General features: G+C 68.6%; 48 protein-coding genes (2 of these 48 running past the window's edge). 23 read left to right on the forward strand and 25 right to left on the reverse strand.

Annotated features, from left to right (window positions below; all coding sequences use genetic code 11):
* The 4 genes from DMH03_RS35055 to DMH03_RS35070 all read right to left on the reverse strand — a co-directional run.
* Window positions 1-1,141, reverse strand: partial view of a DUF222 domain-containing protein gene (locus DMH03_RS35055; RefSeq protein WP_370311019.1) — the 5' portion only. It extends 92 nt beyond the left edge of the window; only the first 1,141 of its 1,233 coding nucleotides appear in the window; it begins with the start codon at window positions 1,139-1,141; its stop codon lies off the left edge, out of view.
* Window positions 1,142-1,574: 433 nt separating this feature from the next.
* Window positions 1,575-6,458 carry a DNA repair ATPase gene (locus DMH03_RS35060; protein WP_125796294.1) on the reverse strand — a complete coding sequence of 1,628 codons (4,884 nt, stop codon included), beginning with the start codon at window positions 6,456-6,458 and terminating at the stop codon, window positions 1,575-1,577.
* Complete coding sequence (locus DMH03_RS35065; RefSeq protein ID WP_125796295.1) at window positions 6,455-8,464, reverse strand: flotillin family protein; 2,010 nt, start codon at window positions 8,462-8,464, stop codon at window positions 6,455-6,457. The genes DMH03_RS35060 and DMH03_RS35065 overlap by 4 nt, the downstream gene beginning before the upstream one ends.
* A gap of 18 nt (window positions 8,465-8,482) precedes the next feature.
* Window positions 8,483-9,067 (reverse strand): hypothetical protein, encoded by a 585-nt coding sequence (locus DMH03_RS35070; protein ID WP_125796296.1) that lies wholly within the window; start codon window positions 9,065-9,067, stop codon window positions 8,483-8,485.
* A gap of 384 nt (window positions 9,068-9,451) precedes the next feature.
* Here DMH03_RS35070 and DMH03_RS35075 point away from each other — a divergent pair, with 384 nt between their 5' ends.
* The 8 genes from DMH03_RS35075 (at window position 9,452) to DMH03_RS35110 (ending at window position 18,485) form a co-directional block, all read left to right on the forward strand.
* On the forward strand, window positions 9,452-9,889 hold the full coding sequence (locus tag DMH03_RS35075; protein WP_125796297.1) for a hypothetical protein: 438 nt from the start codon (window positions 9,452-9,454) through the stop codon (window positions 9,887-9,889).
* A 23-nt stretch (window positions 9,890-9,912) separates the two neighbouring features.
* Window positions 9,913-12,012: a (Fe-S)-binding protein gene (locus DMH03_RS35080; protein ID WP_125796298.1), complete on the forward strand. Its 2,100-nt coding sequence runs from the start codon at window positions 9,913-9,915 to the stop codon at window positions 12,010-12,012.
* Between the two features lie 48 nt (window positions 12,013-12,060).
* On the forward strand, window positions 12,061-12,975 hold the full coding sequence (locus tag DMH03_RS35085) for a metal ABC transporter substrate-binding protein (RefSeq protein WP_125796299.1): 915 nt from the start codon (window positions 12,061-12,063) through the stop codon (window positions 12,973-12,975).
* Window positions 12,972-13,715: a metal ABC transporter ATP-binding protein gene (locus DMH03_RS35090; protein ID WP_125796300.1), complete on the forward strand. Its 744-nt coding sequence runs from the start codon at window positions 12,972-12,974 to the stop codon at window positions 13,713-13,715. Before DMH03_RS35085 ends, DMH03_RS35090 begins: the two co-directional genes overlap by 4 nt.
* Window positions 13,712-14,581, forward strand: a complete 870-nt coding sequence (locus tag DMH03_RS35095; protein WP_199749139.1) for a metal ABC transporter permease — start codon at window positions 13,712-13,714, stop codon at window positions 14,579-14,581. The genes DMH03_RS35090 and DMH03_RS35095 overlap by 4 nt, the downstream gene beginning before the upstream one ends.
* A gap of 72 nt (window positions 14,582-14,653) precedes the next feature.
* Window positions 14,654-15,469, forward strand: coding sequence for an ABC transporter ATP-binding protein (locus tag DMH03_RS35100; protein WP_125796301.1), 816 nt, complete (start codon window positions 14,654-14,656; stop codon window positions 15,467-15,469).
* A 17-nt stretch (window positions 15,470-15,486) separates the two neighbouring features.
* Entirely contained in the window at window positions 15,487-16,470 is a 984-nt protein-coding gene (locus DMH03_RS35105) for an iron-siderophore ABC transporter substrate-binding protein (RefSeq protein ID WP_125796302.1), read from the forward strand.
* Window positions 16,470-18,485, forward strand: a complete 2,016-nt coding sequence (locus tag DMH03_RS35110) for an iron ABC transporter permease (RefSeq protein WP_125796303.1) — start codon at window positions 16,470-16,472, stop codon at window positions 18,483-18,485. The genes DMH03_RS35105 and DMH03_RS35110 overlap by 1 nt, the downstream gene beginning before the upstream one ends.
* Before the next feature lie 69 nt (window positions 18,486-18,554).
* Here the strand turns inward: DMH03_RS35110 and htpG are convergent, their stop codons facing one another.
* From htpG to DMH03_RS35130, 4 genes are read right to left on the reverse strand one after another with little or no spacing between them, the layout of a single operon-like run.
* Window positions 18,555-20,420 (reverse strand): molecular chaperone HtpG, encoded by a 1,866-nt coding sequence (htpG, locus tag DMH03_RS35115; RefSeq protein ID WP_125796304.1) that lies wholly within the window; start codon window positions 20,418-20,420, stop codon window positions 18,555-18,557.
* Window positions 20,421-20,449: 29 nt separating this feature from the next.
* On the reverse strand, window positions 20,450-22,036 hold the full coding sequence (locus DMH03_RS35120) for an alkaline phosphatase D family protein (RefSeq protein WP_125796305.1): 1,587 nt from the start codon (window positions 22,034-22,036) through the stop codon (window positions 20,450-20,452).
* A 49-nt stretch (window positions 22,037-22,085) separates the two neighbouring features.
* On the reverse strand, window positions 22,086-22,706 hold the full coding sequence (locus tag DMH03_RS35125; protein WP_125796306.1) for a hypothetical protein: 621 nt from the start codon (window positions 22,704-22,706) through the stop codon (window positions 22,086-22,088).
* A 9-nt stretch (window positions 22,707-22,715) separates the two neighbouring features.
* A complete protein-coding gene (locus DMH03_RS35130; protein ID WP_125796307.1) occupies window positions 22,716-23,951 on the reverse strand; it encodes a YncE family protein in 1,236 nt (411 codons plus the stop codon).
* A gap of 144 nt (window positions 23,952-24,095) precedes the next feature.
* On the opposite strand from DMH03_RS35130, the gene DMH03_RS35135 reads away from it, so the two are divergent.
* Window positions 24,096-25,229, forward strand: a complete 1,134-nt coding sequence (locus tag DMH03_RS35135; protein WP_125796308.1) for a CdaR family transcriptional regulator — start codon at window positions 24,096-24,098, stop codon at window positions 25,227-25,229.
* A gap of 63 nt (window positions 25,230-25,292) precedes the next feature.
* Window positions 25,293-26,954: a sulfatase gene (locus tag DMH03_RS35140; protein WP_125796309.1), complete on the forward strand. Its 1,662-nt coding sequence runs from the start codon at window positions 25,293-25,295 to the stop codon at window positions 26,952-26,954.
* A gap of 18 nt (window positions 26,955-26,972) precedes the next feature.
* On the opposite strand, the gene DMH03_RS35145 is transcribed toward DMH03_RS35140, so the two are convergent.
* Window positions 26,973-27,932, reverse strand: a complete 960-nt coding sequence (locus DMH03_RS35145; protein WP_125796310.1) for a YafY family protein — start codon at window positions 27,930-27,932, stop codon at window positions 26,973-26,975.
* 61 nt (window positions 27,933-27,993) lie between these two features.
* Between DMH03_RS35145 and DMH03_RS35150 the strand changes: the two genes are divergently transcribed.
* On the forward strand, window positions 27,994-29,151 hold the full coding sequence (locus DMH03_RS35150) for an epoxide hydrolase family protein (protein WP_125796311.1): 1,158 nt from the start codon (window positions 27,994-27,996) through the stop codon (window positions 29,149-29,151).
* A 593-nt stretch (window positions 29,152-29,744) separates the two neighbouring features.
* Here the strand turns inward: DMH03_RS35150 and DMH03_RS35155 are convergent.
* Entirely contained in the window at window positions 29,745-30,287 is a 543-nt protein-coding gene (locus DMH03_RS35155; protein WP_125796312.1) for a transcriptional regulator, read from the reverse strand.
* Window positions 30,288-30,362: 75 nt separating this feature from the next.
* Here DMH03_RS35155 and DMH03_RS35160 point away from each other — a divergent pair, with 75 nt between their 5' ends.
* Window positions 30,363-31,544 (forward strand): MFS transporter, encoded by a 1,182-nt coding sequence (locus DMH03_RS35160; protein ID WP_233611798.1) that lies wholly within the window; start codon window positions 30,363-30,365, stop codon window positions 31,542-31,544.
* A gap of 92 nt (window positions 31,545-31,636) precedes the next feature.
* On the opposite strand, the gene DMH03_RS35165 is transcribed toward DMH03_RS35160, so the two are convergent.
* Window positions 31,637-31,996: an arsenate reductase family protein gene (locus DMH03_RS35165; RefSeq protein ID WP_125796314.1), complete on the reverse strand. Its 360-nt coding sequence runs from the start codon at window positions 31,994-31,996 to the stop codon at window positions 31,637-31,639.
* 90 nt (window positions 31,997-32,086) lie between these two features.
* On the opposite strand from DMH03_RS35165, the gene DMH03_RS35170 reads away from it, so the two are divergent.
* The gene (locus tag DMH03_RS35170; protein ID WP_125796315.1) at window positions 32,087-32,656 is read left to right on the forward strand and encodes a YdeI family protein; all 570 of its coding nucleotides are present in this window, start codon (window positions 32,087-32,089) and stop codon (window positions 32,654-32,656) included.
* Between the two features lies 1 nt (window position 32,657).
* Here the strand turns inward: DMH03_RS35170 and DMH03_RS35175 are convergent, their stop codons facing one another.
* Together DMH03_RS35175 and DMH03_RS35180 are read right to left on the reverse strand one after the other, a co-directional pair.
* Window positions 32,658-33,863, reverse strand: a complete 1,206-nt coding sequence (locus tag DMH03_RS35175) for a PP2C family protein-serine/threonine phosphatase (RefSeq protein ID WP_125796316.1) — start codon at window positions 33,861-33,863, stop codon at window positions 32,658-32,660.
* Window positions 33,864-33,872: 9 nt separating this feature from the next.
* Window positions 33,873-34,568, reverse strand: coding sequence for a TetR/AcrR family transcriptional regulator (locus DMH03_RS35180; RefSeq protein ID WP_125796317.1), 696 nt, complete (start codon window positions 34,566-34,568; stop codon window positions 33,873-33,875).
* Window positions 34,569-34,626: 58 nt separating this feature from the next.
* Between DMH03_RS35180 and DMH03_RS35185 the strand changes: the two genes are divergently transcribed.
* The 8 genes from DMH03_RS35185 (at window position 34,627) to DMH03_RS35220 (ending at window position 44,531) form a co-directional block, all read left to right on the forward strand.
* Window positions 34,627-35,424, forward strand: a complete 798-nt coding sequence (locus DMH03_RS35185; protein WP_125796318.1) for a thioesterase family protein — start codon at window positions 34,627-34,629, stop codon at window positions 35,422-35,424.
* A 78-nt stretch (window positions 35,425-35,502) separates the two neighbouring features.
* A complete protein-coding gene (locus DMH03_RS35190; RefSeq protein ID WP_125796319.1) occupies window positions 35,503-37,560 on the forward strand; it encodes a hypothetical protein in 2,058 nt (685 codons plus the stop codon).
* 577 nt (window positions 37,561-38,137) lie between these two features.
* On the forward strand, window positions 38,138-38,560 hold the full coding sequence (locus tag DMH03_RS35195; RefSeq protein ID WP_125796320.1) for a DoxX family protein: 423 nt from the start codon (window positions 38,138-38,140) through the stop codon (window positions 38,558-38,560).
* Window positions 38,561-38,867: 307 nt separating this feature from the next.
* The gene (locus DMH03_RS35200; protein ID WP_125796321.1) at window positions 38,868-40,160 is read left to right on the forward strand and encodes an extracellular solute-binding protein; all 1,293 of its coding nucleotides are present in this window, start codon (window positions 38,868-38,870) and stop codon (window positions 40,158-40,160) included.
* The gene (locus DMH03_RS35205) at window positions 40,157-41,143 is read left to right on the forward strand and encodes a carbohydrate ABC transporter permease (protein ID WP_125789286.1); all 987 of its coding nucleotides are present in this window, start codon (window positions 40,157-40,159) and stop codon (window positions 41,141-41,143) included. Before DMH03_RS35200 ends, DMH03_RS35205 begins: the two co-directional genes overlap by 4 nt.
* Window positions 41,140-41,970: a carbohydrate ABC transporter permease gene (locus DMH03_RS35210; protein ID WP_125796322.1), complete on the forward strand. Its 831-nt coding sequence runs from the start codon at window positions 41,140-41,142 to the stop codon at window positions 41,968-41,970. Before DMH03_RS35205 ends, DMH03_RS35210 begins: the two co-directional genes overlap by 4 nt.
* Window positions 41,971-41,973: 3 nt before the next feature.
* Window positions 41,974-43,419 carry a glycoside hydrolase family 3 protein gene (locus DMH03_RS35215; protein ID WP_125796323.1) on the forward strand — a complete coding sequence of 482 codons (1,446 nt, stop codon included), beginning with the start codon at window positions 41,974-41,976 and terminating at the stop codon, window positions 43,417-43,419.
* A 140-nt stretch (window positions 43,420-43,559) separates the two neighbouring features.
* The gene (locus tag DMH03_RS35220) at window positions 43,560-44,531 is read left to right on the forward strand and encodes an LLM class flavin-dependent oxidoreductase (RefSeq protein ID WP_370311015.1); all 972 of its coding nucleotides are present in this window, start codon (window positions 43,560-43,562) and stop codon (window positions 44,529-44,531) included.
* Between the two features lie 343 nt (window positions 44,532-44,874).
* Here the strand turns inward: DMH03_RS35220 and DMH03_RS35225 are convergent, their stop codons facing one another.
* Genes DMH03_RS35225 through DMH03_RS35240 form a run of 4 tightly spaced genes read right to left on the reverse strand, consistent with a single transcriptional unit; the run spans window position 44,875 to window position 48,154 of the window.
* Window positions 44,875-45,759 (reverse strand): NAD(P)-dependent oxidoreductase, encoded by an 885-nt coding sequence (locus tag DMH03_RS35225; RefSeq protein WP_125796324.1) that lies wholly within the window; start codon window positions 45,757-45,759, stop codon window positions 44,875-44,877.
* 38 nt (window positions 45,760-45,797) lie between these two features.
* Window positions 45,798-46,421, reverse strand: coding sequence for an NADPH-dependent F420 reductase (locus DMH03_RS35230; RefSeq protein WP_125796325.1), 624 nt, complete (start codon window positions 46,419-46,421; stop codon window positions 45,798-45,800).
* A gap of 30 nt (window positions 46,422-46,451) precedes the next feature.
* Complete coding sequence (locus tag DMH03_RS35235) at window positions 46,452-47,186, reverse strand: SDR family NAD(P)-dependent oxidoreductase (protein WP_125796326.1); 735 nt, start codon at window positions 47,184-47,186, stop codon at window positions 46,452-46,454.
* A gap of 32 nt (window positions 47,187-47,218) precedes the next feature.
* Window positions 47,219-48,154, reverse strand: coding sequence for an SDR family oxidoreductase (locus DMH03_RS35240; RefSeq protein WP_125796327.1), 936 nt, complete (start codon window positions 48,152-48,154; stop codon window positions 47,219-47,221).
* A gap of 179 nt (window positions 48,155-48,333) precedes the next feature.
* Here DMH03_RS35240 and DMH03_RS35245 point away from each other — a divergent pair, with 179 nt between their 5' ends.
* Complete coding sequence (locus DMH03_RS35245; RefSeq protein ID WP_125796328.1) at window positions 48,334-49,221, forward strand: LysR family transcriptional regulator; 888 nt, start codon at window positions 48,334-48,336, stop codon at window positions 49,219-49,221.
* Between the two features lie 128 nt (window positions 49,222-49,349).
* Here the strand turns inward: DMH03_RS35245 and DMH03_RS35250 are convergent, their stop codons facing one another.
* The 3 genes from DMH03_RS35250 to DMH03_RS35260 form a co-directional block, all read right to left on the reverse strand.
* Window positions 49,350-50,087, reverse strand: coding sequence for a GNAT family N-acetyltransferase (locus DMH03_RS35250; RefSeq protein ID WP_125796329.1), 738 nt, complete (start codon window positions 50,085-50,087; stop codon window positions 49,350-49,352).
* 54 nt (window positions 50,088-50,141) lie between these two features.
* Window positions 50,142-51,236, reverse strand: coding sequence for a glycosyltransferase family 4 protein (locus tag DMH03_RS35255; RefSeq protein WP_125796330.1), 1,095 nt, complete (start codon window positions 51,234-51,236; stop codon window positions 50,142-50,144).
* A gap of 81 nt (window positions 51,237-51,317) precedes the next feature.
* Window positions 51,318-52,106: an inositol monophosphatase family protein gene (locus DMH03_RS35260; protein WP_125796331.1), complete on the reverse strand. Its 789-nt coding sequence runs from the start codon at window positions 52,104-52,106 to the stop codon at window positions 51,318-51,320.
* Window positions 52,107-52,124: 18 nt separating this feature from the next.
* Here DMH03_RS35260 and DMH03_RS35265 point away from each other — a divergent pair, with 18 nt between their 5' ends.
* Entirely contained in the window at window positions 52,125-52,820 is a 696-nt protein-coding gene (locus DMH03_RS35265) for a creatininase family protein (RefSeq protein WP_125796332.1), read from the forward strand.
* An 86-nt stretch (window positions 52,821-52,906) separates the two neighbouring features.
* On the opposite strand, the gene ribA is transcribed toward DMH03_RS35265, so the two are convergent.
* The 5 genes in view from ribA to DMH03_RS35290 are tightly spaced (at most 22 nt apart) and all read right to left on the reverse strand, a layout consistent with a single transcriptional unit that may run on beyond the window.
* The gene (gene ribA / locus DMH03_RS35270) at window positions 52,907-54,469 is read right to left on the reverse strand and encodes a GTP cyclohydrolase II (RefSeq protein ID WP_125796333.1); all 1,563 of its coding nucleotides are present in this window, start codon (window positions 54,467-54,469) and stop codon (window positions 52,907-52,909) included.
* Window positions 54,466-55,284, reverse strand: coding sequence for a class I SAM-dependent methyltransferase (locus DMH03_RS35275; protein WP_125796334.1), 819 nt, complete (start codon window positions 55,282-55,284; stop codon window positions 54,466-54,468). The genes ribA and DMH03_RS35275 overlap by 4 nt, the downstream gene beginning before the upstream one ends.
* Window positions 55,281-56,348, reverse strand: coding sequence for a glycosyltransferase family 4 protein (locus DMH03_RS35280; RefSeq protein WP_125796335.1), 1,068 nt, complete (start codon window positions 56,346-56,348; stop codon window positions 55,281-55,283). Before DMH03_RS35280 ends, DMH03_RS35275 begins: the two co-directional genes overlap by 4 nt.
* Window positions 56,345-56,743 (reverse strand): 6-carboxytetrahydropterin synthase, encoded by a 399-nt coding sequence (locus DMH03_RS35285; protein ID WP_125796336.1) that lies wholly within the window; start codon window positions 56,741-56,743, stop codon window positions 56,345-56,347. The genes DMH03_RS35280 and DMH03_RS35285 overlap by 4 nt, the downstream gene beginning before the upstream one ends.
* 22 nt (window positions 56,744-56,765) lie before the next feature.
* Window positions 56,766-57,671: the 3' portion of a dehydrogenase gene (locus DMH03_RS35290; RefSeq protein ID WP_125796337.1), read on the reverse strand. 75 nt of this gene lie beyond the right edge of the window; the window shows 906 of its 981 coding nt (coding positions 76-981); its start codon lies off the right edge, out of view; its stop codon occupies window positions 56,766-56,768.

Consider the following 57,671-nt stretch of genomic DNA (forward strand, 5'->3'; position numbering starts at 1 on the left):
TGGTGACGGTCAGGGTGCCGTCGGACGCGAGGCGGTAGATCCAGCCGGGTTCGTCTTTGAGCCGGTGATCTCGGCGGCAGAGGTCGATCAGGTCACCGGCGTTGGTGGCGCCGCCGAACTGCCACGGCACCGAATGGTCGAGATCGCAGGTCTGTGCGGGGCGGCCGCAGCCGGGTCTTCGGCACTCACGGTCCCGCACCCGGACGAACTCGCCGACGCCCGCTGTCGGCCGGTACCGGTCCCGGCCGAGGTCCAGCACCTGCCCGGACAGCGGGTCGGTGATGATCCGGCGCAGCACGGTGTTCGGCCCGGTCGCGATATGCCGTGCCAGTGCCGCCGGGAGGTGACCGTGTCCGGCCATTTCCGCCGGGTCGTCGTTGAGTCCGAGGTAAGTGAACAAGTCCATGTACAGGAACACTTCCGCACGTTCGCTCGTGCCACCCTGGCCGCCGAGCAGGAGATCGAGCGCGACGTCCGCGCGTAGTTGGTCCAGGGTGCGGGTTTCGTCGCCGGTCTTGAGTTTCTTGGCTTCCCTGTCGATGCGAAGGTAGGCCGCGTTGACTTTCTCGGCGGGCCCGTCCTCGACCTCGATCGACGCCACCCCCGTCTCACCCTGCCGCACGGTGAGACGGCGACCTTCGCGATAGTGCTCGGCACGTTTGTCGGCGCCTTCGCGGTCGACCGTGATCGCCGCATGATTCGCCGCTTTCCTTATCTGGTCGGAATTCCTTCCCGCCAACCGGTCCTCGAGCAGGGCATCCGCAGCCTGAGCGTTCTCGTCCGACAGCCACGCCGTCGCCGCGGCGACCTTCATCGCGCCGAAGCCACTCACTTTTCCTTGGTCCATCAGATTCAAGGTGTGCGGCAGTCGGCTGGTCAACGCGTCGGCGGCAGCGACCATCGCACCGGCATGATTGTCCACAAGGGACAACGCGAAGGCGACTTCCTGCGTGACACCGCCCGAGCCCTCGCGATGTCGATTCAGCTGGGCCAGCGCCCGGAACCGGACCGCCTCAAGCCGGGCGATCCCTTCCGACGCCGCTTGCGCGACAGCGACGGAATCGTTGTCGTCCAACAAACCTATCGAAGCGTTGACCGACTCCAAAGCGCTTGGATCGGTGAGTTTCTCGAGTAGCGCCACAGGCGCGGATCTGTGTGTGTCCACCCGACGACCATACGACCGGCCACCGACAATTCCGGATCATGAAGGCGCTGCGAGGCGTTGCCGATTTTCGGCAATGATGCCGCGGGGAGCACCAGCCGTTCTTCTCGGCGACCGAAGGCCGGGCGACAAGGACGTCGAGTTCGCCCATCGCGTCGTGCATGAGCAGTCGGCCTGGATCATGCGGCGATTGCGACGCATTACCGATTCCGGCGATGAAGCTTAGGTGCACCAAGGGCACCGAGCCCTACATGCCGATAAACATCCACCCCGAGGCACAGCTCCGAATTTTGCAGCCGCTGCAAGGGCGTCGCCGCTTTCCGGCAACGAAACCTCAAGCGAGCTACCAAACCAGTCGGCCGCCGTCACCGAACCCCGGCAACAGCGGCCAACCCAAAACCCAAAAACGCCCTCACATCACATCCCGGACGACCATCCGTTCCGAAGCGCGCTCGATCGCCGCCTCCACCGCACCGACCCGGTCCGCCAGGAGGCCCATCGCGCCGACCGCGCGGCTCATCGGGTCTTCGTCGTCGCCGCCGAGGGCCTGTGCCCGCAAGTACGCCGCCTTCACGGCCGCCCACCGTTGGGCCTCCGAGTCGGTCAGGCGGCCGCGGAGTTCGGCCAGTTTGAGCAGGTTGGCCTCGGCGCCGGAGGTCAGCGTTTGGGCTTCGCCGGCGTAGTGGTCGTCGATCAGCGCTTCGAGTTCGGCGTCGTTCATCGCGGGCACGATCCGGCCGGCGAGCTTGTTCATGTTCCGGTACGAGCCCTGGAGCTGGAAGGGCGGTTCGACCCGGGACGCGTCCGCCTGCGCCGCCGAAGCGATGTAGGCCTGGTTGTTCTTCAGGATTATCCGCTGCACCTTGGTCAGTTTCCGCAGTACGGCGAGGATCTGCTCCAGTTCGGTCGCCGAGTACGCGTGCTTCAGCTGATCCGCCCGCACCGAGCCGTCGCCGCGCGCGAGGCGTACGAGAACGTCCACATCGGACCGTTCGCGGGAGACCAGCGGGGCCAGGACGGTGTTCGCCGTGAGTGAGTTTTCGATGTAGCTCAGCGCGAACAGTTCTTCCTTGCCTGACAACACATCGCCGAGGTTCCACACGTCCGCGCGGTTGGCGAGCATGTCCGGGATCCGGAACCGTTTGCCCTGTTCGGTGTACGGATTACCGGCCATGCAGACCGCGAACCGCTTGCCCCGCAGGTCATAGGTCCGCGTGCGGCCTTCCCACACGCCTTCCATCCGCCGTTGCGCGTCGCACAGCGAGATGAACTTCTGCAGCAGTTCCGGCGAGGTGTGCTGGATGTCGTCCAGATACAACAGTACGTTGTTGCCCTGCTCCAGCGCGAAGGAGATCTTCTCGACCTCTTGCCGCGCGGTCGCGTTGGGCGCGTCCGCCGGATCCACCGACGTGACGTCGTGCCCGAGCGCCGGCCCGTTCACCTTGACGAACACCAGCCCGAGGCGGCTCGCGACGTACTCCATGAGGGTCGTCTTGCCGTAACCGGGCGGCGAGATGAGCAGCAGCAGACCGGATTGGTCGGTACGCCGCGCGTCGCCGGTCGCGCCGAGTTGCTTGGCGAGGTTGTCGCCGATCAACGGCAAGTAGACTTCGTCGAGCAACCTGTTGCGCACGAAGGCACTCATCACCTTCGGTTTGTACTCCGTCAGCCGCAGCCGGTCGCGTTCGGCCGCCACCAGATCGTTGCGCAGCCGTTGGTACGCCCGGAAACCCGGCACCCGGTCACGCCGGAACCGCAGCGTCCTGGCGAGCGTCTCGTCGAGCCGCAGAGTCAGGGATCGGTTGACGATCCGCGGATGCGAGCCGAGCAGACCGTCCACAGTGGCCGAAAGATCCGCCGAGGAATCGTAGCGGGGCAAGTCCGCCAGTTCGATCGCGACGGCCTCCGCCAATTCGTCACCGGGTAGACCGGAAGATTCCACAAAGGACGTCAGCCAGGCTTCGGCGAGCTGGTAGCGGTCGGCGAGGTCTTCGAGGGCACGCAGGTCTTCGGCGAAGCTACGGCGATCGAGCCGGAACTTGTCGAGCAGCGTCCGCGCCCCACCACTGGTGACGAACCCCGGGGACCCGTCGGCCAGTTCCTCGAACAGGTACTCGCCGGCGAGTTCGAGGTCCAGCGTCAGCCCGGACGATGTGGCGAACGCCGTCATCACCTCGGTGAGCTCCCGCGCCAGCGCGTCGATCGCCGTGGTGTGCCCGAACGCTTCCCGCACCCGTGCGAGTGACGCGGCGCGCGTTGTCCACGCGGACTTCGCCGCTTCTTCCGCGCCGAAAGCCCAGAACAGCTGAGCGGACGCCCTCGCCGCGGGCGGATACCGCAGCAGACCGGCCGCGGACCGCAGGCGCAGCAACGCCGACAGGATCGCGGCGGCGTCGTGATCGTGCACGCCACGCGCGTAACCCTCGTCGTAGCGGTCACCGGCGACGCGCCGGACGACCTCCAGCAGGTCGACGTCTTGCAGGTCCGGCTTGTCGGCCAGGATCGACGTCGCCAGGTACTCGGCGCGATAGACCTCGGGCGACTCCGAGACCAGCAGCTGGTCCCAGTACGGCCGCGTCGCTTCGAACGACTCGTCGCGCACGGGCGAGCGGTAGTCGGTCCCGGTGATCGCGAACTTCATCCCACCGTCGTGCGGCACCAGGGTGAGGTCGATGTCCTGCGTGTTGACCGCGAAGGTGTTGCGGCCGAGGCGGATCGTCTCCCCGCCCTCGCCGTAGAGGTCGAGCCTGTCGCGCAGTGCGCGGCCTGCCTCCTGACGGGCGGCCTTGACCCGGCCCTCGAGTTCTTCGGCACGCACCTGGTCGCCGAGGTCGCGCAGTTCGGCGACCACACTGCGCAGCTTCGCGACCATCGGGTCGGAGGCGAAGTAGGTGTTGATCTCGTCGACCGAACCGAGTGTGCCGACCCGCCGGGACACGCTCGCGAGGATCCGCTCGGCCGAGTCGACCAGCCTGTCCGCGCGACGCGCCCGTTCGTCGAGCAGCGCCTGCTTGCGCGAGGAGAACGCCTCGTAGACGTCGGTGCGCTTCTCGCCGAGCGACGCGAGGAAATCGTCGAACTCGCCGAACCGTGATTCGAGGTTTTCCAGCTGCAGCAGCAATCTGCCGAGCTGCTCGTCGCAGCGGTCCGGCGTGTCCGCGACCGCGAGCCCGCCGGTGATCGCCTGCGCGAGCAGCGCGAACTCGGCGGCGAACTCCGCCCGGCCTTCGGTCTCCAGCAGCTCCTTGCGCCGCGCTTCGAGGGTGGCCCGTGCCCGGTTGACCGCGCCGATGACCTCGCCGACGCGTTCGAGGATCTTCGTCCGCACGACGGCGTCCGCGATCTCCAGCCCGCCGACGACGTCGGTGAGAACTTCGAGTCCGCCGGACTGCTCGTCCAGCTGTTCGGCGACCGGGACGGCCTCGGCGACGGTGGAGATCGCGCCCGCGGCCTCGATCAGCCCGTCGACCTCGGCGTGGTAGCTCGTGAACGCGTCCTCGCCCTGCAGGAACCGGACGGCGCGCTGCGCGGCCTCGCCGAATTCCGTGTCGAGGTCGGCGATCAGCTTGTCGACGCGGTCGGTGTCGACATAGCGCAGTTCCCGCACGGTGACGAGATGGCCTCGCGCACGGTGCATCTCGGCGAGCCTGCGCACCCACGCGTCGGCCGCGTTCAGCGCTTCGCCCCGCACCTTCCGCACGAGCGACGCGGTTTCCGCGGCGGCTTCCTCGACGGCGTCGGCCGCCTGCGAAGTGAGCGCGGTGACCGTCTCGAACTCGTCGAGCACCTGTTCCGCGGTGACGCGGACGTCCGACAACGGCGACCGCAGATCGCCGAGTTCGGCCTCCCCGAGCCAGTGGTAGTGGTCGAAGACCCGTGCGCACGCGGCGATCAGTGCCTCGAACACCGCCGCGGACGGCGCCATCTCGCCGACCATCCGGCCGATCGAAAGACAGTCGGAGATCCCGCGGACCAGATCGGCGTTGCCGACCCGCTCCAGCGGCCCGGTCCCGGCCGGCTGCGACGCGGCGTAGGTGTCGGACTGGAACGGCGTCCGCCACACCTGCATCGGGTGCACGCGGCTCGGCTCGTCGGACAGCGCGCGGAACAGCACCATCGTGCCGTCGTCGAACAGCGAGTAGCCGTGGCACGGGATCGGGTTCGAGACCTCTTTGCGGATCACGTTGTACGGCAGGAGAAGCGAGCGTCCGTCGGCCCGCGCGTGGAAGACGTAGAGCACGTCCTCGCCGTTGGGCGAGCGGATCACGCGCTCGAATTCGAGACCGTCCACGGTGGTGTCGAACGTCTTGCTGACACCCGTGTCGAGGTAGTAGCCGCCGGGGAAGATGATCCCGTGGTCCTCGGGCAGCCGCTGGCACGCCTGCCCGATCCCGTCGAGGCGCACGACGTCGCGCGTGCGGGTGTTGAACACCAGGTACCGGTGGACGGTCTCCTTGTACGGCAGCACCCGCAGCAGGACCAGCGGGCCGATCCTGGCGTAGGACACCTCGGCGTCGGCGAGACTCTGCAGCGGCTCGTCGACCGCCTCGGCGTAGACGCCCTCACCGGTTTCGGTGTTGTTCTCGACCTTGATCGTCAGGTTGCCGCCGACGGTCTCGACGAACACCTCGTCCTCGATCGAGATGTGCGGATGCCGCCCGAGAACGTGCTGTTCACGGCTCGTCTCGATCCATTCGAAGTCGTGCGACGGCGGGAAGACGTGGTCGCGTTCGCCCCGGCTGTCCACATAGGACAAGGTGCCGTCCGCGGCGATCCCCCAGCGCAGCACCCGGATGTCCTCGGTCCGCGGACCGATCTGGAACACCGCGAGCAGTTTGCCCTCGACCCGCCGCAGCTGCAGCAGCTTCGCCTGCCGGTAGTAGCGGTACAGCTCGGCGAAGTCGCGGACGAAATGCTCGTCGCGCAACAGTTCCGGCAGCTCTTCGGCGGGCACGTCGTCGAAGCGGAAGGCTTCTTCGTCATGGCTGAAGCCATGCAGCGAGAAGACGTCGTCGACCGTCGTCTCGGGCTTGAGACCGATGAAGACGTTGTAGCCGAACAACATCCGCCCGCCGACCGACACGACGTCCCGCGGCACGCAGTTGTTCGCCGTGCGGATCCGCTCCGTGCCGATCAGCGCGAGCTGCGCGCTGCCGAAGACCCCGAGCCGCGCCTTGTTGAGCTCGTCCGCGCGTTTCGCCAGTTCGGCGGCCTGTGCGGCGAGCCGGGCGCGGAGCACCTCATAGGTGCCCGCGTCCAGCTGCTCCGTTCCTGCCGCCGGTTCGGTCGTCGTCACTGCTTCGCGGGGGCGAGAGTGGCGACAGAGGTCTCAGCTAGGCCGAGCCGCTGCGCCATCGACAGCAGCTCACGCAGCTTGTCGCTGTCCGGGCCGCCCGCCTGCAACTGCTTGGCCAGGAAGGCCGACAGCGTCAGGTTCTTCACGTCCTCCGTGCTCACGGAGCCGACCAGTTTCGTCAGGTCGTCGGTGAAGCTGCCCGAACCGTCGAGCCACGACTTCCCGAGGGTCTGGACGACGTCCGAGTTCTCGACGAAGCCGTCCACGCTCTTGGCGAGCCCGATCGAGCCGATCACCTTCTCGAAGAACATCGTCTCGCCGCCGACGATGTCGATGTCGGCCTTCCCCAGCCCGATGCCGAGGACCGTGGCCTGCGCCTCGGCGACCTCGCGCTGCACGTTGAGCGCGGCGAGCCTGATCTCCTTCTCGGCCTCCAGGCGCAGGCGGTACTCCTCGTGCTGACGGCTGGCGGTGTCGAGCGCGGCCATCGCGGCGGCCTTCTCGGTGAGACCTTCGGCCTCGCCCTTGAGCTTGTCGCGCATCCCGTCGGCGAGCACGATCGCCTTCTCGCGTTCGACGATCGCCTCGGCGCGGCCGACCTTCTCCAGCGCGTCGGCGTCGCGTTCCTTGACCTGCGCGGCGGCGAGACCGCTGGCGGCCTCCTCGGCCTGGATGCCTTCTGCCAGGCGGATCCTCGCGCGGGTGTCCAGTTCGGCGGCCTGCTGGCGCGCTTCGGCCAGCGTCAGTTCCTCGCGGGCCTTGTGCTTCGAGGCCACCTCGGCGGCCTCCGCGGCCTTGATGTCCTTGACGAGGCTTTCCTGCGCCTCCGCCTCGGCCCGGATGATGATGGCCGAGCGCTGACGCTCCGCCTCTTCGACGACGCGGAGCTTCTTGATGTTCTCTTCCTGCTCCGCCACGGTCTTCTCGACCGCGATCCGCTCGCGGATCACCTCGGCGATGGACCGCTTCTCGGTCTCGACTTCCTTGTCCTTGGCGATGCGGGAAAGTTCGGTCTCGCGTTCGCGGCCGATGACCTCGAGCAAGCGGTCCTTCTCGATACGCTCGCTCTCGATGGCGATGACGCGCTCGCGGTTCTTGCCCGCGACCTCGATCTCACGCTGCTGGTTCTGGTGCTGGATGCCGAGCTGCTCGTCGGTGCGCAGCCCCGCGGCCTGCGACTTGAGCCGCTCCTCCGCCTGCACCTTGGCGATCTCGGCCTCTTCGCGGGCCCGCATGGTCTCGACCTCGCGGTTCTGCTTGATCTCCGCGTCGGCCTGGCGCCGCTCCAGTTCGAGGATCGCCTCGCGGGCGTCCACGTTCTGGCGGGTGATCTCTTTTTCCTCGCTGCGGCGGAACTCGTTCGTGCGCACGTGCTCGATCGCGGTCAGCTCGGTGATCTTGCGGATACCCTGCGCGTCGAGGATGTTCGCCGAATCGAGCTGCGCCATCGGCGTCTGCTCGAGGTAGTCGATGGCCGCGTCCTCGAGGCTGTACCCGTTGAGGTCGGTGCCGATGACGCGGATGATCTGGTCGCGGAACTCGTGACGCTTGGTGTAGAGATCCACGAAGTCGAGCTGCTTGCCGACGGTTTTCAACGCCTCGGAGAACTTGGCGTTGAACAGCTCCTGCAGGGTCGCCTCGTCGCTCGCGCGTTCGGTGCCGATGGCCTGCGCGACCTTGATGACGTCCTCGGTGGTCTTGTTGACCCGCACGAAGAACGAGATCCGGATGTCGGCGCGGATGTTGTCCCGGCAGATCAGGCCCTCGCGGCCGGTGCGGGTGATCTCCATCGCCTTGACCGAGGTGTCCATGATCTCGGCCTTGTGCAGCACCGGCAGGACGATCGCGCCGGTGAACGTGACGTCGACCCGGCGGACCTTCGAGATGATCAGCGCCTTACCCTGCGGCACCTTCTTGAACAGCCTGGTGATCGTGAAGAGCAAGACCAGGAGGATGACAACTATCACGGCGATCAGAACGCCGGCCCCCACGCTGATGGCACCCATGGTTTTTCCTTTTCTGCTTCAGATGTCCAAGGACTCGACCCAGAAGAACTCGCCTTCGGAGTCGTAGTCATAGAGAACTACGCGGCTGCCCGCTGTGAGGTTGCCTTGGCCCGCCTGCCGAACGTCCACAATGGCCGTGGACCCGTCGGCGGCGGCGACTTCGGCCTGGCCGAAGTCATGAGTGACCGACGAGGTGCGGATGACCGCGGCCCGGCCGATGAAGTCTCTCCTGCTCGGTTCCTTCGCGGGACCGAACACCCGGCGCAGTGGCACCACGATCACCCTCGTCCCGAGTGTGCCGAGGACGAGCGCGACGGCGACCACGCCTGCCCCGAACCCGATCCTCGATGGTGTCGAAAGCTCAAGGTCATCGAGAAGAACCGTCCCTGCCAGGCTGGCGAACCAGGTGAATGCGATCAGTAGAGAGAGCGAAATGGACAGTGGGACCCCGCCGAAGCCCGCCAGTAGCCCGTCGCCGCCGTCGAACTCGTCGAGATCGAAGGCACCGAGCAGGGCCAGCAGCCAATAGCCGATCACCACGATCAGCAAGAAACTGAAGAGCACGGCCGGAAACCCCAGAGCCGCGGTGACGAACCCGCCCATCGCCGTCGTTCCCTCCCCATTACTCCGGGTCAGGACTATAACCAGCGCGTGACGCCGGGCGGGCCGTTTTCGGCTACGAGTGGGTCACGGTGTGCGGAAGCGTGCGGAGGCCGCGGCGAGCGGACGGTCGCGCGGGTCGTGAGTGGTAAGTGTCGTTCTAACGTCACTTACCACTCACGACCCACCTGACCCACGCCCTCCGCCGCATTTAGTCCTCTACTTGCGGTTCTTTGAACCAGACGGGCGCAGAGGCTGCGGTCGAGGTGGGATTACGCCGACCGGCCGCTCCGAAGCCATCCAGTTGGACCTGTCGCACCACCGGAGCGCGCCCTACTCTCCAGTATTGAGAGTGACACAGGACACACCACGGTCTTGGGAGGCTCCATGGGGTGGCACGTTCGCGAAACGGTCGACGAGGATCGGCGCGAACGGCGAATCCGCCACGTCACCCGATGTCTGAGTTGCACGCTCACCTGCGTCCATTGTGGACTTCCCACGAGATTCTCCGTTCCCGCCGGACATCCCGGCCTCGGCGTGGTCGAGCACCTGCCCGGCGTCACCACCCCCGGTCTCCCCGATCTGGCTCTGCTGCACCGGTTCTGCCGGGACAATCTCGCCGCGGAGCCGGGTATCGCGCTCAGGCGCGCTTATCTCGGCCTGGCGACCGAACTCTTCGAAACGGGGCGGCGGATCCGCCGTCACCACCGGCTCGGCGTGCATCCGCCACGACCGGGCCATCTCGAGGCCTACCGAAAACGGTGGCGAGTGGCCAAAATGCGGTACGCCTGCAAGGCGTGCCGGTACTACACCGGCTCTCACTGAGCCGATTCTCCCCCGGAGGACTCGTGCTCGTTCGTCTCATCCTCGGTCTGCTCATCACCGTCGCCGGTCTCGCCTTCGCCGCCCGCCGCGCGCTCTGGCTCGCCAAACTGATCCGGTCCGGCCAGCCGGACGAAAAACGCTCGGACGTCATGGCCGTCCGCGCGAAAACGCATCTGGCCGAGGTCTTCGGGCAGCGCAAACTGCTGAAGTGGTCCGTCCCCGGGCTCGCGCATCTGTTCACGTTCTGGGGTTTCGTGATCCTCGGCTCCGTCTACGTCGAGGCGTACGGCGCGCTGTTCGACCACGACTTCCACATCCCGCTCATCGGGCACTGGGCGGTTCTGGGGTTCCTCCAGGATTTCATCGCGGTCGCGGTGGTCGCCTCGCTCGCGGTGTTCGCGGTCATCCGGATCCGGCAGGCACCCGAACGGAAAGATCGCGCGTCGCGCTTCTTCGGCTCGCACACCGGCGGCGCCTGGCTGATCCTGTTCATGATCTTCAACGTGATCTGGACGATGTTCCTCTTCCGGGGCGCGTCGGCGGCGGTCGGCGTCTTCCCGTACGAGTCGGGCGCGTGGGTTTCCCTCGGCGTGGGAGAACTCCTGGAGCCGCTCGGCCCCGCGGTCACCGAACCGCTGGAGACCGTCGGGTTGCTGCTGCATATCGGCGTGATGCTCGCGTTCCTGTCGATCGTGCTCTACTCCAAGCACCTGCACATCTTCCTCGCGCCGGTCAACGTGACCGCCAAACGCCTCCCGGACGGGCTCGGCCCGCTGCTGCCGATGGAGTCCGGCGGCAAGCCGATCGACTTCGAGGATCCGGGCGAGGACGACACGTTCGGCCGCGGCAAGATCGAGGACTTCACCTGGAAAGGCATGCTCGACTTCGCCACCTGCACCGAATGCGGCCGCTGCCAGTCGCAGTGCCCGGCGTGGAACACCGGGAAACCCTTGTCCCCCAAGCTGATGATCATGGATCTGCGCGACCACCTCTTCGAGAAGGCGCCGTACATCCTGGACGGCAAGGAAGCGCCCGAAGAACGTCCGCTGGTCGGCACCAAGGAGGACTTCGGCGTCATCGATCCGGACGTCCTCTGGTCCTGCACCACGTGCGGAGCCTGCGTCGAACAGTGCCCTGTCGACATCGAGCACGTCGACCACGTCGTGGACATGCGCCGCTATCAGGTGATGATCGAGTCGGCCTTCCCGAGCGAACTCGGCGTGCTGTTCAAGAACCTCGAAACCAAGGGAAACCCCTGGGGCCAGAACAACTCGGACCGCCTCGCCTGGACGAAGGATCTCGATTTCGAGGTGCCGATCTTCGACGGCGAACTCGCCGAAGACGTCGAGTACGTCTATTGGGTCGGTTGCGCGGGTGCCTTCGACGACCACGCCCGCAAGACCGTCCGCGCCACCGCGGAGCTCCTGCATTTGGCCGGGGTGAAGTACACGATCCTCGGCACCGACGAGTCCTGCACCGGCGACCCGGCGCGCCGCTCCGGCAACGAGTTCCTCTTCCAGATGCTCGCGCAGCAGACGGTCGAGACGCTGAACGCGGTGTTCGAGGGCCGCGAACCGGGTACCCGCAAGATCGTCACCACCTGCCCGCACTGTCTCAACACGCTCGGCCGCGAGTACCCGCAACTGGACGGGCACTACGAGGTCCTGCACCACACGCAACTGCTGAACCGGCTCGTCCGCGCGGGCAAGCTCACCCCGGTCAAACCGGTCGACGCCGGGCCGGTGACCTACCACGACCCGTGTTACCTCGGCCGCCACAACAAGGTCTACGAGCCGCCGCGCGAACTCGTCGGCGCGACCGGCGCCACGCTCAGCGAGATGCCCCGGCACGCCGACCGCTCGCTCTGCTGCGGTGCCGGCGGTGCGCGGATGTGGATGGAGGAGCAGATCGGCAAGCGCATCAACCTCGAACGCGTCGACGAAGCCCTCGGCACGGACGCCGAAACCATCGTCACCGGCTGCCCTTTCTGCCGCGTGATGCTGAACGACGGTCTCGTGCAGCGGCAGAGCGAACAGCGTGGCCAGAACGTCACCGTGCGCGACGTCTCGCAGCTCCTGCTGGAGACCGTGCGAGAGCGGGACCGGACGGCGACGGAGATTTAAGGCACACGAGAGTTGGAAGTTCGGCGCACCGAACTCTAAACTCGCGGCATGGCGAATCTGCGCAAGTCCGTGTGCGCGCTGGCGGCGTCCGCACTCGTCCTGTCCGCTTGCGGCGGTCCCGCCGGAGGAGACGACGACAAGCGGCCCGTCGTGCTGACCACGTTCACGGTCCTGGCGGACATCGCCTCGAACGTCGCGGGCGACAAGCTCAAGGTCGAGTCGATCACCAAACCCGGCGCCGAGATCCACGGCTACGAGCCCACCCCGGACGACATCAAGAAGGCCGCGAAGGCCGACCTGATCCTCGACAACGGGCTGAACCTGGAGGCGTGGTTCGCCCGGTTCGTCAAGGAGAGCGACGCGCCGCACAAGGTGGTCAGCGAGGGTGTCCAGCCCATCGCCATCGGCGAAGACGCCTATCAGGGAAAGCCGAACCCGCACGCGTGGATGTCTCCGACGAATGTGGGTATCTACGTGGACAACATGGTGAAGGCGTTCAGCGAGCTCTCCGCCGGCGACGCCGCCGTGTTCAAGGCCAACGGCGACGCCTACAAGGCGAAACTGAAGGAGGTGCGGGACGAGATGACGAGTGCGCTGAGCGGCCTGCCGCAGAACGAGCGAGCGCTGGTCACCTGCGAAGGCGCCTTCTCCTACCTCGCGCGCGACTCCGGCCTCACCGAGCGGTACATCTGGGCGGTCAACGCCGAACAGCAGGCCACGCCGCAGCAGATCACCCGCGCCATCGAATTCGTCAAGCAGAACAAGGTCCCCGCGGTGTTCTGCGAGTCGACCGTCTCCGACGCCCCGATGCAGCAGGTCGTCTCCGCGACCGGTGCCGCGTTCGGCGGCGTCCTCTACGTCGATTCCCTGTCCGGCCCCGAAGGCCCGGTGCCGACCTACCTCGACCTCATCCGCCACGACTCGAAGACGATCGTCGCCGCGCTCACCGGGGCGAAGCCGTGACGGCCGCGATCCGCGTCGAAGGCGTCACCGTGCACTACGGCGACGTCCTCGCGCTCGACGGTGTCGACGTCACGCTCGAACACGGTCACGTCTGCGGGCTGGTCGGGATGAACGGCTCCGGCAAGTCGACGCTGTTCAAGACCATCATGGGTATGGTCCGGCCGGATACCGGCACGGTCTCGATCGACGGCGGCACCCCCGCCCGCGCGCGCAAGACCGGCGTGATCGGGTACGTGCCGCAGAGCGAGGACGTCGACTGGTCGTTCCCGCTGTCCGTACGGGATGTCGTGATGACCGGCCGCTACGGGCGGCTCGGCTTCACCCGGCGGCCGCGCCGCGCGGACCACGAAGCCGTCGACCACGCGCTGGAGCGGGTCGAACTGACCGAACTCGCCGGACGGCAGATCGGCCAGTTGTCCGGCGGGCAGCGCAAACGCGCGTTCGTCGCGCGCGGCATCGCCCAAGGCGCCCGCGTCCTGCTGCTGGACGAGCCGTTCGCCGGCGTGGACAAGCGATCCGAAGCCACGATCACCCGGCTGCTCAAGGAACTCGCGGCCGACGGCGCCGCCGTCCTGATCTCCACCCACGACCTGCACGCGCTGCCCGGTTTGGCCGACGAGGCGATCCTGCTGATGCGCAAGGTGCTCGCGCACGGCTCCCCCGGCGAGGTGCTCCGGCCCGAAAACCTCGCGCTGGCCTTCGGACTCGATGTCCTGCAACGGGAAGAAGAACCCGCGTGAGTCTCTACGACCTGTTCCTCGAACCGCTGAGCTACGACTTCATGATGCGGGCGCTGGCGTCCACGGTCATCGCGTCCGCCGTCTGCGCGGTGCTCTCCTGCTGGCTGGTGCTGATCGGCTGGTCACTGATGGGCGACGCGGTCTCGCACGCCGTGCTGCCCGGCGTCGTACTCGCGTACGTCCTCGGCGCGCCCTTCGCGCTCGGCGCCGTCGTGTTCGGCTTCCTCGCCGTGGCACTGATCGGCGTCGTCCGGGACACCAGCCGGGTCAAGGAGGACGCCGCGATCGGCATCGTGTTCACCACGTTGTTCGCGCTCGGGCTCGTGCTGATCTCGGTGACGCCGAGCCAGACCGACCTGAACCACATCATCTTCGGCAACCTGCTCGGCGTCGACACCTCGGACCTCATCCAGATCGGCGTCCTCGGCGCCATCACACTCACCCTGCTGGTGCTCAAACGCCGCGATTTCACCTTGTACGCCTTCGATCCCACGCACGCGCACGCCATCGGGCTCAACCCGCGGGTGCTCGGCGCCGCGCTTCTCGGGCTGCTCGCGCTGACCGCGGTCGTGGCACTGCAGGTGGTCGGCGTGATCCTCGTGGTGGCGATGCTGATCATCCCCGGCGCCACGGCGTACCTGCTGACCGACCGGTTCGGCCGCATGCTCGTGATCGCGCCGTCGTTCTCGGTGCTCGCCGCGGTGACCGGGCTGTACCTGAGCTACCACCTCGACACCGCGTCCGGCGGGATGATCGTGCTGGTGCAGGGTGCCGGGTTCACGCTGGTGTACCTGTTCGGGCCGCGGCACGGGATCGTCGGGAAGCGGCTGGCCAAGCGCAGGCGCGAGCTGGCGCGAACGGCGTAACCGGACAATCACCCCGCGCTCTGTGTCTCTCGTGACATGAGTACCGGCCTCGTCTTAGGTTAGGCTCCCCTCATGTCTACGGAAGACGCGCTGCTCACCGGCCATGACCTGGTGCTCGCGCACCAAGAGCGGGCCGTGGTGGACGGCGTGTCGCTGTCGCTGCGCGCCGGCACCGTGACCGCGCTGGTCGGGCCGAACGGGTCCGGCAAGTCGACGCTCCTGCGTTCGCTGGCGCGGCTGCACAAGCCTCGCGAGGGCAGTGTCCGGCTCGGGGGACGCGCCGTCTGGGGCGGGAACGCGTTGTCCGGCAAGGAGTTCGCCCGCCGGGTCACGTTGCTGACCCAGCACCGGCCCACGCCGAGCGGGGTCTCGGTGCGCGACGTCGTCTCCTACGGCCGGTATCCGTACCGGTCGGGCTGGCGCGGGGTCGACGTCGACGGCGCCGCCGCGATCCGCCGCGCGATGGAACTGACCGGCGTGACCCCGATGGCCGAACGCGGCGTCGACGAACTGTCGGGCGGCGAACTGCAGCGGGTCTGGCTCGCGTCCTGTCTCGCCCAGCAGACCTCCGTACTGCTGCTCGACGAGCCCACCAACCATCTCGACCTGCGCTACCAGGTCGAGATCCTCGACGTCGTCCGCGATCTGGCCAACGAAGGCGTCGCGGTCGGCGTGGTACTGCACGATCTCGACCACGCGGCGATCATCGCCGACGAGGTCGTGCTGCTGAGCGAGGGAACCATCGTGGCCACGGGTGACATCGGGCAGGTGCTCAGCTCCGAGCACCTTTCCCGGGCCTACGGCGTCACCGTCCACGTCGCGAACGACCCGGTGACGGGCGCGATCCACTGCAGGCCACTCGGGCGGCATTCGCCCAGGCCCGCCTGAGAAATCCAGGAAGAACCATGCGTTTGCCAACCCCTGCCGTCCTCATCACGGCGACGGCCCTGCTGCTGTCCGCCTGTGGCACCACCGAGAACACCGAGAACACCGCCGTCGCGCCGAGCGAAGCCGCCGCGAGCGGACCGGTCACGGTGACCGACTCGCGCGGCAAGGCCGTCACCCTCAAGGCTCCCGCCAAGCGCGTCGTCGCGCTCGAGTGGGGCGAGGCCGAAATGGTCGCTTCGCTCGGTGTCATGCCGGTCGGTGCCGCGGACGTCGCGGGCTACAACGTGTGGGACAAGGCCGCCCCGCTGACCGCCGAGGTCAAGGACGTCGGCAAGCGCAACGAGCCCAGCGTCGACGCGATCGTCGGGCTGAACCCCGACGTCGTCATCATGGCCGAAGAGCGCGACTCGACGCTGGTGCCGCAGATCGAGAAGTACGTGCCGGTCGTGGTCACCAAGGCCAGCGACGCGAGCCGCAACTTCGACCGGCTGCGCGAGGACTTCAAGCTGATCGCGAAGACTGTCGGCAAAGAGGCCGAGGCGGACAAGCAACTGTCCGAAATGGACGCCAAACTCGCCGAGGGCAAGAAGGCCGTCGAGGCCAAGGGCGCCGCGGGCACCCCGTTCCTGATGGCCGACGGTTACCTCGAAGGCAGCACCGTCAGCATCCGCCCGTTCGGCAAGGGCTCGCTGGTCTCCGACACCGCCGAGGCCGTCGGCCTGAAGAACGCCTGGACCGGCAAGGTCGACCCGCAGTGGGGTCTCGGCCAGACCGACGTCGAGGGCCTGACCGCGCTCACCGACCCGAAGACCGTGCTGTTCTACAGCGCGGCCGAAGAGGACGTCTTCACCACCGGGCTCGCGCAGAACGCCGTCTACCAGCGCCTGCCGTTCGTGGTCTCGAAGAAGATCCACAAGCTGCAGGCCGGAACGTGGACATTCGGCGGGCCGAAGTCGATCATCATGACCGCCGACCAGATCGTGAAGGCAGTCACGACCTGATGCGTGCCCGCACCATCGCGGTGTCGGCGGGACTGGTGGCGCTCATCGTCGTCCTCGCCGGCATCCACCTGACCCAGGGCACCTCGACGTCCGGTCCGCTGGACGTGGTGAAGGCGATCTTCGGCCATGGCGACGCGCAAACCCTCGCGGTACTGGAGGGTTCGCGCGTCCCTCGGCTGCTCGCCGCGTTGCTGCTCGGGGTCGCGCTCGGCGTCGCGGGCGCCGGAATGCAGTCCGTGGCGCGGAATCCGCTCGCCTCGCCCGACACGCTCGCGGTCAACGCGGGCGCGCATTTCGCCGTGGTGGCCATCTCGGCGTTCGGGCTTTCGCTGCCGCTCGTGCCGGTGGGCGGGGCGGCGTTCGCGGGCGGGCTCGCGGCGGCCGTCATCGTGCTGGGCCTGGCGGGCAGCGGTTCGGCGAGTCCGCGGCTGGTGCTCGTGGGCTCGGCGGTGCTGCTGGCGCTGCACTCGGTGACGATCCTGCTGCTGCTCCTGTTCGAGCAGGAGACGAACGGGCTGTTCGCCTGGGGCAGTGGCTCGCTCACCGTTTCCGATCTGCGGGCGACCGCCCAGATGACGCCGATCGTGGTGATCGCCGTGGTGGCGCTCATCGTGATGGGCCGCAAACTCGACGTCCTCGCCCTCGGCGACGACAACGCGACCCTGCTCGGCCTGCGGGTCCGCCGGACCAGGGTCGGCGCGGTCGTGCTGACCGTCGCGCTGACCGCGGCGGCGGTGACCGTGGCCGGGCCGGTCGGCTTCGTCGGGCTGAGCGCGCCGGTGATCACACGGCTGCTGCTGCCGATCGCCAAACACCGCGCGCTACTGCCGGTGTCCGGGCTGGTCGGCGTGGTGACGGTGCTCGGCGCCGACGTCGCTCTGCGGGCGATCATGGGTTCAGCCGACGCCGTGCGGGTGCCGACCGGTGTGGTGACCACGATCGTCGGCGCCGTCGTGATGGTGTGGCTGGCGCGGCGCGGCCGGGGCAGCGGCTCACGTCGTCCGGCTCCGGCAGGAAGGGTCGGGCTCGCCGGATCGACCCGGCGGCTCGTGACCATTTCCGTCGTGCTGGTGGCGTTGCTCGCCGTCATCCCGGTGGCAGGCCTGCTGCTTGGCGACCGGATGGTGCTGCTCGGCGACCTCACGAACTGGGTCACCGGCAACACCGGGACGGCCCTCACTTTCGTGCTGGACCAACGACTTCCGCGGGTGCTGGCCGCGCTGCTGGCCGGCGCGGCGCTGGCGGTGTCGGGCTGCGGGATCCAGTCGGTCAGCCGCAACCCGCTCGCCGAACCCGGGTTGCTCGGCATCACCGCGGGCGCCGGGCTCGGCGCGATCACGCTGATCACCATCGTCCCCGCCGTCGGCGCCTGGTCGATCGCCGGTGCCGCCGGTCTCGGCGCGGCCGTGGTGTTCCTGCTGGTCTACGGGCTGGCTTGGCGTTCGGGGCTCGATTCGGACCGGCTGGTGATCATAGGTATCGCGGTCTGGTCGGCCGGGATGGCGCTGATCAACCTGCTGATCGTGGTCTCCGACCCGTGGAACTCGGCCAAGGCGCTGACCTGGCTTTCGGGGTCGACCTACGGCCGCACGCTGGAACAGGTCGCGCCCGTAGCGCTGGCGCTGCTCGCGCTGACACCGTTGTTGTGGATCAAGCACCGCGAACTGGACCTGCACGCCCTCGACGAGGACACCCCGCGCGTGCTCGGGATGCGAATCGAGCGGTCGCGGCTGATCGTGCTGGGGGCTTCCGGGATCCTGGCGGCCACCGCGGTGTCCGCGATCGGCGTGGTCGTGTTCGTCGGACTGGTCGCGCCGCATCTGGCGCGTTCGCTGGTCGGCGGACGGCACGGCCGGGTGATCCCGGTGGCCGCGGCGCTCGGCGCGCTGCTGGTGAGCGTCGCGGACACCCTCGGGCGGACCGTCATCGCACCCGCCCAGATCCCGGCGGGCCTGGTCATCGCGATGGTCGGGACGCCGTACTTCGTGCTGGTGCTCTGGCGGACCCGGCCCTGATAGTGCGTGAAGGCCCCCTTCCCTCGGCTGAGCCGAGGGAAGGGGGCCTTCACGCGCTAAGAGACGGAACTACAGGGTCTTCTGGAGGTGGGTCGCGAGGAGTTTGGTGAAGCGGGCGGGGTCGCCCAGTTCGCCGCCTTCGGCCAGCAGAGCCATGCCGTAGAGCAGTTCGGCGGTCTCGCCGAGCCCGTCGTTCTCACCCTGCGAGGCGAAGGCGTCCCGCAACCCGGCGACCAGCGGGTGGCCCGGGTTGAGCTCCAGGATCCGCTTGATCTGCGGCATTTCCTGGCCCATCGCGCGGTACATCTTCTCCAGCGTCGGGGTGACGTCGTTCGTGTCGCCGACGATGCAGGCGGGCGACGTCGTCAGCCGCGACGAGAGCCGCACCTCCTTGACCTGCTCGGAGAGGGTCTTCGTGAGCCAGGTCAGCAGTCCGGAGAACTCCTCCTTCTGCTCGTCGGTGGTGTCGGAGTCGAGTTCGACCTCGCCCTTCGCGACCGACTGGAACTGCTTCTCCTCGAAGCCCGGAACCGCGTCGACCCACATCTCGTCGATCGGGTCGGTGAGCACGAGGACCTCGTACCCCTTGGCCCGGAAGGCTTCCAGGTGCGGGGAGTTCTCGATGCTCTGCCGCGACTCGCCGGTCAGGTAGTAGATGTGCTCCTGGCCGTCCTTCATCCGCTCGACGTACTCACGCAGCGACGTCAGCTTCTCCGGATCGTTCGTCGAGGCGAACGAGCAGATGTCGAGGATCGCGGTGCGGTTCTCGTGGTCGTCCAGCAGGCCTTCCTTGACGGCGCGGCCGAACTCCTTCCAGAACGTCTCGTACTTGTAGGGGTTCTCGTCGGCCATCAGGGTCTTGACCGTCGAGAGGACCTTCTTGACCAGACGACGGCGGATCAGCTGGATCTGCCGGTCCTGCTGCAGGATCTCGCGCGACACGTTGAGCGAGAGGTCCTGCGCGTCGACGACGCCCTTCACGAAGCGCAGGTACTCCGGCATCAGCGCTTCGCAGTCGTCCATGATGAAGACGCGCTTCACGTACAGCTGGACGCCGCGTTTGCGCTCCCGCATGAACAGGTCGAGCGGCGCGTGCCCCGGCAGGAACAGCAGCGCCTGGTACTCGAAGGTGCCCTCGGCCTGGAGCCGGATCGTCTCCAGCGGGTCGTTCCAGTCGTGCGCGACGTGCTTGTAGAACTCGTTGTACTCGTCTTCGGTGACGTCGCTGGACGAGCGGGCCCACAGCGCCTTCATCGAGTTGACCGTGACGACCTCTTCGCCCTCGGTCATCCGGATCGGCCAGGTGATGAAGTCCGAGTACTTCTTGACGATCTGCTTGATCTTCGTGGCCGAGGTGTAGTCGAAGAGCTGGTCTTCGGCGTCCTCGGGCTTGAGGTGCAGGACGACCGACGTGCCCTGCGGCAGGTCCGGAGCCGTCTCGATGGTGTACGTGCCTTCGCCCTCGGACTCCCATCGGACGCCTTCGTCCGAACCCGCGCGGCGCGTCAGCAGCGTGACCTTGTCGGCCACCATGAAGCTGGCGTAGAACCCGATGCCGAATTGGCCGATCAGGTCCTGCGAGGCCGCGGAATCCTTGGTCTCCTTCAGTTTCTTCAGGAATTCGGCGGTGCCGGATTTCGCGATCGTGCCGATCAGCGCCACGACGTCGTCCCGGCTCATCCCGATTCCGTTGTCCCGCACGGTCAGCGTGCGGTTTTCGGGGTCGGTCGCGATCTCGATGTGGAGATCGCCGGTTTCCGCCTGGAGGTCCTTGTCGCGGAACGCTTCGAGGCGGAGTTTGTCCAGTGCGTCGGAGGCGTTGGACACCAGTTCCCGCAGGAACGTGTCCTTGTTCGAGTAGATCGAGTGGATCATCAGCTGAAGCAGCTGACGTGCCTCCGACTGGAACTCGAGTGTTTCGGCAGAGGTTGTCACGCGGCGATATTACCGAGCGCGTGGCCGGGTCAAGCCAGCCTCTGCCCTGCCACCTCGATCAGCCCGTCACCGGTGGCCTGTTCGATCGTCGTAATGGCGGAGCGGCCGGCGGTCTCGACGGTGGCGACCACGTTGCCGAAATGCGGTCCCGACGTCTTCCTCCAGTCGAGAGGCAGGGGGTCGACACCGCCCCGCGCCGCCCACCGGCGCGCGAGCGTGGCCAGTGAGGCCGACCAAGTGGCGCTGAACGCGAGCCGGAGCGGCCGCGGCATCGCGTTGTGCACCGGCGAGCAGGTCAGCTGGTACACCGCCGACGTCACCGGCTCGGGGTAGCGCGCCTCGGCGATGTAGGCGTGATGGACGTCGCCGGAGAGCACCGCGATGGTGGCGGGCGGATCCTCCCGGCGCCCCTCGCGCGCGATCATGGCGGCGAGCCTGTCGAACGACGCGCGGAACGACGCCCAGTGTTCGAGGTCGCCCGCCTGCCGGATCTTCTCCGCGAACCTGCCCCGGAGGCCGCCCCGCGCGCAGGCCCGTTCGTTGAGCGACTGGAGATGGGACACGACCGGCGGCAGCAGCCACGGCAGCGACGAGCCGATGAGCAGGTGGTCGCAGGCGTCGGCGGCGTTCTTTTCGATCCAGTCGAACTCGTCGTCGTCCACCATGCACCGGGCGCCGCCCGCCAGGATCCGGCCCGCCCGGCTGTCGATGACCAGCAGCCGCACCTTGCCGAAGTCGCGGCGGTAACTCCATCGCGCGCCCTTGGTGCCGTCGCGGTCGTCGACGGCCTCGTCGGCGAACGCGACGAGCAGCTCGGCGTTGTCGCCACCGGAGGTGAGCGCCTTCTGGAAGGTCGGGTCCTCGGCGAGTTCGGCCGGGCCGAGGTTCCCGAGATGCTGGTAGACCCAGTACGACATGATCGCCCCGCGCAGCCGCTCCCGCCACCACGGCTGCGCGCGCATCTGCTGCCGCCACGTATGCGAGGTGTTCCAGTCGTCCCGGACGTCGTGGTCGTCGAAGATCATCGACGTGGGCACGGTGGAGAGCAGCCAGCGGATCGTCGGCTCGCCCCAGGCTTCGAGATAGAGGTGCGTGTACTCCTCGAAGTCCGTCACCTCGGTCCCTGGCGGCTTCGAGATGTCCCGCCGCCGGGAGAGCCATTCCTGCGTCTCGTCGGTGGTTTCGTCGGCGTAGACCTGATCGCCCAGCATCAGCAACGCCTGGGGCCATTCGGATTCCTCGCCGTCGGCCATCCGGCGGGCGTACGCGACCAGCGCGTCCGGGCCGAAGAGCTCGCCGTCGTGCGGTTTGCGGCAGGAGCCGAACACGAGCCGGACCCGGGACTCGTTCCCGGGCAGGGTCCGGATGCGGCTGGGCGGGAATCCGGAATCCTCCGGCGGCCACACCTTTTCGCCGTCCACGCGCACCTCGTACTCGGTGCTGGTGCCGGGTTCGAGCCCGGTCAGCACGAGCAGGGCGTAGTGGTGACCCCGGATCTCGAACGTCCTCGCGGTCGTGCCGAGGACTTCGACCTCACTCGCGGTGCCGGTCTCGACCCACACCGTCGCCGACGTCTCGTCGACGTGGCGCAGCAACGGTCCCAGGCGCAGGCTCATTCCTGAAACGGTGCCACAGCGAAGCCAAGATCGTGCGTTGAGCGGCGACTCAGCCGAGCCGCGCGAAGATCTCCCGGATCTCGGCCAGCGCCTTTTCCCGTTCGGCGTCGTCGTCTTCGTACCAGCCGTCGGCGGCCCGCTCCTCGACGATCGCCTCGGGGGTGAATTCCTCGCCGAACCGGTAGGGGCCGGCGCAGTAGGCGAACCCCGACTCGCTGAGCGGGTCCAGGCCTTCCCGGCGGCAGTGCTCCAGGAAGCCTTCGGCCTGCGCCCACCGCTCGCCGTCGAACCAGAACACGCCACCGGCGTAGTGGATCGACGCTCCCGACTCCGCGTCGACGAGGTTCAGCGACTCGTAGTTCTCGGGGCGGTTCCGCACCAGCGCGACGAGGCTTTCGGGAACGCCGCCGTAGAGCGCCTCCTGCACCGAGTAGTCCTCCTCGGCGTACAGGTTCAGCTCCGACTCGTGGTCGAAGGTCAGCAGCAGCGCGTGCTTGCCCGGGGTGAAGTACCAGACGGCCGACTGCCCGCCACCGTCGTTCCAGGCGAACCGCTCGGCGCCGTCCACCGCGATCGGCGTGATCTCGGCGATCGCGTCGATCACCGCGGCCCGCCGCCGCACCTCTTCGAGGGATGTCGCACCGAGGGCCGCCCAGATCGCTTCGCTCACCGGCGAAGACTACCGGCCGGCGGGCCCCGTCCAGCCTTCGGGCACGTGGCCGATCCGGATGCGCTGCGGGTGGTCGCCGACCGGGACGGACTTGACCTTCGCGCCGGTCGCGAAGTCGATCGCGGTCACCTGGTCCGACGCGCTTTCCGAGATGACGCAATGCTTTCCGTCACCGCTCACCGTCGCCCAGTACGGCTTCGCGGCTGTCACGAGCTGTGCCTCCCGCAGGCTCGCACGGTCCACAATGGTCGCGTAGTCGTCCATCGTCCCGGCGACGCACAGCTTGTCTCCCGCCGGGCTCATCGACAGCCCGTGGTGACGCGAGTCGTTGACCCAGGTCGTGCGGTCCTCGCTGGTGTCCGGGTTCTTCGGCAGCGTCTTCGACCGCGTGATCCGGTCGGTGGCGACGTCGTATTCGAGCAGGCCGTTGAAGAACGAGACCTGGAAGTACAGCTTCGACTCGTCGGGGGTGAACGCCACCGGCCGGACGGCGTCGGACAGATCGCTGCGCCCGAAGGCGTCCAGACGCTGCCGCATGTCGATCACCTTGACCTGCTGGAAGGTTTTCGCGTCGACCACGGTGAGCTTCCGGTCGCCCTTCGTGAAGTCCTGCCACGGCGCGTCGAGCGCGGTGTTCACCTCGCCGATCGAGCTGTTCCAGAGGTACCGGCCGCCGTCGGTGTAGGTGTTCTCGTGCGGTTTGTCGCCGGTCTTGAACGAGCCGAGCTGCTTGCCGGTCTCGATGTCCAGCACGTGGACGGTGTTCGACGTCGAGGCCGACACCGCGATGCTGCGGCCGTCCGGCGACACCGCCATGTGGTCGGACCGGAAGCCGGACACCGGGAACCGCCAGTTGACGCGGCCGGTGGTGAGGTCGATCGACACGACGTCGGCGAAGCTCGGGCGGGACGCGACGACGGAACGGCCGTCCGGGGTCGTGTAGAGGTCGTCGACGAGCTGGTCGTGCCCCTCGCCGACGCCGTTGCGGATACCGAGGAAGAACGCGAGCTTGATCGGGTTCAGGTAGATCTCGGTGAGCCGCTCCTCCTTGTCCGGCACCATGTTCACGCGCGCGATCTTGGCGTAGTCGCCGGAAGGGCGGATGACGTCCGCGGTCCCCTCCCAGTTGTTGCCCACGAACAGGACCTGTCGCAGGCCGTCGTCCGCCGCGGCGGCGGGCGCCGAGCCCAGCGCTGCGGCGAGGCAGGTCACGAGGACGGTGTTCAGCAACCGGCGTTTCCGCATCGGGCGCACCTTTCGGCGAGGGCCTGTTACCTTTCGGTAGCTCACAGGAAACCAACCGGCCGGACACCCTCGGTAGGGGCCGGTCGCCAAGGACCGCCGGCTTCGTTGTGCACCGGGCACAATCCGCGCGGGAAGGCGGTGGCGATGGCGCACCGGTCGCTCCACGACGTGCTGGCCGCGATGGCGGCCGACGCCGACGTCGTCGACGAGGTGGTCCGCGCCGCCCGCACGGAGTCGCCGGAAGTAGCGCGGTTGCCGGTGGACGAGAACCGGCGGCACGTCGCGATCGTGCTCGCCGCCGGTCTCGCCTCCTTCGACCGGCCGGGTGGGGCCGGGGAGCAGGACTACGCCGCGGCCGCCGTCCTCGGTGCGGACAGGGCCGCGCAAGGTGTGCCGCTCGCCGCGCTGCTGCGCGGGGTACAGGCGGGCCGCAGCCGCGCGGTCGAGATCGCCGTCGAACGCGGCAAGGCGGCAGGCGTTCCGGACGACGTCATGCTGGCGGCGCTGGTGGACTTCGACCGGAACACCCGCGCGCTCGAACGCCAGGTGATCGCCGGCTACCACGAAGCCGAACTCGAACTCTCCCGGACGGTCCACGACAGCCGGGCCCGGTTGCTGCGGCGGCTGCTGAGCGGGGACACGACGCCGCCTTCGGCCGAGGAGGTCGCGAACACCGGGCTGAACCCCGGCGGCCGCTTCCACTGCCTGCTCTCCGACGTCGGCGATCCGTACGAGGCCATGGTCGTCGAGCGACGGCTCGGCGCGACGGGTGGCGTCTTCGGCCTGGTCGAGGGACGGCTGACCGGGCTGGCGCCGCGGCTGCCCACCGCGTCGGCGCTCGGGGACGACGTCCTCATGGTGGTCTCCCCCGCCGTCCCGCTCGCCGAGGTCCGCGCGATGCACGCGCTGTGCGTGATGGCGCTGCCGACTCGCTCCCGCGGTCTGCACGCGGTGGCCGATCTGGCCGTGGAGACCGCGCTCGCCGCCCAGCCGGGGCTCGCCGCGCTGCTCGAAGGCACCCTGCTGAACGCGCTGACGCCAGGCGACCCCTTCCACGAGCAACTCGTCCAAACCGCGCTGGCCTACCTCGACCACGGACGGCGGCTCGACCAGACGGCCGCGGCACTGCACGTCCACGCGAACACCGTCAGGTACCGGCTTTCCCGGCTCGGCGAGATCACCGGGACGTCGCTCGACCCGCCGGAAGACGACGGCGGCACGCATGTGCGGCACACCGTCGGCTGGTGGTGGGCGCTGCGCACGTGGCGCTCGGGCTGAACCGCCGGGGCCCGCCATCCGTGTAACCCGATGAAGGCAGTCCACCCCCGGAAGGAACCCGCCTTGTCGGTTTTCCCGCGTCCCGCGCTGGTCGGCCTGCCCAGCGACCGGACGACAACCCGCGAAATCGCGTCCAGCGCGGCGACGACGCTGTCCGCCGTCCTCGTGCTGTTCGCCCTGCTCGCGCCGAAGGACCTCGATGGGCTGACGCCGGAGGCGTTCGCGCGGCTGCCGGTGGAGGCGCTGCTCGGGGTGGCGGTCGTGCTCATGCTGCGCGACGGCGCGAGGCGGATCGTCGCGGTGTCCGCCGGCGCGGTCCTCGGGGTGTTGACCGTGGTCAAGGCCATCGACATCGGCTTCGGGCTCGCGCTGAACCGGCGGTTCGACCCGGTGTTCGACTGGGGTGTGCTCGGCAACGGCGTCGATCTGCTCGGCACGTCGATCGGCCAGGCGGGCGCGATCGCGTCATTCGCCGGGCTGACGCTGCTGGCCATGGTCGTGATCGTGCTGATGGCGCTCGCCGTCCTGCGGCTGAGCCGGGTGGTCGCCGGGCGGCGCACCACGTCGACCAAGGTGACGGCCGTGCTCAGCGTGCTTTGGATGGTGTGCGCGGTCTCGGGCGCGCAACTCGCCCCGGGGCAGCCGTTCGCGTCGCGCAGCGCGGTCGCCTTCGCCTACGAAGACCTCCGCCAGGTGCGGGCCGGCATCCGCGACCGGGATGCCTTCGCTGAGGAAGTCGCCGTCGACGCCTTCCGGGACACTCCGCCTTCCGGGCTGCTGAACGCGTTGCGCGGTAAGGACGTCCTGTTCACCTTCGTCGAGAGCTACGGGCGGGTGGCCGTCCAGGACTCCGACATCGCGCCGAAGGTGGACGCGGTTCTCGACGCCGGGACCGCGCGGCTGAAGAACGCCGGATACGGCTCGCGCAGCGCCTTCCTGACGTCGCCGACGACGAGCGCGGGAAGCTGGCTGGCGCATTCGACGTTCCAATCCGGCGTCTGGGTCGACAGTCAGCATCGCTACGACGACTTCGTGCAGACGGACCGGTTCACCCTCGGCGGCGCGTTCAAACGCGCGGGCTGGGAGACGGTCGGCGTCGTCCCGGCGCATACCGAGGACTGGCCGGAGGGCAAGATCTACGGCTACGACCGCTACTACGACTCACGCGGCATCGGCTATCGCGGCCCGCCGTTCTCGTACGCCACGATGCCGGACCAGTTCACGCTTTCGGCTTTCCAGCGCGCCGAACGCGCGAGGCCGGACCGGCCGCCGCTGATGGCGGAGATCGATCTGGTCACCAGTCACTGGCCGTGGACGCCGCTCCCCCGGCTGGTCGACTGGACCGCCGTCGGCGACGGGTCGATCTACAATCCCATGCCCTCCCAAGGGAAAACGCCCGAAGAGGTGTTCACCGACCCGGCCAAGGTGCGCGGCGCGTACGGCGACTCGATCGCCTATTCGCTGAACTCGCTCATCTCGTATGTGGAGACGTACGGCGACGACGACCTCGTGCTCGTCTTCCTCGGCGACCACCAGCCGAATCCGATCGTCGCCGGCGCGGGCGCGGATCGCGACGTGCCCATCACCGTGGTCACGCGGGACAAGGCTGTGCTCGACAAGATCACCGGATGGAACTGGCAGGACGGCCTGAACCCGGACCGGAACGCGCCGGTCTGGCGCATGGACGCGTTCCGGGACCGCTTCCTGACCACTTTCGCCCACTGAATTCCCGCATTCAGAGGACTAAATGCGGGTGGCGTCGCGATACCGGTCGGCCAACTCCCGCAAGTAGTCGACCAATTGCGGGGGTTCGGTGACCCGGAACGGGAAGTTGAGCAGTCCTAAGTGGACGGCCATCGTCTCGATGCTGTCCGCTCCGGTGTGCAGCACGCACGTGTTCGCGTCGACGGCCTCGACCGTGCCGACGGCCGGGTTGATCCGCGCGGTCACCTCTTCGGCGGACGCGTGCACGGTGACGTCGGCCCGGTACCGCCAGGCGGCGGACGAGACGCCGCGCCGCACCCGGTCCGTGACGTCCTCGGGCAGCTCACGCGCGGTGAACCGCGGACCCGTCGGAACGCGCGGCGTCAGCCTGTCGACGCGGAAGGTGCGCCAGTCGCCGCGGTCGAGATCCCATGCCACCAGGTACCAGCGGCGGCCCCAGTTCACGAGACGGTACGGCTCGGCCTTCCGGACGCTTTCCGAACCGTCGTGGGCGCGGTAGCCGAACCGCAGCACCTCGCGATCCCGGCAGCAGGCCGTCAGCACGGTGAGGGTCTCGGCGACGACGCGCGGGCCGGGCTCGTCCCTCGGCACCGGGATCGTGTACGCCTGCAAGGCGTTCACGCGGCGCCGCAACCGCGACGGCAGCACCTGTTCGAGTTTCGCGAGCGCGCGCAACGACGTCTCCTCCACGCCCGCGATGGTGCCGCCCGCCGCGGTGCGCAGGCCGATCGCGACCGCGACGGCCTCCTCGTCGTCCAGCAGCAACGGCGGCAGCTCGGCACCCGCGCCGAGCCGGTAGCCGCCGACCGAACCACGGGTCGCGTTCACCGGATAGCCGAGCGCGCGCAGCCGCTCGACGTCGTTGCGGATCGTCCTGGCGCTGACCTCCAGGCGTTCCGCCAGTTCGGTGCCGGTCCAGTCGCGGGGAGTCTGCAAGAGGGAGAGCAAACGGAGTAGTCGTGCCGAAGTTTCCAACATTTCTTCAGGCTGCTCCTCCATTAGGAACAGGATGTTCCTAATGGCACTCTACCTTGGTCTTATGAACGAGAACACGGAGATCAAGCCCTTCCGCATCGACATCCCGCAGGCCGAGCTGGACGACCTGGCCGACCGCCTGGCCCGCGTCCGCTGGGCGAACGAACTGCCCGCCGACCAGGTGACCGACGGGGTGCAGCGCGGACCGGTCACGCCGGGCTGGGAGTACGGCGTGCCGCTGGAGTACGTGCGGCGTCTGGTCGCGTACTGGCGCGAGGGCTACGACTGGCGTGAGTGGGAGGCGAAGCTCAACGAGTACCCGCAGTTCACCACGGTCATCGATGGACAACAGATTCATTTCCTGCACGTCCGCTCGCCGGAGCCGGACGCGACGCCGCTGATCCTCACGCACGGCTGGCCGAACTCGGTCTTCGAATACCTCGAGCTGATCGACCGGCTGACCGACCCGCGCTCGCACGATGGCGATCCGGCCGACGCGTTCCACGTCGTGATCCCGTCGCTGCCCGGGTTCGGCTTCTCCGGCCCGACGCGGGAGAAGGGCTGGAACCGGTACCGCACCGCTCAGGCTTGGGCCGAACTGATGCGCCGTCTCGGCTACGAGCGCTACGGCACGCACGGGAACGACGCCGGTTCGTTCGTCGCCCCCGAGGTCGGCCGCGCCGACGCCGAGCACGTGATCGGCGTCCACGTCACGCAGCTGTTCTCGTTCCCCAGCGGCGATCCGGCGGAGTTCGAAGGCATGACGGAACAGGAACTGGAGTACCTGCAGTTCCTGCAGCACTTCAACGACGACATGTCCGGCTACGCGAAACTCCAGGAGAGCGCTCCGCAGAACCTCGCGCACGCGCTGGCCGACTCGCCGACCGGGCAGCTGGCCTGGAGCGCGCAACTGCTGTCGGGCACGAGCGACGACCACGTGCTCACCAACGCCACCCTGTACTGGCTCACCAACACCGCGGCGTCGGCGGCGCGGTTCTACTACGAGGACAAGCACGCCGAGCACCCCGCCGAGCCGACGACCACGCCGACCGGCCTCGCGAGTTTCGCCTACGACTTCCGGCCGCTGCGGCGCTTCGCCGAGCGGGACCACGCGAACATCGTTTCGTGGCAGGAATTCGACCGCGGCAGCCACTGGGCGACCCAGGACGCGCCGGACCTCCTGCTCGGCGACATCCGGGACTTCTTCCGCAAGCTGGCCTGACCCTCGTGAGCGGTGGGCTAGGACGGTTCCATTGAGGGGAAAGGCAAAGGTGTCGTGGTGCGGGGCCAGTGTCGCTCCTGCGCAGGCGTTCTCCTGGTAGTGAGGGCCTCCTTTCCTACTCTGACAGTAGGGAAGGAGGCTTTCGCTACCGTCAGATGTGGTCCCTGGTGGCAGTGGGACGGTAGTGACCTCGGCGGCCGGTCGTGAAGTACATGAAGGCCTCCTTCCTTGCGCTAGACGCAAGGAAGGAGGCCTTCATGTACTTCGGCAAGGCGTGACTCGCGTGCCTGGATGCCGCACTCGGGAGTGCGGAGCCTGAACACGCGAGTTCCGTCTGTAAACACGCGAAATCCGGGTCTGAGCACGCGAGTGCGGTGTCGCGTCACCCGAGCTCACCGTCTCGCCCGAGCCACGACACGTTTGCCTTACCCCTCAATAACCGTCCTTACCACCCACGAGACGCGGGGTTGAGCGGGCGGCTCCTTCAGCGCTTCCGATGGCCCGGCGCCGAACTCTCATGTCGTGAAGGGCACCTTTGAGACCTTCATCGTCTCAAAGGTGCCCTTCACGACATCCCCACGACCCACTCGGCCTCACTCGGCCATGCGGTGCAGCAGGAAGATCCCGTTGAGCAGGGGGCGGTCGAGCCGCTGCCGGTCGGTGGCCACGTACTCGTCGAGGATGTCGAGGATGCGGTTGTCGAGTTCGGTGGCCTCCTCCGGCGAGAGGTGCAGCGCGAACCGCTCGACCACCCGCACCGAACCCGGACCCGCTTCGCGAAGTTCTTCCTGGAAGGCCTCGATCGGCCCGAAGCGGGTGTCTTCGTCCTCGTCGTTCAGCGGCCCATCGAGCCACCAGCTCTTGCCGACGCTGCGGTAGGGCTTCTCGAGCGCCCCGCTCGCGCCGGTACGCACGGGTGCCTGCTCCAGCAGGCCGGTCTCGGCGAGCTGCCGGACGTGGTAGAGCACCGTGCCGGGATCCTTGCCGAGCCGGTCGGCGAGCTCCTTGTTGGTCAGTTCCCGCTCGCCGCAGAGCCGGAGAATGCGCAGCCGCAGGGGATGCCCGAGCGCTTTCGCCTCACGCGCCGTCGCCTCACGCCGCCGGTCCGCGACCCTCGCGGCGACTTGATCGTCCATGACCGGAGCGTAGCCGACCGATGGAGAAGAGAGACATCGATGGAGTTTTCTCAATCGATGTGCGATTCTCGATCGATGACCTCGCTGGGGAGCGCCTATTGGCGGCTGTGGAGCGCGTCGGGCCTGTCGAATCTCGCCGACGGGATCGTCAAGATCGCGCTCGGCCTGGTGGCCGTCCAGCTCACCCGGTCGCCGGCACTCATCGCGGGGCTGGCGTTCGTGTCGTCCTTGCCGTGGCTGGTGTTCGCCCTGCACGCCGGGGTACTCACCGACCGCGTCGACCGCCGCCGCGCGATGCTCACCGCGAACGTGCTCCGCGCGGGCCTGCTCGCCGCGCTCGCCGTGGCGACCGCTCTGGATCTCGGGTCGATCTGGCTGCTCTACGTGGTCGCGCTCGGACTCGGGCTCGCCGAAACGGTCCACGACACGGCCGCGCAGGCGATCCTCCCTCAGATCGTCGGCCGCGATCGGCTGACGCGCGCCAACAGCCGCCTCTACGCCGCCGAACTCACCGCCAACGAGTTCGCCGGGCCACCGCTGGGTGGTTTCCTTGTCGCCGCAGGCGCCTTCGCTGCCTTCGCGACACCGTCTGCACTTTGGATCGTCGCGGTCTTCGTGCTCTTCTTCGTCCCGGGTTCGTTCCGCGCGGAGCGGACACGCGGCACGAGCGTGCGCGAAGATCTCGTCGAAGGGCTGCGTTTCCTTTGGGAGAACCGGGTTCTCCGGATTCTGGCGATCATGGTCGGCGGGTTCAACTTCGCCACCAGCGCCATGATCACGCTCTTCGTGCTCTACGCGGTGGGTCCGTCTTCGGCGATGGGCCTGACGGCACAGGCCTACGGTTTCCTGCTGGCCACCATCGCCGCCGGCAGTTTCGTGGCGTCGTTCGCGGCGGAGCGGATCGAACGCGCGCTCGGCCGTTCCCGCACCCTGGTCCTCAGTCTGCTCACCGGCGCCGCCCTCGTCGGAATCCCGGCGGTGACCACGAATCCGTACGTGATCGGCGCGGTGTTCTTCCTCGGCGGGGCCGGGGTCGTGGTGTGGAACGTCGTCGTCGTTTCGCTGCGGCAACGGCTCATCCCGGACCACCTGCTCGGCCGGGGCACCAGCGGCCACCGGCTCGTCGCGTGGGGCACCAAACCGCTGGGCGCGGCGGCGGCCGGGCTGCTGGCGGAGGCCTTCGGGCTGCGGCCGGTGTTCGCGGGCGCGGCCGTCGTGATCCTGGCGCTACTGCTGCTCACCCCTCGTGAGCGGTAAGGACGGTGAGAACCAGTGCGCGAGTGGCGGTTTCGCGTGACGGGATGGACGACACGCGAAACCGCCAACCTGGTACAGCCGGCTCGAAGCCGTCAGCCGGGCAGCACCGACCGCACGGCTTCCGGGGTCCGCCCCACCACGGTCGTGCCGTCGTCGGCGGTGATGATCGGCCGCTGGATCAGCTTCGGATGGGTGACCAGTGCGTCGATCCACCGGTCGCGGTCGGCGGGGGTGCGCCCCCAGGTCTTCAGTTCGAGTTCCTTCGCGATCGGCTCCGCGGTGCGGGTGATGTCCCACGGTTCGAGCCCGAGCCTCTTGAGGACGGCCTTCAGTTCCTTCGCCGTCGGCGGCTCATCGAGGTACTTCCGCACCGTGTACTCGGCCCCCGCGTCGTCGAGCATCGACACCGCCGAACGGCATTTGGAGCACGCCGGGTTCACCCAGATCTCCATCCGAGACCGCCTCCCTTCGAAAAGTGCTCAGTCGGTGAGCACTTTGCTTCCGATGATGGTCACAGACGTTACGGCGAAAGGAACCCGGTCATGGACGAGACCACCTTCAGTGCCGCCGGCCCCGCCGAGTGGCGCGCGTGGCTGGCCGAGAACGCAGGCATCGAGAAGGAGGTTTGGCTGGTCATCCGGCACAAGGGCAGCGGCGTCCCCAGCGTCCGGATCGAAGAGGCGATGGAGCAGGCCCTGTGCTTCGGCTGGATCGACGGGCTGCACCGCAAGCACGACGCCACGAGTTCGCGGCTGCGGTTCACGCCGCGCGATCCCCGGAGTTCGTGGAGCCGGGTCAACCGTGAGCGGGCCGCCCGCCTGATCGCCGAGGGGCTGATGACCGAACGCGGTCAGGCGATGATCGACCTTGCCAAGGAGAAGGGTCGCTGGCAGGTCGTGCCGGACGGCGACGGCGTCCCCGAAGACCTGCGTGCCCGGCTCGAAGCCGACGAGGTGGCCCGCACCCATTTCGAGAAGTTCCCGCCGTCGTCGAAAAGGCTGATCCTGGAGTGGATCCTGACCGCGAAGAAGCCGGAAACCCGCGAGCGGCGGATCGCCAGGACCGTCGAACTCGCGGCCGTGAACGTCCGCGCCAATCACCCGGTCCGGTGACTCAGTTGAATTCGCGCCGGGCGACGAGGATGGCGATGTCGTCTTGCGCGGGCGTCGTGCCGACGAGCGCAGCCATCACCCGCGCGCACACCACCCCGGGCTTCTCGGCGGTGACCACGTCGGCGAGCCGCCGCAGGCCGACGTCGATCAGGTGATCCCTGCGCTCCACGAGACCGTCGGTGTAGAAGGCGATCACACCACCGGGCGGCAACTCGAGCTCCACTGTCCGTCGCGGCGGCCCGGTGACGCCGATCGGCGGATCGACCGGGACATCGACGAACGCCGAAGGTCTGCCGGGGGCCGCGAGCACCGGCGGCAGGTGCCCGGCCAGCGAGACCGCGAACTTGTCCCGCGAAGCCGACACCAGCCCGTACACGACGGTGGCCAGCGCGCCCGGCTCGAAATGCTGGACCTTGCGGTCCAATTTGGACAGAACCTCCGCCGGATCGTCCGATTCGAGTGCGTAGGCGCGAAGCGCGCTACGTAGCCGTCCCATGATCACGGCGGCGTTGAGACCGTGCCCGGCGACGTCGCCCATCACGATGCCGAGGCGGTCGCCCGGCAACGAGAACAGGTCGTACCAGTCACCGCCGACCCCGGGCTCGGAACCCGGCACGTACCGCGCGGCGAACTTCATCCCCGAGACGGCGGGCAGCCGCGCCGGCAGCAGGCTCCGCTGGAGCGCCGCCGCGGCCGCCCGGTCGGCGGTGGAGTTCTCGATCCGCAACGCCAGCGCGAGCCGCCCGGCCACCAGCCGCAGCAGTTCGATATCGGTCTCGTCGAAGTCGCGCGGCGTCACGGAACCGACGTGCAGCACGCCGATCAGCTCGTCCTCGGCCAGCATCGGCACCCCGAGCAGGGCGCGCAGCCCGCGTTCCCACAGGAGCGCGTTGACCACGGTGGTCGCGTCGACGTGGTCGAGGATCACCGGACGCCGTTCCGCGGCCACCCGGCCGGCGAAGCCCGCCCCGACGGGGACCCGGACGTCCTGATAGACCTCCTCCTCGATGCCCGAGGCGGCGACGGCGTGCAGCAACTGCGCGTCTGGGTCGTGCCGGAGCACCGTGGCCGTGTCGACGCCGAGGACCTCGCGAACCCGCGCGAGGAGCGTGGCCATCACCTTTTCCTGGTCGAGGTGACCCAAGGTCGTATCGGTGATGGCTTCGAGCACCTGGAGTCGATCGTCGGTCGTCGGGGTCCCGGACATGCGAGGAGCCTATCCAGTCCGATGCCGCAGTGTCGCCCAGCCCGCCGCCAGTTCGTCCAGGTCATCCGCCATTACGGCACTCGGCGGAATGGCGTCGCGCGGGACGCGGCAGGCGAGCGCCGTGCCGAGTCCCGCCATCCGGATGACGGTGTCGATCAGCGCCTCGGGCTCTTCCGGCCAGTCGAATCCCGGCTGCGCGATCAGCAGGCTCACGCAGCCGTGCATCGCCGACCAGAGCCCCATCGCGAGGATTTCCGGTTCGCCGCGGAGGATTCCGGCCCGCACGCAGGCGGCGGTCGCGTCGGCGAGATACCGGAAACACGTGACCGTGCCGGGCGATGAGCCGCCGGAGGGGCGCATCAGGAGCACCCGGTACTGCACCGGATGGTCGAGGGCGAACCGGGCGTACACCCGGGCGCAACGGCTGAGCGCGCGCATGGGATCGGCGACCTCGGCGGCGTGATCGCGCATCCGGTGCCCGAGTTCGTCCCACACCCGGAGGCAGACCGCTTCGAGCAAGGCGTCGCGGCTCGGGAAGTGCGCGTAGACCGACGGTGTGGAAACGCCGGTCCGGCGTGCGACGGCGCGCAGTGTGAGCGCCTCGTCGGTCCCCGCCTCGCCGAGCAGGGCGTCGGCGGCGGACAGGATCTCGCCCCGCAGCTTCTCCCCTTCACCCGGCCGCGCCTTCGTCCGCTTCGCGCCCATGCCGTGATGCTGCCAGCTTTGACTTGACACCGTCAACTTGACGGTGTCAGCTTGGGGCATGGCGCACTTCCAGACCGCGACCGCCCTGCTCCGCCGGGGCGAAGACCCGGTATTCGACACCGAGCTCGATCCACAGTGGACGATCGGGACGAAGCTGCACGGCGGCTACCTGCTCGCCGTGCTCGCCAAGGCCGCCGCCGAGGTCTCCTCGCATCCGCATCTGACCGCGATCAGCGGCTCGTTCTCGGTGGCGCCCGAGCCCGGTCCGGCGGTCGTCGAAGTCGAGGTGCTGCGCGAGGGCCGCGGCCTCACCCAACTGCGTGCGCGGCTGAGCCAGCACGGCGCGCCCTGCACCGAGGCCCTGATCACCCAGGGCGTCCTGACCGACGGCGACGCGTGGTGGTCCGGAGTGGACCCGGTCGAGATCCCGCCGGAGCAGGATTGCCTGCCCGTGCCCGCCGACGGCGGTGGCGGGTTCCGCATCGGCCTGATGGACGTCGTCGAGCAGCGGATCGACCCGGCCTCGGCGGGCTTCGCGGTGGGACAGCCGTCCCGGAAAGGCGTCATCTCGTCCTGGCTGCGGCTCGCCGACGGCACCGACTGGGATCCGGTGAGCCTGCTCGTGGCGCTCGACCCGGTGCCGCCGATCTCCTACGACCTCGGCATCGCGGGCTGGGCGCCGACCGTCCAGTTCACCGCGTACCTGCGCGGGCTGCCGGCACCCGGCCCGGTGCGGGTGCGGATGCGCGCGGGCGCGGTCGGCGGCGACCGGATGGACGAAGTCGCGGAGCTTTGGGACGAAAAGAACAGGTTGATCGGGCAGGCGACCCAAATCGCCGCCGTACGCGTGCCCTGAACCACCCGAAAGCAGGACCATGACGCGACGCCGGGAGTTAAGATCCGGCGTCGACGTCATTGTTCTGGGGGCAGAACCATGGAAGTGGAACCACGCCGCGCGGGCGAGAACGACTCCGCCGGCTCCGACGGGGCCGAGATCACCCGGCTCTGCCGGACGCTGGTGCCGCTGGCGGCGGCGGGCAAATACGCCCAGGCCGCGTCGACCTATCGGTGGGTGACCAGGGCCTCGTCCGGGGCGCCGCTCCGCTACGGCGACCACGCCCTGCGGCTGGAGTTCTGCGCCCTCACCGGCAACGAGCACCTCGGTCTCGATCTTCTGTCGCTTTTGGACGGTGTCGGCGATCATTCGGACGCCGTCGGCAGGCTCGAATTCTTCGCCTCGGCGGCCTTGCTCACCCGCCGGTTGACAGAAACCGGATACGGCGAGATCCGGTTCGTTCTCAACGGCCCGTACGACGGCCTTTCGTTGAGCAGGCTGAACGTGCGAATGCGGGCGGCGGCGTTCGTCGAAGCGGAGGAACTCGACGGACGCGAGCACACGGGGTACTTCACCGCGCACGCCGAAGCGAAGATGGCCGCGAAACCGGTCGCGGAATTCGTCCCGCTCCTGCCTTCCGCGCTCCCCCGGGTCCCGATCCTGCCCCCGCCGGGCCTGTCCGCGGAGGAACTCGTCGTCCGGGCGGAAATCCACAACCACCGGTGCGAACCGGAAGAGGCGCGAGCCTGTCTCGCCGCGATCGAGGACGTCCCGGACGAGCTCGTGCCGCGGCTGACCGAACTGCGCGCGATCTTCTTCCAGGGCGACGACACCGAGGAAAGACTGCGCGAGGCGGCCGCCGGATTCCGGCGACAGGGCGACGAGAACCGGTTCCTGCTCAACCAATGCTGGCTCGGCCTGTGGCTTGTCTTCGACGATCAGGCCGAGACCGGGGTCGCGCTGACGACGGTGGCCGCGGCGCGGTTGCGCGCGGGATCGGACGATCACGCCGCCTGCTGGGGCGAACACTGGCTGGCGCACGTCCTTTCCGGACAGGGCCGCACCGCCGAGGCGTACGAGGCCTTGCGACGGGGAGCCGAGCGGGCTCGGGAAACGGGCGATCCCTTGCTCCACGGCACCCTTCTGTGCCTTGAAGCGTCACTGAGGAATGGTGACGGCGAGGATCCGGTGACCACACTGGAACTCGCGCGGGCGGCGACGGACGCCTTCATCGTCGGGAACGTCGGAGAAAAGGCCGTCGAAGCCGTCGAACAGACCCGGATCGCTTATGAGCGAACAGGATCGCTCGACGAGCTCGACGTCTTCGTGGAGCACCTGCTCGCGACACTGCCCGTCGGCGGCCCGGAACGGTTGCGCGGACATCTCCGCCACCTCCGTGCGCTGTCCCTGATCGGCACCGGCCGGTTCGCCGAAGCCGTCGACGACGCGTACGCGGCCCTCGGTGCCGCCGCGTCGAAAGGCAAGGACACCGCGGAACACTGGTACGTCCTCGTCAGCGCACTGCACGGCGCCGGGCGCTTCGACGAGGTGCTCGACGTCGCACCCCGCGCCATCTCGCTGCTCGCCGGATCACCGGACTGGGACCACCGCTGCCGGTGGATGTACGCCGACACCTACCGCGCGCTCGGCGAATCTTCCCGCGCCTTCAACGAATACGCCGTCCTCGCCGAAATCCTCGAGGCCTCGGGCGACACCGGGCACTCCTACATCTCGGTGAGCATGGCCGCCGCCGAACAACTCGACCTGCTCGGCTACGGCGCGAACGCCGCCGACTTCTACGCACGGGCGGCCGACGCGGCGGTGGCGATCGGCGGCGGCTACGTGGCCGCCACCTGCCGAAACGCGGCGACGCTTTCCCGGCTGCGGTCCGGCGACCTCGACGCGGCGCTGACCGCGCTCGACGTCGCGGAAAACGCCGTCCACGCCGTGAAAACCGAGACCGCACCGGCCAGGGACCATCTCATCGCGCAACTCGACCACGTCGCCGCCCACGTGCTCAGCGCCGCGGGCCGGATCCGGGAAGCCGCCCGCCGCGCGCTGCGCGCCGCCGAAACGTTCCACCGGATAGGCGAAGCGGAGTCCGCCCGCGACGTCGACCTCTTGCTCGAACAGATACTCCTCGGCGAACAAAAGTGACCCGTGCCTGATTCGCAATTAGTCCTCTGAATGCGGCTCTGCGCAGGGCTGGTCCGTGAAGGCGACCAGGGCGCCGGTACCGAGAGGGTCGGGTGGGTCGTGAGTCGCGTTTCGGGTTCTATTGAGGGTAAGTCGAACGTGTCGTGGCGCGGGGCCGGTGTCCGCTTCTGCGTAGGCGTTCTCCTGGTAGTGAGGGCCTCCTTGCCTACTCTGACGGTAGTGAAGGAGGCTTTCGCCACCCGTCAGCTGTGATCTCTGGGGACAGTGGGGCTGCTGTGACCTCGGCGCCGGTCGTGAAGTACATGAAGGCCCCCTTCCTTGCGCTAGACGCAAGGAAGGGGGCCTTCATGTACTTCGGCAAGGCGTGACTCGCGTGCCTGGATTCTGCACTCGGGTGTGCGGAGTCTGAACGCGCGAGTACGGTGCCACGTCACCCAGCCCGCCGTCTCGCCCCAGACACGACACGTTGCCTTACCCATCAATAACCCGAAACGCCACTCACGACCCACCCGACCACCGCAATTAGTCCTCTGAATGCGGCTTGCGGGTCGCCCCGCCCCGGAGAAAGATCCCCGGCATGTCCGGAGGAACCAGCGGTACCCGCGGCCTGCCCCTCGGCTCGATCGTGCTGTGGGTCGTGCGCGTCGCGCTCGCGGCCGAGTTCCTCTACAGCGGCTACCTGCTGTTCGCGGGCGGCCACACCGAACAGACCTTCGCCGAGATCGGGCTCGGGCAGTGGCTCCGGTACGTCACCGGCGTGCTGGAGGTCGGCGGCGCGATCGGCCTGCTCATCCCCCGCTTCGGCGGGCCGGCGGCGTTGCTGCTGGCGGGCGTCATGCTGGGCGCGAGCGTCACGGAGCTGTTCATCCTCACCAACGGCGGCCCGGTCCTCCCGCTGATCCTGCTGATCGTCTCCGCGACGCTGGCGTGGTTCCTGCAAGATCAGACCCGCGCGCTGCTCGGCATCGAGCCGCCCGCCGAGGACGAGGACGACCGCTAGCCCTTCTCGGCGAACGCGCGTCCGTCTTCCTCCGAACGTCGCAACCACCTCCCGCCGAATGCACCGATCACCGGGACGGTCAACGAAAAACCGCATGTCAGCGCGCCTCGCGAGCACTTGACGGCAGCGCCGAAATCCGGTCATCAGCGTGATCACGCACTCACTCAAGGTGAAAGATTGCGGCTCGTTTACAACGAACCGGCCACCTGCTTGACAGTCGGAGTGGTACGTACCACGCTGCCCGCATTGGTCTACACCATTTTGTGGGAGCCCGGCATCGTGGTCGGGCATCGAAAGGACGGCACGAGTGAAGCGCTGGCTCAAGATGACTGCGGGCGCCGCGGCCATCACCCTCGCGACGGCGGGCTGCGCCGGTTCCGGCAGTGGCGACAGCACGAATTCGAGCGCTCCGGCCTCGAACGGCACGCTCACGGTCTGGCTCATGACCGGGACCGCCCCCGAATCTCTGACGAACTCGCTCCACAAGGAATTCGAAGACGCGCACCCCGGCGTCAAGATCAAGTACGAGATCCAGCAGTGGAACGGCATCCAGCAGAAACTGACCACCTCGCTGGCCAGTGACAACCCGCCGGACGTGATCGAACTGGGCAACACCCAGACGCCCGCGTTCGCCAACCAGAACGTGCTCGCCGACCTGAGCTCGAGTGTCGCCGACTTCAACGGCGGCCAGTGGCTCCAGGGCCTCAAGGCTTCGGGCGAGTACGACGGCAAGACCTACGGCGTCCCGTTCTACGCGGCCAACCGTGAGGTCATCTACCGCAAGGACATGTTCGAGCAGGCCGGTGTCACCGCGACGCCGAAGACGCGCGCGGAGTGGCTCGACGCGGTCACCAAGCTCAAGGCCAAGTTCGGCAGCGACCCCGAGTTCCAGGCCGTCTACCACCCCGGCCAGAACTGGTACGAGCTGCTGTCCTACATCTGGGACGAGGGCGGCGACATCGCCCAGGCCAACGGGAAGTCCTTCAAGTCCACCCTGGACACCCCGCAGGCCAAGGCCGGGCTCGAGTTCTACAAGCAGCTCACCGACGCTTCGGGCACCAAGGCGCCGAAGGACGCCGACGAGGCCACCCCGCAGCAGGCCGGTATCTACGGCGCGGGCAAGGTCGCGATGATGATCGGTGTCCCGGGCGAGGTCGACACCGCGGCCAAGACCGACCCGTCGATCAAGGAGAAGTCGGGCGCGTTCCCGATCCCGGGCAAGGCCGCCGGCAAGTCGGCCCCGGTCTTCCTCGGCGGTTCGAACCTGGTCATCCCGGCCAACAGCAAGAACGCGGCCGCGGCCAAGGACTACATCAAGCTGTTCTCCACCCCGAAGTACCAGACCGAGCTGGCCAAGGCCGGTTACGTCCCCGGTACCTCGACCGACGTGTCCGCGCTCGACGCGAACCCGCTCACCAAGGTCATGGCCGAGGCGTCCAAGAACGGCCGCGCCGTGCCGACCAGTCCCAAGTGGGGTGACGTCGAATCGGGCCAGAACCCCATCAAGGACATGCTGACCGCATACCTGACCGGAACGAAATCGCTCGACCAGGCGACCGCCGACGCCAACGCAGCGCTCGACAAGCTCATCGGCGGATGACCACTACCAAAGATGTGACGACGCCGGCGGGGTCCTCCCCGCCGGCTTCGCCGCGCATCAAGCCGCCGAAGTCCAATCGGCGCCTCCGTCTCGGCGAACGGACGGCGCCGTATCTGCTGATCCTCCCCGCGCTGGTCGCGATCCTGGTCCTGCTGGGCTGGCCGACCCTGCAGCTGATCGGGATCAGTTTCCGCAAGCTCGACCTCCGTGAGCTGGTCTCCGGAGAGATGGTCTGGGTCGGGTTCGAGAACTTCTCCGAGATCCTTTCCGACCCCGAATTCTGGGAGATCACCGTCCGCACGCTGGTGTTCACCGCCGCGGTCGTGATCACCACCCTGCTGCTCGCGCTGTTCATGGCGCTGCTGATGCGGCATCTCAACCCGGTCGTCCGGGTGGTCCTGCAGGTCGCGCTGATCCTCGCGTGGGCGACCCCGGTGCTCGCGACGACCACGGTCTTCCAGTGGATCTTCGATCAGCAGTACGGGATCCTGAACAAGACGCTCGCGAAACTCGGCTTCGACGGGTTCATCGGGCATTCCTGGTTCTCCACCGGGCCGAGCACGCTGACCGTCATCGGTCTGCTGGTCGTCTGGCAGGCCGTGCCGTTCGTGGCGTTCACCCTGTACGCCGGGCTTCTCGGCGTCCCGAAGGAGCAGTACGAGGCCGCGGGCATCGACGGCGCGAACGCCTGGCAGGCGTTCTGGGCGGTCAGCTGGCCCGCGATCCGGCCGATCCTGACCATGGTCACGTTCCTGTCGGTCCTGTGGGACTTCAAGCTGTTCGCCCAGGTGTGGGCGATCCGCCAGGGCGGGCCGGACGGCGCCAGCACGACACTGCCGGTCTACATGTACCTCAAGGGCCTCGCGGGCAACCACTTCGGCCTGGCGGCGACCGCCGCGCTGCTGATGATGCTCGTGCTGATCCTGCTCACCGCCCGGTACGTCCAGCTGCTGGTGCGCACGAAGGAGGCCGACCTGTCATGAAGAAGTCCCTGATCCAGCGGATCGGCCTCGGCACGTTCGGGGTGATCGTGGCCCTCCTGTTCGTCTTCCCGACGTACTGGATGGTCACGTCGTCGCTGAAGACGCCGGGCGAGGTCCTGTCACCGAACTACGACCTCATCCCGCTCTCGGTGACGTTCGAAAACTTCATCACGGCGCTGACGAAACCCGGGTTCACCACCTATCTCGCCAACAGCCTGATCGTCACGATCGGCGCGGTGCTGTGCTCGCTCGTCGCGGGCGTACTGGCCGCGGTCACCTTGTCCCGTATGCGCTTCCGCGGGCGCAAGGGTTTCCTGATGCTGGTGCTGGTCGCGCAGCTCGCACCGTTCGAGGCGCTGCTGATCCCGATGTACCTGCTGATGCGGGACGCCGGGTTGCTCAACCAGCTGCCTTCGCTGCTGCTGGTGTACTTCGCGGCGACGCTGCCCTTCACGTGCTGGATGCTTTACGGCTTCGTCAACGGCATCCCGTACGACCTGGAAGAAGCCGCGATGATCGACGGTTGCAGCCGGGCGGGCGCGTTCCGCCGGGTGACGCTGCCGCTGCTCGCGCCGGGACTGGTGACCACGTCGGTGTTCAGCTTCATCACCGCGTGGAACGAGTTCCTGTTCGCGTTCGTGTTCATGCGCGACCAGAGCAAGCAGACGCTGCCGGTGTGGCTTTCGTCGTTCCGGACGGCGTTTTCCGTGGACTGGGGCGGCATCATGGCGGCGTCGGTGATCTACGCCGTGCCCGCGCTGGTGTTCTTCATCCTCGTCCAGCGCAAGCTCGTGTCCAACCTGACCGCAGGCGCAGTGAAGGGATAAGCGTTGTCTTCACCGGAAAAGTTGGCCGGATCCGTTCTCGTGTCGGGCTTCGACGGCACGACCGCACCGGATTGGCTGCGGCGCAAGGTGGCCGAAGGCCTCGGTGGCGCGATCCTGTTCGGCCGCAACGTGGTCGACGACGAGCAGGTGGCCGCGCTCAGCGAGCAGCTGCGGGCGGAACGGCCCGACGTGCTCATCGGCATCGACGAGGAGGGCGGTGACGTCACCCGGCTCGACGTCGCCACCGGCTCGTTCGTCCCGGGACCGCTCGCACTCGGCGCCGCGGACGACGTCGAGCTGACGGCGTCGGTCGCCGCGGCGCTCGGCGAGCGGCTGGCCGCCTGCGGGGTCACGATCAACTTCGCCCCGTGCGCGGATCTGACCCTGGCGGCGGAGGATCCCTCGATCGGGGTCCGGGCGTTCGGTTCGGATCCGGTGAAGGCGTCGCCGCATGTCGCGGCGTACATCACCGGTCTGCAGAAGTACGGCGTCGCCGCGTCGGCCAAGCATTTCCCCGGGCACGGGGCGGCCACCGACGATTCGCATCACGCGTTGCCGGTGCTTCCCCGGACCGAGGCGGAACTGCACGCGATCGAGCTCGTCCCGTTCAAGGCCGCGATCGCGGCAGGCGTGCGCTCGGTGATGACCGGGCACCTCGTCGTGCCCGCGTGGGGTGAACTGCCCGCGACGCTCAACCCGAAGGCGCTCACCGACGTCCTGCGCGGCGAACTCGGCTTCACCGGCGCGGTGATCACCGACGCGCTCGACATGGGTGCCGTCGCGGGCGAACTCGGCAAGACCGAGGGCGTCGGCCGGGCGGCGGTGCGGGCGCTGATCGCCGGCGCCGACGCGCTCTGCCTGGGTGGCGTGTCGTTCGAAGAGGACGAGCTGAACCGGATCGCGGCGGTCATCGCGGCCGCGGTCGAAGCCGGCGAGCTGCCGCTGGAGCGGCTGGCCGAGGCTTCGGAACGGGTCGCCGCGCTCGGCGCTCCCCCGGTGTCGACGCCGATCTCGCCGGTCGACCACCGGCTCGGCCTGGAGGCGGCGCGCAAGGCGCTGCGGATCCAGGGTTCGCCGAAGCTGGCCGGACCGCCGCTGGTGATCGACATCGAGACCGAGCCGATCATCGCGGCGGGCCCGATGCCGTGGGGGCTCGGCTCGCATCTGACCGAACTCGTGCCCGGCACGCGCGCGCTCAAGGTCACCGCGGATGAGATCGCGACCGCGATCGACGCCGTCCACGGTGCCCGCGACCTCGTGATCGTGACGCGCGAGGCGCACCGGCACCCCGAGGTGCGCGAGTTCCTCGACTGGCTCCGGGAGGCAGGCGTGGACTACATCCGGGTCGAGACCGGCGTGCCGGGGCCGGACACCGGCGACGGGCCGCGGATCGACACGTTCAGCGGGTCCTACGTCAGCCTCCGCGCCGCCGCGGAGTACCTGGCCTGACCTGACCCTGTCGCATTTCGTCCTCTGAATGCGGTACTTGCGTATGCATGTACCGCATTCAGAGGACTAATTGCGTTATTCGGTTGCGGTGCGGGAACCGGGGTGTTGTAGTCGCTGAAGATCGGTACCCGGCCCAGGAGATGATCGACTTGGTTTCACGGCTCGGAGTCAGGATCCCGCGCGAACTGCCCGCCGCCCGGCTGAAGAGTCTGGCCCAGCGAGCGGAGCAGGAGGGCCTGGACGAGGTCTGGATCGTCGAGGACTGCTTCTACGCGGGCGGGATCGCCACGGCGTCGGCGGTGCTGGCGTCGACCGAGAAGATCACCCTCGGCATCGGCATCATGCCCGCGGTGGCCAGGAATCCGGCCATCGCGGCGATGGAGATCGCGGCACTGGCGGAGCTGTACCCGGGACGCCTCATCGTCGGGTTCGGGCACGGCGTGCCGAGCTGGATGCGGCAGATCAACGCGTGGCCGAAGTCGGCGCTGGCCGCGTTCGAGGAGACGCTGACGGTCATCCGGCGGTTGCTGGCGGGTGAGCGGGTCTCCTTCGAGGGCAAGCACGTCCGGCTGGACGAAGTCGAGCTGGAGTTCCCGCCCGCGATACCGCCGAAGCTCATCGCCGGCGTCCGCGGCCCGAAGTCCCTCGCCGCCGCGGGGCGGGTGGCCGACGGGACGCTCCTCGCCGAACCGGCGACGCCGGAGTACGTGCGCGCGACCCGGGACGTCATCGGCGTCGAGGGTCATTCGATCGCCGCCTACAACTGGCTGTCCCTCGACGCCGATCCCGAGCGGGCGCGTGAGCGCGCCCGGGCCGACGTCGCTTCCGCGATCGGGCCGAACTCGGGCCCGGCGCTGGAGCCGCTCGACTTCGGCGCCGAGATCCTCGCCGAGGTCAAGGCCGCCACCGACCGGGCAGACCTGGCGCGACGGCTGCGGCCGGAGTGGATCGACAGGCTGAGCATCAGCGGCACGCTCGACCGGTGCGCCGAGCAGATCCGCGCGCTGTACGCGGCCGGGACCGAATCCGTCATCCTGCTCCCCTTGCTCGGCGAGCCGGAGGAGGAGTCCTTCGCCGCCGCGGGCCGGATCGCGTCGGCCCTGCGCGGCTGACCCCACCGCATTTATTGCGAGGAAAGGCGAACGTGGCGTGTTCCCAGGCGAGGTCAGTGGTGGGGCGAAGGCTCCCTTCGCTGCGTCTGATGCGGTGAAGGACGCCTTCGGACCTGGTTCGACGGCGGCAGCGACTCGCGAGTGAGCCCGCGACACTCCTTGACTATCCACAAAGGACGCTTTTCAGAGCGCGGATGCCCGGTTTAGGGTATTTGCGTGATTTCGCGTGGGGGTCGTGAGTGGTAATGAGCGTTAGAACGCTCGTTACCACTCACGACCCCCCACTCAAGACGCGGCCGGCTCCCGTGGTCAGTCCAGAGCTACGCCACGTTCGCCTTACCCCTCAATAGTCCTCTGAATGCGTCCTGGGGTGGACTTCGAGGGCCTTGACGACGGCGACCATGTCCGCGTCGCCGAATCCGAGCCGCGCGGTCTCGGCGTAGAGGGCGCGGGACGCCTCGATCAGCGGCAACGTGAGTCCCGCTTCCCTTGCCGCCGCCGCGATCAGCTCGACATTGGCCAGGACGTTCGCGATCGAGGCCTGCGGCGCGAAGTCCTCCTCGACCAGTTTGGGCGCCTTGACCCGCAGGATCGGACTGGCCAGCTGCCCGGCGCCGAGGACACCGGCGAGCACGCCGAGGTCGAGCCCGTGCGTCCGCGCGAAGTGCACGGTCTCAGCCAGGCTGGTCACGACCGCGGTCAGGTGCACGTTGACCGCCAGCTTCATCAGGAGCCCGTTGGGGACCGGCCCGCACTCCACGGTTTCCCGGCACAACGGCCCGAACAGCTCCCGGATCTCCTCGATCGCCTTCGGGTCACCGGCGAGCATGGCGACCAGTTCACCCGCCTCCGCCGGAACCCGCGAGCCGGAAACCGGCGCCTCCACGTACTTCGCCCCGTCCGCGAGGAGCTCCGACTCGATCGCGCGGGAATGCTCCGGCGCCGTCGTTCCCATGTGGACGATCGTGCGGCCCGCCAGCGCGGGCCCTCCGCGCTCGAGCACCGCGTCGACGGCGGCCGCGTCCTTCAGCATCAGAAACACGACTTCGCACCGCTCGAAGAGTGCTGCCGCGTCGTCGACGGCTTCGGCGCCCGCGGCCACCTGCTCCGCCGCCCGGCCAGGCGTGCGATTCCACACGAGCAACGGGATTCCGGCCCGCGCCAGGTTCACCGCCATCGGCCCACCCATACTGCCCAGCCCGGCGAAACCGACTCTGGAGATGCCCATGGGACCTACTTTGCCCGATGGCGGGCGGCGCCGGGGGCTCAGCCGGTGAATTCGTCGACGCCGAGGGCGAAGTCCCAGTGGCCGACCCCGTTGCGGGCGAGGCCCATCGTGACCACACCCATTCCTTCCAGCCAGTGCGCCATCTTCAGGCCGCCAACGTCCAGCGGGCGCAGCCCGAGGCTCTCGATGAAGGCCGCCACGCCCGTCTTGGCCCGCGCGTCGTCGCCGGCGATGAAGACGTTCGGCCTGCCCTTCTCCAGGACATTGCGGAAGACGGTGTTGAACGCCTTCACCACGCTCGCGCCCGCCGGGGCCACCTTGGCGGCTTCCTGCGCGATCGAGGTCTCCTCGCGGTGGGCCAGTCCGTCGGCCGTGGCGTTGAAGGGGTTGCTGATGTCGACGATGACCTTGCCCGCGAGGGCGTCTCCGTACTCGGCGACGACCGGAACGACACCGTCGGCCAACAGGGCCGTGACAACGATGTCCCCGGCCGGGACGGCGCCCCACTCGCCCGCCGCCGCGCCGCCGCCCAGTGCCTTGGCCAGGTCATCGGCCTTGGCCCGATCCCGTCCCATGACCTCGACGGTGTTGCCGCCCGCGACCGCGAGCGTGCCGATGGTCCGGGCCATGTTCCCCGTACCGATGAGGGTGATGCTGCTCATGAGGTGTGCTCTCTTCTGTTCTCGAGTGGTTCAGACGGCGGTGGTGCCGGCGTCGGCGACCAGTTCCAGGCCGTTGACGTAGCTGGAGTCGTCGGAGGCGAGGAACAGGGCGACGGTGGCGATTTCTTCGGGACGGCCCATCTTTCCGCGGGGAATGAGGGATTCGAACGCGTCCTTGGTCGCCTCGTCGAACAGTTCTTCCTGTTTGGCGGTGGCGACCTGGCCGGGGGTCAGGACGTTCACCCGGATCTTGCGGTCGCGCAGTTCGTTGAGCCAAACGCGGGCCCATGCCTGCTGGACGGCTTTGCTTCCCGCGTAGAGGCTCCAGCCGGGGAAGGCGCCGAGGGAGGCGTTGGATCCGGTCATGAGGATCGAGCCGTTGTCGTTGATCAGCGGCAGTGCCTTCTGCACGGTGAACAGGGTGCCGCGCGCGTTGAGCGAGAAGGCACGGTGGAACTGTTCCTCGGTGATCTCCCCGAGAACGGCGGGTTCACCCATCCCGGCGCTGGCCCACAACACGTCGATCGAGCCCTTTTCCCGTCTGACGGTGTCGTACAAGCGGTCCAGGTCGCCCAGATCGGCCGCGTCACCCTGAACGGCGGTGACGTTGCGGCCGATCAGCTTGACGGCGTCGTCCAGTGCTTCCTGCCGCCGGGCCTGGATGAAGACGTGCGCTCCTTCGTCTACGAACAGTTTGGCGCCTGCCAACGCCATGCCGGTGGATCCGCCGGTGATCACCGCTACCTTGCCATCGAGCTTTCCCACGATCACTCCTTTGAATTAATGGGTAAATGCCGTCAGACGGCGGAGAAGTAATGGCCGTTGTCCAAATCGGCGAGCAGGCCGGGCTGTGTGGGTTCCCACCCGAGAATCCGGCGGGTGGTGAGACTGGACGCAGGATAGTTCTGGGTGACTATGTTCGCGAGGAATCCGAAATATCCCGGCACCATCAGTACATCCGCGGGAATACTCACGGCAGGCAGGCCCAGACGGCGGCCGATGGCCTCGGCGATCTCGCGGAGCGGGATGCCGCCGTCCGCGATCGCGTGCCAATATTCGCCGGCCTGCCCCTTCTCCAGTGCCAGGCGGAACAGGGAGGCGGCATCGCGGATGTGCACGGCGTTCCACAGGTTCGCGCCGTCTCCGGGGTAGCCGACGAAACCCTTCTCCTTCGCGAGCGCGATCAACTGCACGAGGAAACCGGCGCGGTCGGTCGTGCTGTGCGCGATATTGGCGATCCGTACGATCGAAGACCGCACTCCCCGCTCGGCGAGGCCGATCACGGCGGCTTCCACGACGTTGCGAACCCGCAGCGTGCCCTGGTACTCGTCGCCGCCGGGAAGCGCCGGGTCCTCCTCGGTGACCGGACGGCCAAGGTCCCCAGGCGAGCCGATGCTCCCCGCCGCGACCAGAGGCTTTCCGGTTCCCGCGAGTGCCTCCCCGTACGCGAGCATGATCGGGAGTTCAGCGGCGGCCACGGCGTCGATCCCGCCGGACGGAAGCAGGTCCTGCCGGTGCGCGACGTGGATGACACCGTCGGCATCCGCGGCCGCCTCCTTGAGCCCGTCGAGATCCTCGATGTCGCCGCGACGCACCTTCGCGCCGAGCGCGGACACCGCCGCCGCGGCGGTGTCCGACCGGGCCAGGCCGGTGACCTCGTGCCCGGCGGCGATGAGCTCGGGAATGATGTACGAACCGGAATGACCGGTCCCGCCAGTGACGAAAACGCGCATCGGTGTGCCTGCTTTCTGAAGCCGGAAAAGGACGCGATGGACGGCACTGAATTCCTGCTTCGAATTCGTTTTCCGGCCCCATCCGTTACTTATTCAGGTTGCCATTGACCCGACTGGGTGTCCAAGACCGTTTTCGGTCGTGGTGATACCCTGAAGGCATCACCAGACCGGGAGGCGCCATGGATCTGGATCTGCGCAAACTGCGCTACTTCCTCGCCGTCGCCGACCGGTTGCACTTCGGCCGCGCCGCCGAGGAACTGCATATCGCGCAACCGGCGCTCAGCCGCCAGATCCGCGCGCTGGAACAGGATCTCGGCGCCCCGCTGTTCACCAGGGATCGCCACGGCGTGGCGCTGACCGACGCGGGCAGGCAACTGCTGGCCGACGCCGGTCCCCTGCTGGCCTCCGCGCAAGCGGTCCGCCGCCGGGTGACCGTGGCGGCCCGCGGCGGCCTGCGGCTCGCGGTCGGCTTCCGGACCGGCATCCCGGTCATCCCGGCGGCAAGGGCGTTCGAGGCCCGGCATCCGGACGTGGTCTTGGACGTACAGCGGATCGAATGGGACGACCAGGCCCCGATGCTGCTCGACGGCCGCATCGACGTCGGCTTCGTGCGGCTGCCCATCGACGAGACCGGACTGCGCGTGACCCCGCTGTACACCGAGCCGCTCATGGTGGTGCTGCCCGCCGACCACCGGTTGGCAGGCAAGGAAGAGGTCACCGAGGCGGACCTGGCCGGTGAGCCGCTGGTCTGGCATGCCGGCCCGGGCACCCAGCCCACCAGGCGCCCGCACCCCGACTCCGGGCTCCGGGCTCGCGGCGTGGAGGAGAAGCTCGAGCACGTCGCGGCCGGCCGGGGCATCTCGTTCGTGGGGCGTTCGGAGACGGCGTTCTACTCACGACCCGACATCAGCTACGTGCCCATCCCGGAACTCGCGCCAGAACAGGTGTGCCTCGCGATGGCGGCCTCACGCACCTCGCCGCTGGCCGACGACTTCTTCGCCGCGGCGCAAGCGACGGCCGAGATCACGGCGGAATGCGGGAACTACGCCTTGGGCGCGGAGTCGTGAGTGGCGCCAGGCCCCGGGTCCGTGAAGGCCCCCTTCCCTCGGCTCAGCCGAGGAAACTCGACCTTCACCCCTTCCCCAGTACATGAAGGACGGGCAAGGCCACTCACGACCAATCGCACCGGCCGGGCTCAGAAGGGGTGCTCCATCCACACGTTCGCCTCCACGTAGACCCCGCAGTCCCGCTCGACGTTCGCGTGCACCGGCGCGATCCCGCCGGGGATCACGTTGTCGCCGTCGGCGAGTTTGACGCCGGTCCACTCGTGCCAGTCCGCGATCGAACCCGAAATGGTCACCGCGAACGGGCACACCTTGATCATCCGCGCGCCGAGCCGTTCGTGGGTGCGCAGCCAGCGGTCGGCGAACAGCCCGTCCTCGCGGCGCCGGACGGCGTACTCCTCCATCGGGACGTCCGGTTCGTCCTCCTTGCCGATCGGGCGCACGGACACGATCAGCCGTTTCAGTCCCGTCTCGGCCGCGCGCGCCTTGAGTGCCTTCAGCATCGGCGTGGACAGGCCGGTCCCGCGCATTCGGGGCGCCACAACGACTTCGAGTGCGCACAGGGTGTCCGGCGCGCGGCCGTCCATGAGGTCCTGCGCGGCCCACTGGATCGCCTCGTCCCAGCCGTGCGCCGGTAGTTCGCGGCGGTCTTCGGCGGGATAGGTCAGCGGGACGGACAGCGCCCGCGCGATCGGTTCGCCGTCGTCGTCCAGCGCGATCAGGAAGTACCGGGCCCAGTGGCGCAGAAACCGTTCCGGCGTGATCATCTTGCCGCTGAATCCGGCGTAGATGAACTCACCGCCGACGTCGCCGAGGTTCAGCGCGGGATCGAGGAGATCGGGACGGGACGCAAGATCGACGATTCGCATGCCGCCAAGTCAAGCGAGCCGATCATCGGCCCGATAGCTGCTTCCGGGCGATGATCAAGCCAGCTGACGCGGCGTGGCCTGCAACCGGGACAGGACGTCGGTGAGCCTGCCCGCCGCGACGTCCCATTCCTCGAGGACGCTGCTCCGCGCGAGCGCCGACGTCCGCAGCGAATGGCGCAGTTCGGCGTCGAGCGACCAGCGCAGCAACGCCGTCGCGAGCGCCGACGGGTTGTTCGGCGGCACCAGCATGCCGGGGACCCCGCCGCCGGGCGCCGTGCCGAGCGCGTCGTGCGCGCCCGCGGTTTCGGTGGCCACCACGGGGATCCCGCGTGCCAGTGCCTCGGCGACGACCAGTCCGGAGGTACCGCCGCGAGCGGGCAGCACGAGCAGATCGGCGCCGTCGTAGACCAGGTCGAGGTCGTCCGGCGGCCGGATGAGGCTGATCCGGGAGCCGAGCCCGAGCCGCTCGACCGTCCAGCGCAGTTCGTCGACGTAGGCGGGATCGAGGTGCGTCGCCCCGGCGAACACGCATTTGAACGCCAGCTCGTCGATGGTCGAGAGCGCCCGGATGAGCACGTCCTGGCCGTGGCGCGCGGTCATGGGCGCGAGACACAGCAGCCGGGAGACGCCGTCCGCGCCCGCCGCGAGCGGGGCCGCGTCGGTTCCGGGTGTCGCGACGTAGACGCGGGTCGGGTCGAGGTCGTGCCGGTCGATCAGCTGCCGCGCGAGCCACGGCCCGGTGGCGACGATCATGCCCGCCAGCCGCAGGGTTTCCCGTTCGCACGCGTCGAGTTCGGCGGCCTGCGCCGGGTCGAGCGCGGGGTCGTCGGCGAGCGGCCGGTGGACCAGGACGGCCAGCCGCAGCCGCCGGGCGTGCGGGACCACGATCTCCGGGACCCCGCAGGCGACCGTGCCGTCGATCAGGACGACGGTGTCGTCGGGCAACGCGGCGAGCGAACGGGCCAATCTCGACCTGGACAGCGGTCCCGGCATCGGCCATTCGCCGGCGATCGGCAGTTCCAGCAGCGGGAGGCCGGTGGCCGGGAGGTTCTGGCACATGCGGCGGTCGTACTCGCCGCCGGCCTCCTCGACGTCCCCCGGCAGGACGAACACCACCGGCTCCGTGCCACGAACGGTTGAGGTGTACACGGTTTACCTCCAGATGCGGGCGCCTTATCAGGAGACACGGCCGCGGCGCCCGATCGGTTCATAATTCGCGGCGCGAAGTTTTCACCCGTTCACCTTCGCGATCGCGGCCACGAGGTCGTCACGCAGTCCGGCGCCGACCGCGATGGTGGCCGCCGACCGCACCGTGTGATCACCGCCGTCCGCGTCGACCACCACTCCCCCGGCCTCGCGTACCAGCAGGACACCCGCCATCGTGTCCCACGGTTTGTTGGCGAGGATGACGCTCGCGTCGAGTTTGCCGTGCGCGACCCAGGCGAGGTCGATCGCCGCGGAGCCGAGGAACCGGACGCGCTGCACGCGCCCGCCGAGTTCGGCCAGCAAAGCCATCCGGACGCGGTTCTTGACCTCCGCGCCCTCGCCGACCGCGAAGTCGCCGATCGACACGATCGCGTCGGACAGCTCCGTCGCCTTCGAGGCCGTGAGACGTTCTACGCCCGCGTACGCGCCCTGGCCTTCGGCAGCGGTGTAGGTGACATCGAGGAACGGCAGGGAGATCGCCGCGACAGTGCTCTTCAACCCGTCGACGAGGCCGAGCGAAACACCGCACAGCGGGATCCCGCGCGCGAAGTTCGCCGTGCCGTCGACGGGATCGAGCGCCCACCACAGGTTCTCGTCACCTTGGTGCCCGCGCTCCTCGCCGAGGATGCCGATCTCCGGCGTCTCCCGCGTCAGGAAGTCACGGACGGCGTCCTCGACGGCAAGGTCGACGTCGGTCACCATATCGCGATCACCTTTGGCGGCAACGGAAAACGACGTCATCGAGCGGATGATGCCGGTCGCCTTGGCGACGGCTTCGGCGGCGACGGACAACAATGCGGCGTGGTCGGTCATATGGGTACCGTAGCCGGAATGGACCTGTTCCCGACCGCCACGACGGCCGACGAAAGCGCGCGAGGCGCCGACATCGCGGTGCTGCCGATCGGCGCTTTCGAACAGCACGGCGCGCACCTCCCGCTGACCACCGACACGGTGATCGCGACGACGATCGCCGACGCCGTCGCGTCCGCGTACCCGGTGCTGCGGCTCCCGCCGATCACGATCGGCTGCTCGCACGAACACGCGGACTGGCCGGGCACGGTCAGCGTTTCGGCCGCGACGCTGTACGCCGTGGTGAACGACGTCGCCGCCTCGCTGCGGCGATCCGGGGTGCCGAAACTGGTGCTGGTGAACGCGCACGGCGGCAACTACGTCCTGTCCAACGTGGTCCAGGAGTCGACGTCGCCGATGGCGCTCTTCCCCGGTGCCGAGGGCTGGCAGGCGGCGCACGACGCGGCCGGGCTGGAGACGTCGCTGGACAGCGACATGCACGCCGGCGAGCTGGAAACCTCCCTTCTGCTGCACGCCCATCCGTCACTGGTCCGGCCCGGTTTCGCGGAGGCGGACCACCTCGCCGACGACAGGCGGCACCTGCTCACGGTGGGGCTGCGGCCGTATTCGGAGTCCGGCGTGGTGGGGCAGCCTTCGCTGGCGACGGCGGAGAAGGGACGGCTGGTGCTGGAGTCATTGGTGGAGAGCTTCGGGGAGACCCTGGCAGCGCTCGCTTGACCCACCCTCACGTGCTATGAAAGGTCCTTTCCTAGCAAATTTTGCTAGGAAAGGACCTTTCATAGCGCTCCCGCCGCCGGAATCCCTCAGGAGCCCACCGACTCGATCGCGTCCAGATGCGGCAGGAAATGGTGCATCCGTTCCTGTTTCGTCCGCAGGTAGCGCAGGTTCTCGTCGTTCGGCGTGACCAGCAACGGCACCCGCTCGCTGATCACGACCCCGTGCAGCTCCAGCTGGTCGACCTTCGCCGGGTTGTTGGACAGCAGCCGCACCGATCTCACCCCGAGATCGGTCAGGATCTCCGCCGCCGCACGGTAGTCGCGCGCGTCCACGGGCAGCCCGAGCGCGATGTTCGCCTCGACGGTGTCGAGCCCGTCTTCCTGCAACCGCATCGCTTTCAGCTTCGCGAGCAGGCCGATTCCGCGTCCTTCGTGGCCTTGGGCGTACACGAGGACTCCGGCGCCCTCCTCGACGATCGCGCGCAACGCGGCGGCCAGCTGGTCGCCGCATTCGCAGTGCATCGAGCTGAACACGTCTCCGGTGAGGCATTCCGAATGGACCCGCGCCAGCGTGCCGGAGGCCGCGACGTCGCCGTGCACCAGCGCCATCTGCTCGGTTCCGTCGGCGTCCAGGTAACCGTATGCGCGGAAAACGCCGTAACGGGTGGGCAGTCGGGTCTCCACGACCCTCTCGACGGTCATCGCGTTTCTCCTGTCTGTTCGGTGACTCATGACCGAGCGCGCGAGCAGAACGCCCGCACCGGGAAGGCTGGAGACGAGCGCGAGCACGCCGTAGACCACGGCCACGGTGACGCCCTGCGCCGAACCGAGGCCCGCCGCGCCGAACAGCAGCGCGCAAACGCCTTCGCGCGGGCCCCAGCCGCCGATGTTCAGCGGCAGCCCCATCGCGAGCAGGGCGAGGATCAGCAGCGGCAGCAGATCACCGATCGGGGCGGTGATCCCGGCCGCGCGCGCGGCGACGACGAACAGGGCGAGATGCCCGGCAAGGGTGGCGAGCGAAAGCAGGCTCACGCCGGGCCAGGTCTCCTTGGTCAGGAGGCCCAGCCGGACGTCGGCGAGGGTGACGGCGAATCCGCGGCGCCATTTCGATCCACTGTGGATCCACCGCTTTCCCGCCGTCATCCCGGTGGCGACGGCCGCGAGGGCGAGCGCGACGACCGCGATCCCGGCGACCGTGACGGCCCCGTTCATCGGCGGCGGCACCACGGAAGGCGTGCCGAGTACGACGGCGACCGAAGCGCCGATCACCGCGATCTGCCCGGCCGTCCGCTCCAGCACCACCGCGCGGACGCCGCGCGGGACGTCGCCGGACTCGCGGCCGTGCTGCACGGCGCGATTGACGTCGCCGAGCACTCCCGCCGGCAGGACCCCGTTGAGGAACAACGCTCGGTAGTACTCGCCGACGGCGCTCGGCAGCGACAACCGGAGACTGAGCCGTCGCGCGACGAGGCACCACCGCCACGCGCTGAAAACCGTGGTGGCGAAACCGATCCCGAGCGCGGCGGCGACACCGCCGGCGTCGACCTCACGCAGCCCGTCCAGGAACGCGCCCGTGCCCAGCTGCCAGACGAGCACGCCGAGGATGCCGAGCGCGCCGAGGATCCGAAGCCAGGGCCAGAACCGTTTCACGACGGCACCATCAGGAGATCTTCGTGCTGGATCATCGCGTTCAGCTCACCGGCCGCGCATTGCGCGAGCCGCCACCGCAGGTACGTGTCACCGTCCGCCGCCAGCTCCGGCCGCTGCTCGCAGGCGGCGCCGACCCAGCCGGTGAGCCATTCCGCGGTCAGCGCGGCCTGATCCGCCCCGAGCCGCCACGGGCTCGGCGCGCGCCGCACGGTGGCACCGAGCCGTTCGAACACCCCGAAGGCGACGTCCACCGCGTCCGGGCCGAGCAGCCACCGGCCGTCGGTCACCCGGCGCTGGTGCGCGTTGAAGGCGTCGGAGATCTCGATGTCGAACTTGTCCTTGGGTGACAGCACCACCCGGCCCGAAACGCTCAACGTGAACAGGACCGCGCAGCCCGCCTCGACGCACGCCTCCGCCAACCGGGACATCTCCTCGGCGGTGAGCAGATCGAGCAGTGCCGACGCCGCCACGAGCGAGGTCCCGGCGAGGTCCTCCGCGCGTAACTCGGTGATGTCACGCTGTTCGGTGACGACGGTGACTTCGCTTCCGTCCAGCGCGTGCTCCGGACGGCTGGTGCGGGCCAGCGCGTGGGTGAGCAGTTCGGGGTCGCGGTCGTGCAGGATCCAGCGCTGGCGACCGGGCAGGCGCCTGGCCAGCCAGCGGCCGAGCGAACCGGTGCCGCAGCCGAGATCCCGGATGACGACTTCGTCCTGTTCGCGCAAGAACGCCCGGACCGGCTCGATCAACTCGGTCGCGCGGGCCGAGGCGTCCGCGTCTTCACGCAGCCGAAGCCAGCTGGGGGCGTACTTGGTCATGCCGCCGTCCTTTCGTTCAGCAGCACGGCGGCGACACCGCGGGCCGTCTCGTCCCAGCCGGGCAGCGTCTCGCGTCGAAGGCGGGCGGAGGCGCGAAGACGGTCACGCAGATCGGGCTCGGTGAGCCAGCGGCGGAGGGCCGTGGCCAGCGCGTTGACGTCCTCGCCGGGGACGAGAATCCCGGGCACACTGCCGTCGGGCGACCGGCCGAGCGTGTCCGGCAGGGCGTCGACGGCGGTCGCCAGCACGGGAATGCCGTGTGCGAGCGCCTCGGTGACGACCATGCCGTAGGTCTCCGCGCGCGAAGGAAGCACGAGAAGGTCTGCGGCCGCGTACGTCGCTTCGAGCGCTTCGCCGGACCGCGGGCCGGTCAGGGTGAACCGATCGCCGAGGGAGTGTCGCCGCAGGCGTTCGACGTAGCGGGTCTCGCGGCGGATGGCGCCGACGCATTCACAGTTCCACGGGAGATCCTTGAGCGACTTCAACGCGTCCGCGAGCAGGCCTTGGCCCTTGCGAGGCGTCACGTTGGCGACGCAGACCAGCTGCGTCCCGTCCAGGCTCCCGGACGCGACGTCGGCCCTGTCGACCCCGGGCGGCACCGCGTGCACCCGGTGCGGAGCGAGGTCGTGGTGCTCGATCAGCCGTCGCGCCGCCCACTCGCTGGTCGCGACCACGGCCTCGACCGCGCCGAGCGTCTCGGCCTCCAGCCGGTCCAGTTCGGCGGCGAGTGAAGGCGAAAGTCCCGTCTCGTCGGCCAGCGGCAGATGCACCAGCACCGCGATCGACAGCCGTTGCGCCGACGGCACGATCACCTCGGGCACCCCGCAGGCGACCAGCCCGTCGAGCAGGACCGCCGAACCGTCCGGCAGTTCGGCGAGCTTGCGCGCCAGTACCTTGCGCGCCTCGATGTCGGGCCGCGGCCAGTTCCCGGGCACGGCGATCTCGTGGACCTCCACGCCCGCCGCGACGAGGCCGTCGCACAGGCGGCGGTCGTAGACGTTGCCGCCGCTGGGCGCGCTCACGTCGTCGATGTCGTTGGGCAGGACGACGTGAAGGCCACTCACAGCGCACGCTCGTAACTCGCCCACGCGACGTGGGATTCGTGCAATGAGACGACGATCCCCTCGAGCCCGCGGGCGCCCTCGCCGAGCGCGCCCGCGTGGACGCGCTCGGCGAGCCGGTCGGCGACGACCTTGGCGAGGAACTCGGTCGAGGTGTTGATCCCGGCGAATTCGGGCACGTCGTCGAGGTTGCGGTAGTTCAGGGCGGCGAGCACCGCTTTGAGCTCTTCGGTCGCCTTGCCGATGTCGACGACGATGTTGTCGGCGTCCAGCTCCGACCGGCGGAACGTCGCGTCCACCACGAAGGTGGCCCCGTGCAGTTTCTGCGCGGGTCCGAAGACCTCGCCGCGGAAGCTGTGGGCCACCATGACGTGGTCGCGGACGGTGATACTGAACAACGGACCTCCTCCGGTCGTGCCCTTAACGCGTGTCCTCCATCTGATAGGTGACACGGAGGCAGAGCGTTCCTGGTTCATTCGAGGCCAGACGCGGTAAGACGTCCGGTAGTTCATGGAACCGGCATTCCTCGCTGACCAGCACCTTAAAGACGGGGTCCGACAAAATCCGCAAAGCGAGGGCCAGGCGGTCGCCGTAGCTCCGGTTCAGGCGGCGGGACGGCGAGACCATGCCGACCTGGCTGCTGCGGATCGCCAGCCGTCGTGAATGGAAGTTCTCGCCGAGCGGGACGCTGATCCGGCGGTCGCCGTACCAGCTCAGTTCGATGACCTCGCCCTCCGGCGCGAGCAGTTCCAGCGACCGCGCGAGCCCCGCTTCGCTCGCGCTGGCGTGCACGACGAGGTCGCAGTCGCCCAGCGCGTCCTCCGGTGTCGAGAAGTCGACACCGAGCGCCTCGGCGATCTTCGCGCGCTCCGGGTCGATGTCGATCAGCTGCACCCTGGTCGCCGGGAAGCCGGCCAGGAGTTTCGCGACGCTGCTGCCGACCATTCCGGCGCCGACCACGGCGATCCGGTCGCCGAGTTTCGGCGCCGCGTCCCAGACCGCGTTGACCGCGGTCTCGATCGTGCCCGCGAGGATCGCGCGCTCCGGCGGCACCCCGCGCGGCACCGGCGTGACCGCGTCCGCCGGGACGACATAGCGCGTCTGGTGCGGGTACAGGCAGAAGACGACCTGACCGACGAGTTCCGCCGGACCTTGTTCGACCACGCCGACATTGAGGTACCCGTACTTCACGGGCCCCGGGAATTCGCCCTCCTGGAACGGCGCGCGCATGGCCGCGCGTTGACTCGGCGGGACCTCGCCGCGGAAGACGAGCGTCTCGGTGCCGCGGCTTACGCCGGTGCACAAGGTGCGGACCAGCACCTCGCC

Source organism: Amycolatopsis sp. WAC 01376, from assembly GCF_003947415.1.
In the GTDB taxonomy this organism is placed as follows: domain Bacteria; phylum Actinomycetota; class Actinomycetes; order Mycobacteriales; family Pseudonocardiaceae; genus Amycolatopsis.

Bases quoted from the DNA above. Each gene is read 5' to 3' on its own strand.
- DMH03_RS35065 (WP_125796295.1), bottom strand. From the start codon at position 8,464: ATGGGTGCCATCAGCGTGGGGGCCGGCGTTCTGATCGCCGTGATAGTT.
- DMH03_RS35070 (WP_125796296.1), bottom strand. From the start codon at position 9,067: ATGGGCGGGTTCGTCACCGCGGCTCTGGGGTTTCCGGCCGTGCTCTTC.
- DMH03_RS35075 (WP_125796297.1), top strand. From the start codon at position 9,452: ATGGGGTGGCACGTTCGCGAAACGGTCGACGAGGATCGGCGCGAACGG.
- DMH03_RS35085 (WP_125796299.1), top strand. From the start codon at position 12,061: ATGGCGAATCTGCGCAAGTCCGTGTGCGCGCTGGCGGCGTCCGCACTC.
- DMH03_RS35100 (WP_125796301.1), top strand. From the start codon at position 14,654: ATGTCTACGGAAGACGCGCTGCTCACCGGCCATGACCTGGTGCTCGCG.
- DMH03_RS35105 (WP_125796302.1), top strand. From the start codon at position 15,487: ATGCGTTTGCCAACCCCTGCCGTCCTCATCACGGCGACGGCCCTGCTG.
- DMH03_RS35110 (WP_125796303.1), top strand. From the start codon at position 16,470: ATGCGTGCCCGCACCATCGCGGTGTCGGCGGGACTGGTGGCGCTCATC.
- DMH03_RS35120 (WP_125796305.1), bottom strand. From the start codon at position 22,036: ATGAGCCTGCGCCTGGGACCGTTGCTGCGCCACGTCGACGAGACGTCG.
- DMH03_RS35130 (WP_125796307.1), bottom strand. From the start codon at position 23,951: ATGCGGAAACGCCGGTTGCTGAACACCGTCCTCGTGACCTGCCTCGCC.
- DMH03_RS35135 (WP_125796308.1), top strand. From the start codon at position 24,096: ATGGCGCACCGGTCGCTCCACGACGTGCTGGCCGCGATGGCGGCCGAC.
- DMH03_RS35145 (WP_125796310.1), bottom strand. From the start codon at position 27,932: ATGTTGGAAACTTCGGCACGACTACTCCGTTTGCTCTCCCTCTTGCAG.
- DMH03_RS35150 (WP_125796311.1), top strand. From the start codon at position 27,994: ATGAACGAGAACACGGAGATCAAGCCCTTCCGCATCGACATCCCGCAG.
- DMH03_RS35155 (WP_125796312.1), bottom strand. From the start codon at position 30,287: ATGGACGATCAAGTCGCCGCGAGGGTCGCGGACCGGCGGCGTGAGGCG.
- DMH03_RS35160 (WP_233611798.1), top strand. From the start codon at position 30,363: ATGACCTCGCTGGGGAGCGCCTATTGGCGGCTGTGGAGCGCGTCGGGC.
- DMH03_RS35165 (WP_125796314.1), bottom strand. From the start codon at position 31,996: ATGGAGATCTGGGTGAACCCGGCGTGCTCCAAATGCCGTTCGGCGGTG.
- DMH03_RS35170 (WP_125796315.1), top strand. From the start codon at position 32,087: ATGGACGAGACCACCTTCAGTGCCGCCGGCCCCGCCGAGTGGCGCGCG.
- DMH03_RS35175 (WP_125796316.1), bottom strand. From the start codon at position 33,863: ATGTCCGGGACCCCGACGACCGACGATCGACTCCAGGTGCTCGAAGCC.
- DMH03_RS35180 (WP_125796317.1), bottom strand. From the start codon at position 34,568: ATGGGCGCGAAGCGGACGAAGGCGCGGCCGGGTGAAGGGGAGAAGCTG.
- DMH03_RS35185 (WP_125796318.1), top strand. From the start codon at position 34,627: ATGGCGCACTTCCAGACCGCGACCGCCCTGCTCCGCCGGGGCGAAGAC.
- DMH03_RS35190 (WP_125796319.1), top strand. From the start codon at position 35,503: ATGGAAGTGGAACCACGCCGCGCGGGCGAGAACGACTCCGCCGGCTCC.
- DMH03_RS35195 (WP_125796320.1), top strand. From the start codon at position 38,138: ATGTCCGGAGGAACCAGCGGTACCCGCGGCCTGCCCCTCGGCTCGATC.
- DMH03_RS35205 (WP_125789286.1), top strand. From the start codon at position 40,157: ATGACCACTACCAAAGATGTGACGACGCCGGCGGGGTCCTCCCCGCCG.
- DMH03_RS35210 (WP_125796322.1), top strand. From the start codon at position 41,140: ATGAAGAAGTCCCTGATCCAGCGGATCGGCCTCGGCACGTTCGGGGTG.
- DMH03_RS35220 (WP_370311015.1), top strand. From the start codon at position 43,560: ATGATCGACTTGGTTTCACGGCTCGGAGTCAGGATCCCGCGCGAACTG.
- DMH03_RS35225 (WP_125796324.1), bottom strand. From the start codon at position 45,759: ATGGGCATCTCCAGAGTCGGTTTCGCCGGGCTGGGCAGTATGGGTGGG.
- DMH03_RS35230 (WP_125796325.1), bottom strand. From the start codon at position 46,421: ATGAGCAGCATCACCCTCATCGGTACGGGGAACATGGCCCGGACCATC.
- DMH03_RS35240 (WP_125796327.1), bottom strand. From the start codon at position 48,154: ATGCGCGTTTTCGTCACTGGCGGGACCGGTCATTCCGGTTCGTACATC.
- DMH03_RS35245 (WP_125796328.1), top strand. From the start codon at position 48,334: ATGGATCTGGATCTGCGCAAACTGCGCTACTTCCTCGCCGTCGCCGAC.
- DMH03_RS35250 (WP_125796329.1), bottom strand. From the start codon at position 50,087: ATGCGAATCGTCGATCTTGCGTCCCGTCCCGATCTCCTCGATCCCGCG.
- DMH03_RS35260 (WP_125796331.1), bottom strand. From the start codon at position 52,106: ATGACCGACCACGCCGCATTGTTGTCCGTCGCCGCCGAAGCCGTCGCC.
- DMH03_RS35265 (WP_125796332.1), top strand. From the start codon at position 52,125: ATGGACCTGTTCCCGACCGCCACGACGGCCGACGAAAGCGCGCGAGGC.
- DMH03_RS35275 (WP_125796334.1), bottom strand. From the start codon at position 55,284: ATGACCAAGTACGCCCCCAGCTGGCTTCGGCTGCGTGAAGACGCGGAC.